Here is a 56,878-nt window from a genome sequence, read left to right as displayed (position 1 = left end):
CATCCAGAACGCATCCCACAGGCGCTTGAAGAAGCCGGCTTCCTCGACGGCGTTGATCGCCACCAGCGGGGCCTGGGCGACGACCTTGCCGTCCAGGGTGACCTTCACGTCACCGATGGCCTGGCCCTGGGTGATCGGCGCGACCAGGGTCTTGGGCACGTTCATGCTCGGCTTCAGATCGCCATAGCGGCCGCGCGGCACGCTGACCAGCATCGGCTGGGCCACGCCCAGCTGCACTTCCTTGACCTGGCCCTTCCACACGCGCTGGCTGGCGATGACCTTGCCCGGCTCGTACAGGCGATGGGTTTCGTAGAAGCGGAAGCCCCAGTTGAGCAGCGCCAGGCTGTCGTCGGCGCGCTGCTTCTCCGAGGTCGAACCCATCACCACCGCGATCAGGCGCTGGTCGCCGCGCTTGGCCGAGCTCATCAGGCAGTAACCGGCGCCGGAGTGGTGGCCGGTCTTGATGCCGTCCACGCTGCCATCGCGCCACAACAGCAGGTTGCGGTTGGGCTGGGTGATGGTGCCGACGGTGAATTCCTTGATCTTGTTGAATGCGTAGGTTTCCGGATAGTCGCGGATCAACGCGCGGCCCAGCAGGGCCAGATCGTAGGCGGTGGAGTAGTGCTCCGGCGCGGACAGGCCGTGCGCGTTGACGAAGTGCGAGCCCTTCATGCCGATCTTGGCCGCATAGTTGTTCATCAGCGACGCGAAGGCTTCCTGGCTGCCGGCGGCGTGCTCGGCCAGCGCGATGGCGGCGTCGTTGCCCGACTGCACGGCCATGCCCTTTTCCATGTCCAGCAGCGGCGCGGTCTTGTTGACCGCGAAACCGCTGTAGCTGCCGTCGGTGCCGGCGCCGCCCTCGCGCCAGGCGCGCTCGCTCATCATCACCTGGTCATCGGGACGGATCTTGCCGTTCTTCTGTTCGGCGGCGAGCACGTAGGACGTCATCACCTTGGTGATGCTGGCCGGCTCGACCCGCTGGTGGTAGTTCTCGCCCGCCAGCACCTGGCCGGTGATGTAGTCCATCAGCACCCACGCGGTGCCCGCCGGCTTGGGCGGCGGCGGAATGGCGACGGACTCGGCCGGCGGGGCGACGGGCGCCGGCTGCGGAGCCGGGGTCTGCGCGATCGCCGCGCCGAAGGCGGCGGTGGCCAGGGCGGCCAGGGCGAAACGGAACTTCATCTGCTGCGAACTCCTGACTGGGCGCGAGGCCCGTTCGACGAAAACGACATTTTAGGCAGGCATCGGCGGCTGGGAATCCCGCCGGGGCCGGAAACAGGCAAAAACCGGCGAAAAAACCGCCGTGCAGCTCAGTCGCGGACCAGTTGCGGGCGTCCGAAGCCCAGTCTGGCGATGCGGCCGGCCAGTTCATCGGCGCCGGCCGGGTCGGTCGCGCCGACCCGCAGCCGCCATAACACCCGTCCATTGCTCTGCACATCACTCAGGCTGGCGCCGGCGATGCCCGCGGCCACCAGCCGGGCCAGCGCGCGGTCCGCGTTCTCGCGGCTGGCGAAACTGCCTACCTGCAACTGCAACGGCGCCGCCAGCGCGCGCGGCGGCACGCCGGGCGCGATCGACGATGCGCCGGACGACGACGCAATGGACGAGGCGACGGGCGCCGGCGTGGTCGCGCGGACGGGCGCGGAGGTCGGCGCCGGGGCGGAGGCGGCGCCGGACGCCGCCGGCTTGCCGGTCGCCACGCGCACGCCGTTGGCCTGCATCCAGGCATCGAAGCGATCCGCGCTGGCGGGATTCTTCGTATCCGGAATCACCTGGTAGCGGTGGCTGCCGCGCCGATCCACCGTGGCCACGACTGCTGCGTTCGCGGCGGCGGGCGCGGCGGTCGGCGCCGGGGTCGAAGCCGGCAGCTTCTCCACCAGCGCGTCCATGCCGCTGCTCGCCGGCGCGGCGGGTTTGGGCGCGGCGGCGTAACCCCGGCCTTCTTCGCCCGGGGTCAGCGCGCGCACTTCCACCCGGCCGGTGCCGCGCTGGGTGATGCCCAGCTTGTAGGCGGCGGCGTAACTCAGATCGATCACGCGCCCGTCATGGAACGGCCCGCGATCGTTCACCCGCACGATCACCGACTGGCCGTTGTCCAGGTTGGTCACCCGCGCGAAGCTCGGCAGCGGCAGGGTCTTGTGGGCGGCGGTGAAGGCATACATGTCGTACACCTCCTGGTTGGAGGTGCGGCGGCCATGGAACTTGTTGCCGTAGTACGAGGCCGTGCCCTGCTCGACGTAGCCGTCGACCTTGTCCAGCACCTGGTACTTCTTGCCCAGCACGGTGTAAGGGGAGCGGTTGCCGATGGGCGAACGCGCCTCGGCAGTCACCGTCGGTTCGGCGATGCAGTCCAGGTCCGGCACATGATCGGGCGTGGTGTCGGAGACGCCGGGCTTGTACAGGCCACCGGCGGTGTAGTCGCCGCGCGTGGACATGTCTTCCTGCGCCGGCGCGTAGAACGAGCAGTCCTTGCCGGTGGCGGGACCGCGGCCATGTTGCGCGGTCGAGGCGCCCGGCTTGCCCTTGCCCGAGAGCGGCGGAGGGACCGGCTTCTTCGGAGCCGTGCTGCAGGCCGCCAGGCTGAGGGTGAGCAGCGCGGGCAGCAGCCATTTCATGCGGGCGGAATCTCCCGGCCGGCGATGGCCTGGGACAACTGGTACACGGCCATCGCATACATCTTGGAGTTGTTGTAGCGGGTGATCGCGTAGTAGTTCTGGAAGCCGAGCCAATACTGCTTGCCGGCGCTGCCTTCCAGCGACACCAGGGTGGCGGTGGCGTCCGGCGCGACCGGCTCCAGCGGCCGATAGCCGCGCTGGGCCAGATCGGCCAGGGTGTAGTCGGGGGTCCAGGTATCCGGATTGAACTCGGGATAGCCGGTCTGCAGTTCGGCGCGCGCCACCACCGGACCGCCGGGCACCCAGCCGCCGCGCTCGCCGCCCTTCTTGCGGAAGTAGTTGGCGACCGAGGCGAACACGTCGTCGACGCTGTTGAACAGATCGCGGCGGCCGTCGCCGTCGCCGTCCACCGCGAACTCGCGGTAGCTGGACGGCATGAACTGGCCCATGCCCATCGCGCCGGCGTAGCTGCCGATCAGGGTGGTGATGTCCAGCTTCTCCTCGCGGCCCAGCGCGAACAGCTGCGCAAGTTCGTCGCGGAAGAACCGCTCGCGGCGCTGCTCGTAGGCGGCGCGTTCGGGATTTCCGCTGCGCGGATAGCGGAACGCCAGGGTGTACAGCGCGTCCAGCACGCGGTGCTTGCCGGTGTAGCCGCCGTAGCTGGTTTCCACGCCGATGATGGCGACGATGATCTCGGCCGGCACGCCGTAGGCCTTTTCCTCGCGCGCGAGCGCGTCGCGGTGCCTGGCCAGGAACGCCTGCCCGCCGCTGATGCGCGCGGCGGTGATGAAGTTGGGCCGGTACTCGCTCCACGGCTTGACCCGCTCGGCCGGACGCGACATCAGCGCGATCACGTCGTCACGGAACACCGCCTGCGACAGCACCGAATCGATGTACATCGGATCGATGCCGTAGCGCGCCGCGGTGTCGCGCACGAAGTTGGCGCGCGCGGTGGCGAAATCCTCCACCACGATCGGCGCATCGGCCACGCGCTCCACCGACGTCTCGGCCGGATTGGCCGAGGTTTTCGAGGAGGGTGACTGGGCTCCGCTCGCCGCGGGCGCGGCGGTCGGCGGGGTCTTCGGCGGCGTGGCGCAGGCAACCAGGCCGAAGGTGATCAGGCAGACAAGGGCGCGTCGAATCATCGGGCGCGAGGTTAGCACGCTGAACGCCGGGAATCGTGAATGTTGCGGGGTCGCGATTCGGGATGGGTGAACAGCGACGCGGCTTCCGCTTTGCGAATCCCCGATCCCGCCTTCCTCAATACCCATGCACCGGCCGGTGCGCGCGCACGGCCATCACCAGACCGAGGCCGGCCAGCAGGGAAACCGCGGACGTGCCGCCGTAGCTCAGCAGCGGCATCGGCACGCCGACCACCGGCAGCAGGCCGGAGATCATTCCGCCGTTGACGATCACGTAGACGAAGAAAGCCAGGCCCAGCGAGCCGGCCAGCAGGCGTGAATAGGTGTCGCGCGCCTCGATCGCGATCCACAGGCAGCGCCCGACCACGAACAGGTACAGTGCCAGCACCACCGCCACCCCGATCCAGCCGAACTCCTCGGACAGCACCGCGAAGATGAAGTCGGTGGTGTGTTCGGGCAAGTAATTCAGGTGCGACTGCGAACCCTGCCCCCAGCCCTTGCCGGCCAGGCCGCCGCCGCCGATCGCGATCTTGGACTGGATGATGTTCCAGCCGGTGCCGAGCGGATCGTTTTCCGGATTCAGGAAGGTCAGGATGCGGTCCTTCTGGTACGGGCGCAGGAACCAGAACCACGCCACCGGCGCGGCCGCGGCCACGCTGCCCACGCCCACGCCCACCCACCACCACGGCAGGCCGGCCAGCAGCAGAGCGAACACGCCGCTGGCCGCCACCAGCATGCCGGTGCCGAAGTCCGGCTGCAGCAGGATCAGGCCGGTGGGAATGGCGATCAGCACGCCGGCGGCGATCACCGTCCTGATCCGCGGCGGCAGCGGTTCGCGGTGCAGGTACCAGGCCATCATCATCGGCAGGGTGATCTTGAGCAGCTCGGAGGGCTGCAGGTAGAACACCTTCAGGTCGATCCAGTGGCGTCCGTGCTTGCCGGTGCCGATGAACAGCACCAGCAGCAGCGGCAGCAGCGAGGCGGCGAACACGCCGGGGGTCCAGCCGCGCAGGCGCACCGGCGACACCCGCGACAGCGCCCACATCGCCACCAGGCCGACCGCGAAGCGCGCGCCCTGCGCCAGCAGCAGGCGCGATCCCAGGGCCTCGCCGCCGGCGCTGTACAGCACCGCCAGGCCGATCGCCATCAGCGCGCCGAGCGCGCCCAGCAGCGGCCAGTCCAGCGTGCGCAGGAAATGACGCAGCAGATCGATGGCCCAGCGCAGCAGTTCGATCATGGCGCGCGTCCCGGCGTCGTGGCGGCGGGCGCCGGCGATGGCGTCGGCGATCGCGCGGGGGACGTGGCCGCGGGCGCGGTCGTCGTCGCCGGCGGGGCGGCCGTGCCCGGCGCGGTCACCGGCAACTGCTCGGGATCGCTGCTGGCCGCGTCCGGATCGTCCGCGCCGTCCGGCATCTTGCCGAGCATGAAGGCATCCAGGATCTTGCGCGCGATCGGCGCGGCGGTGGTGCCGCCGTAGCCACCGCCCTCGACCGCCACCGCGATCGCGATCGCCGGCGCGTCGGCCGGGGCGAAGCCCACGAACAGCGAGCGGTGGCGCAGGTGCATCGGCAGGCTCTTGGGATTGACCGCGGCGGTGCCGCGCCGGCTGATCACCTGCGCGGTGCCGGTCTTGCCGGCCATCAGATAGGGCGCGCCGCGCGCCATCGAGGCGCCGGTGCCGCCGGGCTGCATGGTCGCCATCATGCCCTCGCGCACGACCTGCACGTTGGCCGGGGTCGGGCTGATCGGCGTTGGCGTGGCCACCGGCAACGGCGTCCACGCGGCATCGAAACCGGTGCGCTGATCGCGGACCAGGTGGGGCTGGCGCAGGTTGCCGTCGGCGATCGCGGAGATCGCGCGCACCAGCTGCAGCGGGGTGACCTTCCAGTCGCCCTGGCCGATGCTGATGTTGACGGTGTCGCCGGGATACCAGCGTTCCTTGCGGCTCTTGGCCTTGTACGCGGGCGACGGCAGGATGCCGCTGATCTCGCCGGTCAGATCGATGCCGGTGGGCTGGCCGAAACCGTAACGCGTCATGTACTCGTCGAAGCGTTCGATGCCCAGGTCCAGCGCCAGCCGGTAGTAATAGGTGTTCACCGACTGCGCGATCGACTTGCGCAGATCGGTCCAGCCGTGGCCGCCGCGATGCGCGTCGCCCCAGCCGCGGCTGGTGCCCGGCAGGTAGAACATGCCGGTCGACAGCACCTTGTCCTCCGGCCGGCGCATGCCGCTGTCCAGGCCGGCCAGGGCGATCAGCGGCTTGAGGGTGGAACCCGGCGCGACGCCGCCCAGCACCAGCCGGTTGAACTGCGGGCGCGAGGGATTCTCGTTGAGCGCCTTGAAGTCCTTGCTGGAAATGCCGTTGACGAACAGGTTGGGGTCGTAACTGGGCAGGCTGACCATCGCCAGGATTTCACCGGTGCGCGGATCCATCGCGATGGCCGAGCCTTCGTGTTCGCCGAACGCGGCGACCAGCGCCTGCTGCAGTTTCAGGTCCACGCTCAGGCGCAGATCCGTGCCCGCCACCGCCGGCACCCGGCCGACCACGCGCAGCGCGCGCCCTTCCACGTTGGTCTCGACCTTCTCGTAACCGACCTTGCCGCGCAGCGCCTCGTCGTAATAGCGCTCCAGTCCGGTCTTGCCGATGTGGGTGAGCGCGGCGTTGCCCTCGCCCAGCACTTCCAGGTCCTTTTCATCGATGCGGCCGACGTAGCCGATGATGTGGGCGAACAGATCGCCGTAGGGATAGCGCCGGGTCAGGTACGGCACCAGTTCCACGCCGGGGAAGCGCCAGCGATCCACCGCGAAGCGGGCCATTTCCTCCTCGCTGACGCGCAGCTTGAGGGTGATCGGGCGGAACCCGCGCGCGCCCTTGCGGCTGGCCTCGAAGCGCTCGATGTCCTCCGGCGCGAGGGCGATGATTTCGCCCAGTTCGGCGATCAGGCGCTGGGGATCCCCCGCCTTGTCCGGGGTCACGTCCAGCCGGAACGCCGGCACGTTCTCGGCCAGCAGCACGCCGTTGCGGTCGTAGATGGCGCCGCGTCCCGGCACCACCGGCCGCGGCTTGATCCGGTTGGCCTCGGAGCGGGTGGCGTACTCGTCGTGATCCAGCACCTGCAGCTTGAAGTACCAGCCGGCCAGGCCGATCAGCGCCAGCGCCACCACCGCGAAGCCCAGCAGCGCGCGCCGCCGGAACTGCTCGGCCTCGGCGTGCGGATTCTTGGCGGCGCGGCGGCTGATCATCGCCGGCTCAGTTGCGCCGGCCCTGGCGCAGCATGTCCAGCAGCACGTAGATCAACGGCCACAGCAGCATGCCCAGCAGCGGCGCCCACCAGTAATTCCAGGGCAGCCGGGGTTCGCCCAGCAGCCAGTGGATCGCCGCGTCGACGATGCGATCGTTGAGCAGCAGGCCGCCGATCGCCAGGGCCTGCTGCGACACCGGGAAGAAGCGCAGCTGCAGGCGGAAGCGCTGCAGGATGAACGCCATGATCACCAGCCGCAGCGCCTGTTCGCCGAGCAGGCTGCCGAACATCACGTCGGCGATCACGCCGACCAGCATGGCCACGCCCAGGCCGGCGCGCTCGGGCGTCTCGATCACCCAGTAGGCCAGCACCAGCGCCAGCCAGTAGGGACGCAGCGGCTGCAGCATTTCCGGCAGCGGCAGCAGGCCCAGCAGCAGGGCGGCGACGAAACTGAGCGGCAGGATCCAGCCGCTGCGGATACGGCTCATCGGGTGGGCTCCGTGGCCGGCGTGGCGGGTGGCGGCGTGGCCGGCGCGTTCGTGGCGGCATTCGCCGGCGCGCGGGCCGGGTTGGCGACGGAGGCGGCGTTGGCCGGCGAAGCGCCCTGCGGGATTCCGGTGGCGCGATTGCCCGCGGCGGTGCCGGCGCCGGCGGGCGCTGCGCCCACGGCGGCGGGGGCGGAAGCGGGTCCGGTCGGAGCGGAGCCGGCGGGCGTGGCCGGCACCGTGGCCGGATCCACCGGCGTCGCGCCGGGGCGCGTCGCCGGCAGCGGCAGGCGCAGCGGCGGCGCCGAGCGCAGCAGCAGCACGTCGCGGCCGCGATCCAGCTGCGCGGCCGGGCGCAGGTCGCCGACCAGGAAGGCATGGCTGTCGTCCGGCCGCAGCGCGGTGACGGTGCCGACCGGGAAGCCGGCCGGGAACCGGCCGCCCAGGCCGGAGGTGACCACAACGTCGCCGACCTTGACCCCGCTGTTGAGCGGAATGTCGGCCAGTTCCAGCAGATCGCTGCGGCCGCGCCCGTAGGCGATCAGGCGCACCCCGCTGCTGGCGACCACCACCGGCACGGCGTGATCGGGATCGGTGAGCAGCAGGACGATGGCGTGGGCCGGGGTGACCTGGATGATCTGCCCCATCAGGCCGCCGGCGTCGATGACCGGCTGGCCGACCCGCACTCCGTCGCCGCTGCCGGCGTCGAGCACCAGCCGCTGGCGGGTGGGATCCAGATCGATGTCCAGGATCGGCGCCAGCTGCACGTCCAGCCCGCGGCTTTCGGCCACGCCCAGCAGCGCGCGCAGCTGCATGTTGTCGGCGGCGGCGGTGCTGAGCCGGGTCAGGCGCGCGTTGGCGACCAGCAGTTCGTTGCGCAGTTCGCGGTTCTCTTCCATCAACCGGGTGCGGGTGACCGCGTCATCCTTCACCCGGGTGCCGACGCGGCCGGGCAATCCGGCCAGCCACCACAGCGGCTGGGTCACCACGCCGGCCTGCGCGCGCGCCTGCGACAGCCAGCCGCCGCGGTGGTCGAGCACGATGAGCGCGATCGCCAGCGCCAGGTATCCCAGCAGGCGCAGGGTGCTGGCGACTTCTCCGGGGCGCGAGGCGATGGGTGGACCGGCGTAGGGAGGCATCAGGGCCGGGAATCGGAAGGGAGGGAACGAAAATGCCGGAACGCGTGTGGCCAACGTTCCGGGTCGCGGGTCTCAACGGTCAGGCGGGGCGCCGGGCAGCGGCGCGGGCGGGCGCGGGAACCGGCGACACGGCGGGAACAGACGTCCATGCTCCGCCCCCGGTTCCCCGTCCCCTGGTTCATTCCGGCGCGAAGAACTCGTTGCCGTGCATGTCCACCAGCTCCAGGGCGCGGCCACCGCCGCGCGCCACGCAGGTCAGCGGATCGTCGGCCACCTGCACGTGCAGGCCGGTTTCCTCGGAAATCAGGCGGTCCAGGTCGCGCAGCAGGGCGCCGCCGCCGGTCAGCACGATGCCGCGCTCGGCGACGTCGGCGCACAGTTCCGGCGGGGTCTGCTCCAGCGCCAGCTTGACCGCGCTGACGATGCCCGACAGCGGCTCGTGCAGGGCTTCCAGCACTTCGTTGGAGTTGATCTTGATCATCTTCGGCACGCCCTCGGCAAGGTTGCGGCCGGAGATTTCCATCTCCTGCACTTCCGGCTGCGGGTAGGCGCAGCCGATTTCCAGCTTGATGCGCTCGGCGGTGGCTTCGCCGATCAGCATGCCGTGGTTGCGGCGGACGTAGTTGGTGATGGATTCGTCGAAGCGGTCGCCGCCGATGCGGACCGACTGCGAGTAGACGATGCCGTTCAGCGAGATCACCGCCACTTCGGTGGTGCCGCCGCCGATGTCGATGACCATCGAGCCGCGGGCCTCGGTGACCGGCATGCCGGCGCCGATGGCGGCCGCCATCGGCTCCTCGATCAGGTACACGTCACGGGCGCCCGCCTCCTCGGCCGATTCCTTGATGGCGCGGCGCTCGACCTGGGTGGAACCGGCCGGCACGCACACCAGCACCCGCGGGCTGGGACGCAGCACGCGCGACTTGTGCACCTTCTTGATGAAGTACTTCAGCATCGCCTCGGTGTAGGTGAAGTCGGCGATCACGCCGTCCTTCATCGGGCGGATGGTGGTGATGTGGCCGGGGGTGCGGCCGAGCATCTGCTTGGCCTCCGCGCCGACCGCCGCGACCGAGCGGGAGCCGCCGATCGCCCGGTCCTGGCGGACCGCCACCACCGACGGTTCGTTCAGCACGATGCCCTGTCCGCGTACATAGATGAGGGTGTTGGCCGTGCCCAGATCGATGGACAGGTCGTTGGAGAACATGCCGCGGAGCTTTTTGAACATCGGGGAGTGGGTCCTGCTGGTGGCGGATCGCGCAGCGGCGCTGGCGATTTTTTGGGCACGAAACGAAGTCGGCTAGCCTAGCAACCCGCCTGTGCGCGGGCAAGGAAAAATCTCGTGAAAACGCGGGAAAAACGCGCATGGCGAGGACTCGGCGGAGACGGATGGATACCGTCGGCCACCGCTGCGTACGGTCCGCCGGGGACGGATCAAGACTGGCCCCGCGCCGCCTCAGCCGGTAACCTTCGCACCGGCCCGCCCGAACCGGGGTGGCCGTCCCGTTTTTTTGACCGGCCAGGCATGGCCGGCCACGTCCACCCGCCGAGCCTTGCCGATGTCCGCACTGATTTGTGGTTCCCTCGCCTACGACACCATCATGGTGTTTCCGGACCAGTTCAAGAACCACATCCTGCCGGACAAGGTGCACATCCTGAACGTGTCGTTCCTGGTCCCGCGCATGCGCCGCGAGTTCGGCGGCTGCGCCGGCAACATCGCCTACAACCTGAAGCTGCTGGGCGGCGATCCGATCCCGATGGCCACCGTGGGCCAGGATTTCGGGCCGTACCGGGAGTGGTTCCAGGAGCAGGCCATCAACCTGAGCCAGGTCAAGGTGATCGAGGAGCTGTTCACCCCGCAGGCCTTCATCACCACCGACCACGACAACAACCAGATCACCGCGTTCCACCCGGGCGCGATGATGCGCAGCTACGAGAACCACGTGAAGGACGTGCCCGGGGTGACCTTCGGCATCGTCAGCCCGGACGGCCGCGAGGGCATGCTGCAGAACGCCAGCGAGTTCGCCGAGGCCGGCATCCCCTTCATTTTCGATCCCGGCCAGGCCATGCCGCTGTTCAACGGCGAGGAACTGCGCCAGTTCATCGAGCTGGCCGACTACGTAACCGTCAACGACTACGAGTCCAACCTGCTGCAGGAACGCACCGGCTGGAGCGAGACCGACATCGTCAAGCGGGTCAAGGCCTACATCACCACCCGCGGCCCGCACGGCTCGCAGATCCACACCCCGGACAAGACCTACGACATCCCGCCCGCGCACGAGCGCCGGGTCACCGACCCGACCGGCTGCGGCGACGCCTTCCGCGCCGGCCTGATCTACGGCATCGAGAAGGGCTACGACTGGCTGACCATCGGCCGGATGGGCAACCTGATGGGCGCGCTCAAGGTCGAGCACCCCGGCACCCAGAACCAGCGCTTCGACTTCGAAGAGTTCAACGAACAGTTCAAGCAGCAGTTCGGTTACTCCCTCTGACCCGACCGGGCCGGATCCACGGGACGGGATGAAAACCGTCGCCCATCCGGCGTAAGGTGGCGGCAAGGGCGGGTACGACCACCGCCCATGCAAGGCGGCAATGGCAGGAACGCAAGACGGACAGCCCCGCGAGGGGAACCCCCAGGACAGCGCCCCGGCAGTCCCGCCCTCCCGTTTTTCCCGCGTTTTCCGCTCGCTCGCCGCCGCCGTCGGGATCGGAATACTGGTCCTGGTCGCCTCCTGGCTCGGCATCCTGAGCCGCCCCGAGCATCAACTCGCCGCCTTCTGGCCGACCAACGCGCTGCTGCTGGGGGTGTTCGCGCGCCGGCCGTCGCTGGCGACCCCGCTGGGCTGGCTGGCCGCGGCCGCCGGCTACCTGGGCGCCGACCTGCTCACCGGCGGCGGCCTGTCCGCGACCCTGCGCCTGACCGGCGCCAACCTGGCCGGGGTGGCGGTGGGCTGCCTGCTGTTCCAACGCTTCCGCCGCGAGGATCTGGGCCTGCAGCGCGCGCAGTCGATGCTGCGGGTGCTGATGGTGTGCGCCGGCGCGGCCCTGGCCGCGGCCCTGTCCGGTTGCCTGATCGCCCGCTCGGTGATCGGCGCCGACCTGCTCCAGGCCATCGGCATCTGGTTCTCGGCCGAACTGGTCAGCTACGTGGCGCTGGTCCCGGTGGTCCTGCTGCTGCCCTCCCCGCGCACGCTGGGCCAGGTCTGGCGCGAGCCGCTGGCCCGCTTCCTGCACGAACCGGGGCACCGGCTGCCGGCGCTGGCGCTGCTGGCGACGGTGCTGCTGGGCGTGGCGGTCGGCGGGCCGGGCGCGATCGCCTTCCCGGTGCCGGCGCTGTTGTGGTGCGCGCTGAGCTATCGCCTGTTCACCACCGCCACCGCGACCGCGCTGCTGTGCGTGTGGACCCTGGTCGGCATCGCCAATGGCTGGATCGACCTGCACGTGCAGGACGACATGGCGGCGATCGTGTCCATGCGCATCGGCATGGCGCTGGTCGCGGTGGCGCCGCTGACCGTTGCCGGCGCCAACACCGCCCGCAACCGCCTGCTGAGCGCGCTCAATCACGCCGCCAACCATGACGCGCTGACCCAGGCGCTGAGCCGCGGCGCGTTCGAGCGCCGTGGCCAGGCCGCGCTCGAACGGGTCCGCGCACAGGGCGGCGCGGTCGCCGTGCTGATGGTGGACCTGGATCACTTCAAGGCGATCAACGATCGCCATGGGCACGCCGCCGGCGACGCCGTGCTGGTGGCCTTCGCCGGGCGCGCGCGCCGGCTGCTGCGCGAAGGCGATCTGCTGGGCCGGTTCGGCGGCGAGGAATTCGCCATCCTGATGCCCGGCGTCGGCGAACGCGACGCGCGGCAGCTGGCGGATCAGCTGCTGCGGGTTTGCGCGCAACCCTTCGAACTGGATGACGGCCGCCGCCTGGACATCACCGTCAGCATCGGCCTGGCGATGCAACCGCCGCTGGTCGAAGACGAACCGCTCGAGCAGTTGCTCAAGCACGCCGACCACGCGCTGTACCAGGCCAAGTTCAACGGCCGCAACCGGGTGGAACGGGCGGTGCTGCCGGTCGCCTAGAACCCGGACGGTTCCCGATCCGGGACGGCTTCGGAATCAGATCGCCCGTTAACCGTGCCGATGTGTTGATCCAGAAAAGCCAGCAGACGGGTGTAGAACTCCCTTCGATGCGCCTCGACGAAGAACCCGTGGCCCTCATTCTCGTAGTAGAGGCTCTGCACGGGCACGTTTGCCGATCTGAGTGCCTTCTCCATCATTTCCGAATGGATCAGGGGTGCCCGTTCGTCGCGCCCTCCCGCCGCCAGGAACACGGGTACCTTGATGCGTTCCGCCAAGCGGGTCGGCGACAGGCCCGTCAATGTGGCCCGATCACCAACCCAGTCTGCCAGGAACAATCTCCCCTGCCGGCTTCGACGGACATCGCCTTCGAAATAGAGCGTGGGCAGATCGTAGACACCGACATATCCGATCGCGCAGCGGTACAGATCCGGCTCCTTGGCGACTCCCATCAGTGCAGCATATGCGCCGTAGCTGGCGCCATAGATGCACATGCGATCCGGTGCCGCGATCCCCTCCTTTACCGCCCATCGCGTGGCATCGGTGAGATCATCCTGCATGACGCCGCCCCATTCACCCGCGCCGGCGCGTTGGAAATCAGCGCCATAGTTGCCCGAGCCGCGAAAATTCACCTGGAGTACCGTGTATCCGGCGGCGGCCAGCAACTGGCTCTCCGGCGAATAGGCCCATTCATCGTAGATGCCGTAGGGGCCTCCGTGAGGAACGACGACAAGCGGCCCGGCGCCCTCGTCCGCTCCGAGTGGCCGAGTCAGGAAAGCGCGCAAGGGCGTTCCATCCCTGGTTTTTATCAGGTACGGCACCATGCGTGCCATCCGCGCGACTTCGATATCGCTACGACGGCTAGCCACATGCTCCGCCGTCATTCGCTCTGCGTCGAACAGGTAGAAATCGCCGGGCTGCCTGTCGCTGCTGACCTTCACCAGGGCCAGCCTTCCGTCCCGTGTCGCCGAAGTTATCTCGACTGAATCGCCAGGGAAGGCCGCTTCCAGTTGCCGGAAGAACCTGGCCTCCGGCGTAGCTTCATCGAAGAATACGGTGCGTTGCCGCTCGTCTGTGTAGCGCACGCCAATGGCCGTCCGGGTACCCGGACGGAACAAGATCTCGTGGGGATCGTTGCGAGAGTCCAGAGCCACGACATGCCTCTGGCCCGTGACCGGATCCCAAGATTCGATAGCATCGGGACCGGACGCCCTCGAGATCTGGAAATAGGCCAAGCGATCATCCGCGGAGAAACCAACCGGAACGACAGTTTCGCCGCCGGTGCCGCCTAGTTTGACCGGCTCCCAAGGACCTTGGGCTCGGCGATAGAAGACCTTGGTGAGGTTGTCGCGATCCTGTCCGAATGCGAAACGCACCTCGCCGACGTTGTCGGTGACGAATGCTGCCCCGGCAAGCGGCGCGCGGACGACCAGTTCACGCTTTCCGTCGTGCACGTTCAACCATTCAGCGCGGGGATGAGGCTCACGCAGTTGAGGTAGCACCAATACAAGAACATGGTTTCCATCGCCACGTCCGATCGGATCCGCCATCAGCAGCCAGTCAACGCGAAAATTCGTCCCCCGCAGCCCGGCGCCTTTGCCACGCAAGTTCAGCCCGCTGAGCAGGGTGCGGTCGGTGCCATCCGCATTGAGGGCGAACAGCGCGCCTGTCGGTTGCGGCTCGTCAAGATCTCCATATCGCGACACGACGTCGTAGACAAGCCTTTCCGGCCCGATCCACCAGACGTTGCGCACATGCACGTCGTCGCGGATGGGTTCCCTCGTCACGATCGCATTGTCGGATCGCCGCAACACGATCAGCTGGGTGCTGCGCTCCAGCGGAACCGTGGCCGCATAGTAGTCGCCGTCCGGCGAGATAACGATGTCCTGGAACTTGTCCCGTGCGATGAACCGGTCAATTCCATCGTTCGCGGCGGCGCCGGTCCGCCAGATCCCCAGCAATGCCGCAAACAGCAGCACGCGTATCGCCACCGTATCCCAGCCCATTCTTTCCCCGGTCCCGTTGTCCGCCTGTCCGCTCAGTCCCAGCCCGGCATCTGGCTGCCGTCCAGGCCACCGGTCTCGAACACCGCCTTGCGGGTCCCGCCGGCCTTCACCGGGAATTCGATCTCCATCACCTTGGTCTTGCGCGCGAGTTTCCACAGCGCCTTCTGGTCGGTGATGAACATGGCGATGGCCTCGTCGGTGTCCGGCCGCCACGCATCCATCGCGCGCGCGGCCGCGCCGTCGGCGGTCACCTTGACCTTGCAGCCGCCCGGGCAACGGAAGTCGCTGGCCTGCAGGACCAGGTAGCTGCTGCGCTCCCACTCGGGATGATCACGGAAGATCAACTGCACCGGCTTGGCGCCGCTGCCGTCCACGTCCACCGGATCCTTGCTGTGGATGGCGGCGGTGCGCTGGGTGCCGCCGTCGGTCGCGATCTGCGCGTAGTCCCACAGCGCCTGCAGGCGGCGCTCCTCGCGCGCGCCTTCGGCCTTGGCCTTCACGTCCTCCAGCAGGGGTTTTATCCGCGCGGCGGCCCGGGTGTCCGGATACTGGTCCAGCAGGGCGACGCCGTGGATGCGCGCCATGTCCCAGTCGCGCGACGCCTGCGCGGCGTCGAACTTGCCGGCCAGCTGGTTGGCGGATTCCTCGTTGGCGGCGGCCTGCGCCTGCGCGGCGGCGCGCTGCTCGGCCTCGCGGTCGCCGCAGGCGGACAGGGCCAGGACGCCGGCCAGAACGGGAACGATCAGGATGCGTTTCATCGGGGGACTCCGTTGCGTATCAGATAGTCGACGGCGGCGGCGACCTCGTCGGGACGCTCCACGATGGACATGTGGCCACAGTCGGACAGCCGCACTTTAACCGCCTGCGGGATGCGTTCGCCGTAAAGCTCCAGCGCGCTGGGATCGATCACGCGATCCTCGGCGCACCACAGCAGCAGCGTTGGTTGCTCGATGTGTCCGGCCGCCTGGCCGGGCAGGAAGGCTTCCGGGCCGCGGCCGATGCGATCCAGCACCGCCTGCTCGAATGGCGCCTGCGCGCGGCGCCAGTCGACGAGGGCGCGCGAGGCCGGCCAGGGAATCACCGGCCGGGCTTCCTCGCGATGGAACACGGTATCGAGGTATCGCTTGAGCGAAGCCTCGTCGCGCACGGCGAAGGGATTGTGGCCGGCCAGCACCTGCTCGCCGAACACGTTGTCGCGGAAGCGCACGCCGGCCGCGTCGATCAGGCCGACACGATCGACCAGATCCGGACGATCCGCCGCGGTCAGCGCGACGATGCCGCCGCCCATCGAATGCCCGAGCAGCACCAGCGGACTGCCGGGACGGCGCGCGACGCGGGCGATGAACTCGGCCACGCGCCGGTTCTGCGCGTCGAAGCCGTAATCCTCTCCGGGTTTGCGTTCGCTCGCGCCCCAGCCCGGCAGATCGGGAATCACCACCCGGTACTGGCCCGCCAGGCGTTCGGCCAGCGGATACCAGTTCTCCTTGCTGCCGGTGAAGCCATGGATCATCACCAGCGTCGGCGCCGCCGGATCCCTCGCCGCGCGCTCGACATAGGCCCAGCGATGCCCGGCCACCTCGGCCTCGTGCAGGGACAATCCGGCCGACCAGCGCTGCCGCGCGAACTCCGCACGCACCAACAGCATCGGATCGCGCCACACCCACAGCGCCAGCGCGCAAACGAAAACGGCCGCCAGGACGGCGACCGTTTTCCAGGAGACGCGCCAGCGACGCATCGCTTACTTGCTTTCGCCCGTCTTGGCCTTGGCCAGCAGGGCCTCGACCGACGCGGTGGTGATCGGGTGGTAACCCGGCTTGGCGCGGGCGAAGCTCTCTTCCGCGAATGCCAGCCCGTCCGGGGTTTTCACCAGTTCCTCGTAGATCGGCATGATCAGCTTGCGGCGACCGACGCGCTCGATGAACTTGCCCAGTTCCGGACGCGCGTCCAGGTAGCCGCTGCGCACGGTGAGCGGATACCAGCGCATCGCGATCTCGCCGTTCTGGGTGCCGGTGAAGTGATAGGCCTTGTCCAGCTGCGCCAGCTGCTCGACGCTCAGCTTCTCGCCCATGCCGTCGATGAAGCTCACCCACTGCTGGGTGACCCAGCCGGAGGTGACCTGCTGATTCGGCAGCTGGCCGCTGCCCTGCCAGGCGATCCGCGCGGTGTCGGTGCTGGAGAAGCCGCGCGACTGCGCCTTGGCGGCGAACTTGGGAATGCCCGGCTCGTTGAGCCACGCGTTGAGTTCGGCCTCGGTCACCGCGTTCGGATTCTTCGGCAGCAGGTTCTTCTTCAGGTAGTCGACGAACTGATCGGTGGTCGCGCTCTGGAAAGCGTGATCATCGAACCAGCCGCGCAGGAACGGATCGAAGGTGGCGCGACCGAAGCGCTCTTCCAGGAACTTCAGGAACCACGCGCCCTTGACGTAGGCGACCTGGCTCAGCGAATCGTCCGGATCCCGGTCGGTCAGCGGCGGCAGCGCCAGCGCCTGGTCGGCCGGGGACATGTTCTTCACTTCATCCAGCAGCTCGGTCTGATCGATCTGGCGTTCCATCTCGGCCAGTTCCTTGCCGTACAGCGCCTCGGTGATGCGGTCCTGCACGTAGGTGGTGAAGCCTTCGTTGAGCCAGATGTCCTTCCAGCTGGCGTTGGTCACCAGGTTGCCGGACCAGCTGTGCGCCAGTTCGTGGGCGATCAGCGAGACCAGCGACTTGTCGCCGACGATCACGGTCGGGGTGGCGAAGGTCAGGCGCGGATTCTCCATGCCACCGAACGGGAACGACGGCGGCAGCACCAGCATGTCGTAGCGTTCCCAGCGGTACGGGCCGTACAGCGATTCGGCCACGCCGATCATCTTCTCGGTGTCCTCGAACTCCTTGGTGGCCTTTTCGACCATCGAAGGTTCGGCCCACACGCCGCTGCGGTTGGAGATGGGCTTGAACACCAGATCGCCGGCGGCGATGGCCAGCAGGTACGACGGAATCGGCTGCGGCATCTTGAAGCTGTAGTCGCCGTCGCGCGCGGCGGCCGGATCGTTGTCCGCGCTCATCAGCACCATCACGTCCGGGCGCGAGGTCACGTGCGCGCTGTAGGTGAAGCGCACGCTCGGCGTGTCCTGCAGCGGGACCCAGCTGCGCGCGTGGATGGCTTGCGACTGGCTGAACATGAAGGGCAGCTGCTTGCCTTCGGTCATCGAAGGTTCCAGCCATTGCAGGCCGGACGCCTGCGGCGAGGTCTTGTAGGTGATGCGCACGTGCGCGTTCTGCGCCGGCGCCTCGATGGTCAGCTTGCTGCCGAAAATCTTGTCGGCCTGCGCCAGGTTGAACTGCAGCGGCGCCCAGGCGCCGGCCGCGTCCTGGCCTTCGACCTTCTCGACGCTCAGATCGCGGGTGTCCAGCACCAGTTGCCTGGCGGCCTTGTCCTTCCATTCCAGCGTGTAGCTGGCGGTGCCGGCCAGTTGCTTGTGGTCGAAATCGACCGCCAGATCCAGGGCGAGATCCTTGATGGCGACCTTGCCCGGTTCGGCATAGGAGCTTTCATCGTGACTGCGTTCGGTCTTCACGGCGGTCGGGGCGGACTTGGCGGCGGGGGCCTCGGGAGCGGGGGTGGATTCTTTGGAGCAGCCGGCCGCCAGCACGGCGGCGCAGGACAGGGTCAACAGTACGGCGCGCATCAGGGGTTCCTGCGTCAGGGAAGCGCGCAGTTTACCTGCCCGCCGCCGGGATGCCTTGGTGCGGCGCAGCTTGGGGTGGCTCCAGAGGCGGATTCGCCTTCAATCCCCCTTTTTCGCTTTCAACCACCGAATGGCGGGCCAAGGGGAGGAAAAGCATGACTTTCACTTCCAGATGTACCGCCGCCTGGTCAGCCCCCTTTGCAAAAAGGGGCGGGCACCCGCGCCAGCGGGTGACGGGGGATTGATCAGCCATTCGGCTGTTGAGGAGCGCTTGCTCTTCGCGCGGAACCTGGCTCCCCCTTCCATGAAGAAGGAGGACCGCCTTACACCCGATATCCCGTATGCACGGCCACGATGCCGGCGCTGAGATTCTTGTAGCTGGCGCGGGCGAAGCCGGCCTCGTCCATCATCGCCTTCAGCTGTTCCTGCGGCGGATGCTTGCGGATGCTCTCGGCCAGGTACTGGTAGCTGCCGGCATCCCGGGCGAACAGCTGGCCCAGCTTCGGCAGCACCTTGAACGAATGGAAGTCGTACACCGGCTTGAACCACTCGGCGGTGACTTCCGAGAATTCCAGCACGCGCGCCTGGCCGCCGACCTTCAGCACCCGGTGCATCTCGCGCAGCGCCGCGTCCTTGTCGGTGACGTTGCGCAGGCCGAAAGCGATGGTCACCAGGTCGAAGCTCTGGTCGGGGAACGGCAGCGCCTCGGCGTTGCACTGGACGTAATCCAGCCCGGACACCAGTCCGCGATCGGTCATGCGGTCACGCCCCACCGACAACATGCCGGCGTTGATGTCGCCGAGCACGATCTCGCCGGTCTCGCCGACCCGATCCTTGAGCAGCGCGGCGATGTCGCCGGTGCCGCCGGCCAGATCCAGCACGCGGTCGCCGCGCTTGACCTGGCAGGTGCCGACGAAATAGCGCTTCCAGACCCGATGGATGCCCAGGCTCATCAGGTCGTTCATCAGGTCGTACTTGCCGGCGACCGAGGTGAAGACTTCGCCCACCAGCTTCTGCTTGTCGCGCGCGGCGACGTCGCGGAAACCGAAGTGGGTGGTGCCGGATTGGTAGGGGGATTCGCTCATGGGACGGATTATCGCACCGTCGGGGGGATCTTGCCGGCGCGGCCGTGGGACAATACCGTGGTGAGAACGCCATTCGTCTTCCAGAGGATGCCGACCCGCCCGTGAGCAGCCGCTACGCCCCCCGTGAATGGCTGCCGCACGAGCGCCCCACCTTTCCCGGGTCGCCCTCCACTCCGCTGCACCCGCTCCGCCGCCGCATCCAGTTCGCCATCGTCGGCGTGGTGGTCGCCCTGACCGGCGGCCTGAGCAACGCCCTGGTCACCGCCAACCTGCTGAACCTGCAGGGCACCCTGGGCGCCTACGCCTGGGAAATGGCCTGGCTGCCGGCCGCCTACGTGATGACCAACGTCTCGGCCAACCTGCTGCTGGTCAAGTTCCGCCAGCAGTACGGCCTGCGCCTGTTCACCGAGATTTTCCTGGTCCTGTACGCGCTGATCGCCTTCGCCCACCTGTTCGTGAACGATCTGGGCTCGGCGATCGCGGTGCGCGCGGCGCATGGGCTGGTCGGCGCGGCGCTGAGCACGCTGGGCCTGTACTACATGATCCAGGCGTTCCCGGCGCGGATGCGCCTCAAGGCGGTGGTGATCGGACTGGGCCTGAGCCAGTTGGCGCTGCCGCTGGCGCGCATCTTCTCCACCGACCTGTTGCAGTACGGCGAGTGGCGCGGCCTGTACCTGTTCGAACTGGGACTGGCGATCGTGGCGCTGGCCTGCGTGCTGGTGCTCAAGCTGCCACCGAGCGATCGCAGCAAGGTGTTCGAGAAGCTGGACTTCCTGACCTTCACCCTGTTCGCCGCCGGCGCGGCGTGCCTGGCCTCGGTGCTGTCGCTGGGCCGCTACCTGTGGTGGACCGAAAGCCCGTGGCTGGGCGCGACCCTGGCGATGGCGATCGTGCTGCTGGTGAGTTCGGTGGCGATCGAGCATTACCGGAAGAATCCGCTGATCAACACCCGCTGGCTGGCCAGCGGCACGATGGCGCGGCTGGCGCTGTCGATCCTGCTGATCCGCATCGTGCTTTCCGAACAGAGCGTCGGCGCGGTGGGTTTCATGCAGAACCTGGGGCTCAACAACGACCAGCTGCACACGCTGTACCTGTGGGTGCTGATCGGCTGCGTGGCCGGCATCGCGGTGAGCGCGCTGCTCATCCGCCCGCAGCACACCGCCCAGCACCTGATGTTCGCAGTGCTGCTGATCGCCACCGGCGCGTTCATGGATGCGCATTCGAACAACCTCACCCGCCCCGCGCAGATGTATGTCAGCCAGTTCCTGCTGGCCTTCGGCAGCACCTTCTTCATCGGCCCGGCGATGATCAGCGGCATCGGCGCGATCCTCGCCCAGCCGGGCAACCTGATCAGTTTCGTGGTGCTGTTCGGCATGACCCAGAACATGGGCGGCCTGCTCGGCTCGGCGCTGCTGGGCACCTTCCAGGTGGTGCGCGAGAAGTTCCATGCCAGCCAGCTGGCCGAACACGTCACCCTGCTGGATCCGCAGGTGGCCGCGCGGATCCAGGGCACGGTCGCCGGCTACGCGCACAACATCGGCGATCCGGCGCTGCGCAACGCCCAGGGCATGCGTGCGCTCGGCGCGACCGTCACCCGCGAAGCCAATGTGCTGGCGTACAACGACGTGTTCCTGGTGGTCGCCTGGCTGGCGATCTTCACCCTGCTCTGGATCTACGCGGATCTGTGGTGGCGGCGCTTGAATCCGCCCGCACCCGCCGCGCCGCCCGCCGCCCCCCTTCCTTCCCCACGACCGACGCAAGCATGAACACAGCCGCCTCCGCTCCTCCCGACGCCGAACCGGCGGCCCGCCAGGCCGCGCGCCGCCGTCGCCGCCTGCTGGGCCTGTCCGGGTTCGCGCTGCTCGCCCTGCTGGGGGTGGGCGTGGTGCTCTACGCCTGGCAGCTGCCGCCTTTCACCAGTGCGCTCCAGACCACCGAGAACGCGATGGTGCGCGGGCAGACCACGTTGATCAGCCCGCAGGTCAGCGGTTACGTCACCCAGGTGCCGGTGCAGGATTTCCAGCGCGTGCGCAAGGGCGCGCTGCTGGTGGCGATCGATGACCGCATCTACCGCCAGCAGCTGGATCAGGCGCGCGCGCAGTTGCAGGCCGCCGAGGCCAATCTCGCCAACTGGATCCAGCAGCACCGCAGCGCCGAGGCCAACGTCGCCCAGAGCCGCGCGGTGATCGCCAGCAACGCGGCGCAGGAACAGCGTACCCGCTCGGCGCTGCGTCGCGCCGATCAACTCGCACACGACCGGCTGATCTCCGAGCAGGATCGCGACACCGCGTTCGCCGCCAACGCGCAGGCCGCGGCCAACCTCAACCAGTCCCGCGCCGGCCTGGAAGTCGCACGCCAGGGCGTGCGCAGCGTCGACGTCAACCATGCCGCGCTGGAAGCGGCGGTGGCCGGCGCGCGGGCGGCGGTGCAACTGGCGCAGATCAACTACGACAACACCCGCATCCTCGCGCCGCGCGATGGCCAGCTCGGCCAGGTCAGCGTGCGCCAGGGCGCCTATGTCACCAACGGCACCCAGTTGATGGCGCTGGTCCCGGACACGATGTGGGTGATCGCCAATTTCAAGGAAACCCAGATGGCGCAGGTGCGGCTGGGCCAGCCGGCCAGCTTCACCGTGGATGCGCTTGGCGGGGAACGCCTGCGCGGACGGGTGCTGGAAATCTCGCCGGCGACCGGCTCGGAGTTCAGCGTGCTGCCGCCGGACAACGCCACCGGCAACTACGTGAAGATCGCCCAGCGCATTCCGGTCAAGATCGCGATCGATTCCGGACAGGCCGCCGCGGCCCGGCTGCGGCCGGGCATGTCGGTGGTGGTCAGCGTGGACACCGCCGCCAGGTCCCGCTGAGCGGGGTCGACGGCGTCAACGGGGTCAACGGATCCGGCGGCGATCGCGGAACGGCGCGCGGCGCTGCAGTTGCGGTCGCGGACCGGCCTTGATCGCGCCGGTGGCGACCGGCGTGGCCGCGTTGGCCGGCGGCGTGCCCACCCGCGGCGGCAACGGCCCGCCCGTGACCCGGCCACCCGCGGTCAGCGTGACCAGGAAGCCGCGCGCGGTCATGCCATCCACGCGCAGCTGGTAGGCGCCGTTCGGCGAGGACCAGGTCTCGCCGACCTTGAACATCGAGCCCTCGTTGTTGGCCACGTTCGCCGGTGGCAGATCGGCATCCTCGCTGTAGGCGACACCGCCCTGCACCCGATGCACGATCACCGCGGTGCCAGCCAGCGAACCTTCGTAACTGCCGGTGCGATTGCGCGCCTCCAGCGTGTAGGAGACGGTGCGCGCCGGGTCCGGCTGCTCCGGGGTGTTCAGCACCACCAGCTGGCTGCCCGTGCCGTCGGCCAGCGCCGCGAACTGCAGTTCGAACTGCCAGCTGCCGCTGAGATCGGCGGTCACCACCCACTTGCGCGCCGGCGCCACCCAACCCAGCCGATCGCGCTGGATCATGTTGATGTGCTTGGGCCGGGTGCCGTACACGTTGTCGTAGACCGCGTTGCGCCAACCGTCGCTCATCACGTCCCACGGATTGTCGTAGGTGTCGTCGTCGCCATCGGAGTTGTTCGAGTGCGGCAGTCCGTAGCCGTGGCCCATCTCGTGCGCCAGCGGCGCCAGGTTGGCGAACGCCCACGGCGGATTCCAGGTCGCCCGCGGACAACGGCGCGCGCCGTCCATCACCGCGCATGCGCCGCCGCCCCAGGCGTAACCGTCCAGATCGCCGTTGAACATCATGTTGATGCCCTGCGCGCCGGTGAAATCGACCTGGGCATCCGCCGCGGCGACGCAATCCTGGAACAGGCTGTCCAGATTCGCGTTGTCCTTGCCATCCGTCGTGGTCACGTAGCCGGATCGCGGCTTCGGCAGCGTGAACCAGCCATAGGCCGAACTGCCCGTCAGGTTGATCTGGCCATAGGAGACTTCGCTCCAGTAGTGACCCAACTGGCCGACCGCGGTGCCGTACTGGCTGGTGAAGAAAGCCTGGTCCTTCTGCTCGGTGGCGATGTCGGAAAACTTGCACATCAGGGTCACCCAGCGAGTGTTGCCCATCACCGCCGCCGCCGCGGACACCTGCTTGCCGCCCAGCGCCGGCGCCGCCTCGGCGAGCCGGTCCACGGGCACGATCGCGTCGGCGAAGCGTTCCTGGGCGCCGACGCGCGCCTGCGCCGGCAGCGACACCGCGACCCGGCGGTTGGCCAGCGCGTAGAGATCCACCGCCGCGCGCTTGGCCTGCTCCGGCTCCAGCGGAATGCTGCGCCCGTCGTCGGTCAGCAGCGTCGCGCGCAAGCGCGCCGGACGCGGCTTCTGCTGGCGCGCGACCGGCGCGGGATCGCCCCAGTGCAGGGCCAGCCGTCCCTGGACGATGGTGCTGTCGGACGCCTGCGCGCGCGCCTCCCCCGCTCCCAGCGCGCCGCCGATCACGGCGAGACAGGCGAACCACAGGGTGCGCCACGGCGACAGTCGATTCCGATCCAGCATGCTTCCCCCCTTTGCACCGGGCGTGCCCGGCCACGGCCAGACCGGCAGGCCCCCCCTGCCCGGTCGGAGCCCGGAGCATGGCAGTATCGAGCCTTGTCCGCCACCGGGAATCCCTCATGTCCATCGACTACCGCGCCCTGCTCGAAACCGCCATCGCCGAGGCGCGCCAGGGGCTGGCCGAAGGCGGCATCCCCATCGGCGCGGCGCTTTACCACGACGACGGCCGCCTGCTCGGCTGCGGCCACAACCGCCGCATCCAGGAAAACGACCCTTCCGTGCACGGCGAGACCGATGCCTTCCGCAAGGCCGGGCGGCAGCGCCGCTACCGGGACACGATCATGGTCACCACCCTGGCGCCATGCTGGTACTGCAGCGGGCTGGTGCGCCAGTTCAACATCGGTACGGTGGTGGTCGGCGAATCGGTGAACTTCCGCGGCGGCATCGATTGGTTGCGCGACAGCGGCGTCAACGTCGTCGACCTGCAGAGCGAGGAATGCATCGCCCTGCTCGGCGACTACATCCGCGCCAATCCCGAAGTCTGGAACGAGGACATCGGCGAGGATTGAATTCCCCGCGGCGGCGCGTTGCGGCCGTTTGCGCATTCCGGACATCTGATTCCCGGAGCCTCCTCCAGGAATCCCCATGCCCGCTCTCCGTCCCCGGCCCACGCCGCCGCTGTCCCGCCTGGCGACTCGCATCGGCCTGCTCATGTGTCTGCCGGCGCTGCTGGTGGCCGGTTCCGCCCGGGCCGGCGCGTCGCCCGAAGCCATCCGGCAGTTGCTGGACAGCTACGCGCAGAACCGCCAGTTCAACGGGGTGGTGCTGGTCGCCCGTGACGGCGACGTCCTGCAACGCGTCGCCTACGGCCAGGCCGATCACGACTGGGATACACCCAACACGACGGACACGCGCTTCCGCGTCGGCTCGCTGACCAAACCGTTCACCGCCACCCTGGTCATGCAACTGGTGCAGGAAGGCAGACTGCGACTGGAGGGGCGGCTCGGCGACTACCTGCCGGATCTGTATGGCGACACGCCGGCCGCAGACATCACGCTCGCGCAGTTGCTCAGCCATACCTCCGGCCTGCGCGACACGCCGGGCAACTACGATGATCCATGGTGGCGCACCGAGGCGCGCCGTGCTTATGCACCGGACGCTTTCGCGCGCGCCTGGATCCCCGCCACCCTGGATGGGCCGCCTGGCCGTGCGTTCCGGTACATCAACAACGGATATTTCCTGCTCGGCCTGATCATCGAGCGCGTGACCGGCCAACGCTATGAGGTGAATCTGGCGGAACGGATCCTGACGCCCGCCGGCATGGGTTCCAGTGGCCTGTGCCAGGCCGATGCCCGGGTGCCGCGACTGGCGCGCGGATATGAAACCCGAGCCGATGGCCAGCGCATCCCGGCGAGATACATCGATCCCTCGGTCTCCTACGCGGCCGCGGGCCTGTACGCCACCGTGGATGATCTTTACCGTTTCGATCGCGCGTTGCGGAGTGACCGGTTGCTGGGAGCGCCGGCGCGCAAGGCGATGTGGACCGCCCGCCAGCAAGGCTACGGCTATGGCTGGAACATCGAATCCTGGCCCCTGGCCGAAGGCGGTCGCGCGGAAGTGATGCTGCATACCGGCAGTGTGCCGGGCTATCAGAGCGTGCTGCTGCGCAGCGAACACGGGCAGGCTTTCGTCGTCATCCTCGACAACGACTGGCGAGGCGAACTGGTGATGACCATGGGCAAGGATCTGATGGAGGTCCTGCTCGGCAAGCCGGTGACGCTGGCGAAGAAGAGCCTGGCGGATCGACTGGTGCCCATCGCCCTGGCGCAGGGCAACCCGGCCATGGTCGCGGCCTATGCGAACCTGGGTGACGAACGGCGGGACTACGACACCGGCGAACGGGCGCTCAACGCGCTGGGCTATCGCCTGTTGCGGTTGCAGCGATCCGCTGAAGCAATCAGCGTCTTCGAATGGAACGTCAAGGCCCATCCGGAATCATCGAACGTGCACGACAGCCTGGGCGAGGCCTATCGTGCCGCGGGCCGCACCGCCGATGCCGTTGCCAGCTATCGGCGATCGCTGGCGCGGGATCCGGGCAATGCCAACGCGGCCAAAGCCCTGCGTGAACTGGGCGCGCCTTGAGTCACCCGGCCGGCGCGACCGCCTGGATCATCCAGCGATGCAACTGCTCGTGGTGGCTGCGCCAGCCATCGCCATCGAACAGCATGAACCAGCCCAGTTGCAGGCGGCTGCGGCCGGTGTCGTTGCGCGACACCAGGGCCAGCCGGCGGTGCGGATCCACCAGCAGGAACTGGCCGCCCCAGCCATCGGCCCACGCCGTGCCCGCATCGCTGTCGATCCACCACAGGTAGCCGTAGTGGTCGAACGGCGGTTGATCGGGCGCTTCGGACCAGGCGCGCGTGCTTTCCTCCACCCATGCGGCGGGAATGATCGGCTGGCCGCGCCAGCGCCCGCCGTCGGCGTACAGCATGCCGAAGCGCGCCAGATCCGCGGCCGACATGAAGATCACGAACTGGCGATGCTGCGAATGGCGGGCCTGTTCGTAGATCACGTGTTCCGGCTTGAACGTGGTCATGCCGGTTGGGCGGGCGATCCATTCATACAGCGCCTGGCCGATGCTCAGGCCGGTGCGCCGCTCGAAAATCACCCCCAGCACGTTGAAGTCCCAGTTGTTGTAGTAGAAATGCTCGCCGTGCCGGTGTGAGCCGCGGCGCGGACGTCCGTCCTTCATCGCCTGCACCTCGCCCGCCGCCTCCAGGTAGATGCCGGATCGCGACATCAGCAGATCCCGCACGGTGGCCTGCTTCTCGGCGGCGGTCAGCGGCACCACCGCGTCGTCGATGCCCAGCTCGGCCAGGGTCTGGTCCAGCCGCAGATATCCCTTGGCGATGGCGATCCCGTACAACGCGCTGAGCAGGCTCTTGCGCACCGAATGGGTGTTGATGGGCAGGTCCGCTTCTCCCCACGCCATCAACTGCCGTCCCTCGTGCAGTGCGACGAAGGCATCGAACCGGGTCTCGTGGACCAGGAACGCATGCGCCTGCGCCAGCGCGCCCGGATCGACCACGCGGGCGGGCGGCAGGGAAGTGGCGAAGGCGTTGCGCTCGCCGGTGCGGAACGGCGGAAGGGCGGCCACGGCGACGGCCAGCGACAGGCAGGCGGACAGGCCGATGACAACGGCCTTCCAGGGTCGGATCTTCATCGACGGGACTCCCGAATGGACGCTGGCAGTCTCGCGGTCCCCGCGCCGGCCGGACAGATGAAGGAAGCCACCGACCGCGGTGACGAAAGTCATCGGTTGCGTCATGCGCCTTGTATCGGCGCCGGCGCGACGCGAAGCTAGCGCGCATGGTCCAGACCTCCACCCTCCGCAATCCCGCGCTGGCCGTGGCCGGCCTGCTGGCCTGGGCCGCGGTCGGCCTGGAGTTGTGGATGCGCCCGGTGGTGGCCAGCACCTTCCTGGCCGATCCGGCCGCCGCCACCGCGCTGGTGCGCGCGCTGCACCTGTTGTTCGGCGTCCTGCAACTGGTGTTCCTGTGCCTGCGCCTGTCGCCGCAGGCGCGCCTGGCCGTGGCCGCGCTGCTGGTGCTGGACGCCCTGCTGCTAGTGGCGTCGTATCGCTACAACTCGGCCGCGGCGCTGCTGGTGGTGCCGATGGTGGAATTCGCCTACCTCCTGGGCGTGCCCGCGCTGGCAGCGGTCTTCGTCGCGGTGAACCTGGCCCTGCTGGGCGTGGTGCTGGCCTTCCGCGGCATGGACGCGCCTTACACCCACGTCGGCCTGCACGCGAGCCTGCAACTGTTCGCGATTCTTCTGGTGCGTTCGATGCAGAGCGCCGAACGCGCGCGCGCCGCCCTGGCCCAGACCCACGCCGAACTGCTCGCCACCCGCGGCCTGCTGTCGGAGGCCGCGCGCGGCCAGGAACGCCTGCGCCTGTCACGCGAACTGCACGACGTGGCCGGCCACAAGCTCACCGCGTTGCGCCTGAACCTGGCCGCGCTTGGCCACAACCGGCGACTCGACGTGACCGAGACCGTGGCGCTGTGCAGTCGCCTCACCGAGGAACTGCTGGACGATCTGCGCGGCGTGGTGCATCAACTGCGCCTGCATGATGGTCTGGAACTGGGCCCCACCCTGGCGCGGATGGCGTCGCCGTTCCCGCGCCCGGAAGTGCATCTGGAAGTGGAGGCCGAAACGCGCGTGCGCACGTTCGAACAGGCCGACGCCATCCTGCGCGCCTTCCAGGAAGGCCTGACCAACGCCGCGCGCCATGGCGAAGCCAACCACCTGTGGGCCAGACTGTACCGGTGCGACGGTCATCTGGTGCTGGAACTGCGCGACGACGGCCACGGCATCGACGCCGACACCCCGCCCGGACACGGGCTGGGCGGCATGCGCGAGCGCCTGCACGCGGTGGGCGGCGCGCTGGCGTTCGGGCCCGCCGAGGGCGGCGGTTTCCTGCTGCGCGCGAGCGTGCCGGTATGAACGCCTCCCCGCCCATCCGCATCGCGCTGGCCGACGATCAGGCATTGGTGCTGAGTGGCCTGAAGGCGCTGCTGGGCGGCTTCGAGCAGTTCGCCGTCGTCGCCGAGGCCACCGACGGCGAGGGCCTGCTGGCGGCGCTGGACGGCAAATCGGTGGATGTGGTGCTGTGCGACGTGCGCATGCCGGGCCTGGGCGGCCTGGAGGTCTGCGCGCGGCTGCGCCGGCTGCCGGGCGCGCCGCCGGTGATCCTGCTGACCACCTTCGACGATCCCGGCCAGGCGCTGGCGGCGGCGCGCGCCGGCGCGCGCGGCTACCTGCTCAAGGACGCCTCGCCGCTGGAACTGGTGGAAGCGATCGAGGACGTCGCCACCGGCCGGCAGGCGATCGCGCCGGTGGCCACCGACGCCATCCGCGAGCGCTACACCTACCGCGATCGCATACCGCCATCGGGCCAGTTCAGCCAGCGCGAAATCGACATCCTGCGCCTGCTGGCCGGCGGCTACACCAACCGCGAAATCGGCCAGGTCATCCACGTCACCGAGGGCACGGTGAAGAACTACCTCACCGAGATCTTCGAAAAACTCGGTGCCCGCGATCGCACCCGCGCCGTGCTCAAGGCGATCACGCTGCGGATCATCTGAGCCGATCGCACCCGGTCATCCGGGCGACCCGAAACGCAGACCCGGCCTGAACAATCGGCGTGCCATAGTCCGCTTCCCACCGGCGCCCCCCTCCGGTGCCAACGACGGTACCCACCTCATTCAATCAAGGGAGTCGGCTCATGAGCACACCCACCCTCGTCCTGGTCCACGGCTTCTGGGGCGGCGCGGCGCACTGGCGGAACGTCATCCTCGAACTCGCCCGCAAGGGCCATGACCGCATCCGCGCGGTCGAACTTCCGCTCACCTCGCTCGCCGACGACGCCGAGCGCACCCGCAAGATGGTCGCCCAGCAATCCGGTCCGGTGCTGCTGGTCGGTCATTCCTACGGCGGCGCGGTGATCACCGAGGCCGGCGATCAACCGAACGTGGTCGGCCTGGTCTATATCGCCGCCTTCGCCCCGGACGCCGGCGAAAGCCCCGGCGGCATCAGCCAGGCGCATCCGCCCGCCGCCATTGCCAACCTCGCGCCGGACAGCGACGGCTACCTGTGGATCCAGTACGACAAGTTCCGCGAAAGCTTCTGCCAGGACCTGGACGCCGACGACGCCCTGGTCATGGCCACCACCCAGAAAGCGCCGCTGGCGAGCACCTTCGGCGATACCGTCACCGCGCCGGCGTGGAAGAAGAAGCCCAGCTGGTACCAGTTGTCGACCCAGGACCGCATGATCCATCCGGACAACCAGAAGCGCATGGCCGAGCGGATGAATCCGCGCACGCTGCTGGCGCTGGACGCCAGCCACGCCTCGCTGGCCTCGCAGGCCGCGGCGGTGGTGGGATTGATCGACGAGGCGGCGCGGACGAGCGGCTAGCAACGCGGCGCCATGGGCATCAGGCCGGCTTCATCACCATCAGCCAGAAAATGGCGAGTACGCTGATGAATGCCGGCCAGCCGAGCCAGAACCACCAGCGCATGGTCCGGTGGTAGGCCACCGGCAAAGGCGCGTCCGTCTCCACCGCCTGCCGCGCGAGGTTGCGCGCACGCACCTGCAACCACAGCACCGGCAACCAGCAGGCGCCGACCACGAAGAACAGCACCAGCGCGGTCTTCACCCAGAACACCGTCAACGGCAGCCCCAGGAGATGCACCAGCCACAGGCCGGTGCCGAACTGCACCACCACCGCGGGCGCGGTGAACAGGCCGTCGGCGATCACCACGCAGCGCGCGGTCGCCGCAATCGTCCTCGCGTCGCCGCGCAGGTGCGCCATCCACATGAAGAACGCGATGCCCAGGCCGGTCCCGAACAGCAGGGTCGACGCCAGGATGTGGATCCATTTCACCCAGAGATAGAGCATTTTCTTCAGCGCTTGTCGGTCATGACCCAGAGCATGCCCAGCGCGGGCAGCAACACGAGATTCTTGGCGAGCCCGCCCAGCGGATCCAGCCACGCGCGCGGCAGCCCGATGCCCAGGCTTGCGGTGTAAGCGAACACCAACGCGATCATCGCGGCCACCGCCGCCCGCGGTCGCCAGCCACTGAGCAGCCAGAGGCCCAGCGCCGCGTCCAGCGCGCCGCCCAGGCGCGCCAGCGGCACCGGCTGCCAGGAGGCCAGCGGCGTCCCGGCCGCCATTGCCTCGATCGTGGAAGCGGGCGTGCTCCAGCCCGCCCAGGCGGAGATCAGCCACAGCGTCGCCACCGCCCACTTCAAGGCGGGCGCGAGGAAGTACAACTGCGCCTGCCAGCGGTCCTGGACCTGGCTGGGTTGTCGCGCAAGCGCCTGCTCCAGCGACTGTGGCGCGACGCCGAACGCGGCCCGCAGCCGGTCCCCGGCATCCGCAGCGGTGACGTTGCCGCGCCGGAGCATGCGCCACATCGTCCCCCCCAGCGGTCCGCGCCCGGTCCATTCGCTCACCGCGACCGTCAGCGACGCCAGCCAATGCGGCACGTGCCGGGTGCGTCCGGCGGGCAATCCCAGCCAGCGTCGCCATTGCCGCTGATAGGTTTCCAGCGTGATTGGCGCCGGGCCGCCCACCTCGAACAATCCCGCCGCGCCGGAGTCGAGCGCGCGCGCGACCAGATCGCCCAGATCCTCCACCGCCACCGGCTGGATTGGCCACTGGCCGTGTCCCGGCAACCAGGGCCCGCCCGGCATCGCCGCCAGCGCGCGCAGCAGTGAAGTACCGCCATAGGAACCCGCGGTCGCGTAGACCACCGAGGGGCGCAGCACCACCGCCCTCAGCGGCAACGCCAGCAGGGCTTCGTCGAACCGGTGCTTCGACGCGATGAATCCGCCATCGGCCGGTTCACCCAGGGCGGAGACCTGGATGAAGGCGGATACGTCCGCCGCCACGCACGCCTCCGCCAATGCCAGCGGAGCCGCATGGTGGATGACGTCGAATCGCTGCGTACGCGTTTCGCGCAGGATGCCCGCCAGATTGACCACCGCATCCACGCCATCGAGCAACGGCGTCCAGGCATCGACCGAGGTCATCCGGCCCAGATCGCAATCACGCTCGTCGGCCGCCGGCGGCCGCCCCTGCAGGCGTGCCGCGCGGATCACCCGCCATCCCCGGCGTCGCAGCGCCGCGATCACGTGGCCGGCGAGGAAACCGTTCGCCCCCACCACCAGCGCAGTCCGTTCCCGCGTTGCGCCCCCGTCGATCCTCTCCACCCGCTTACCTCGCCGTCGCCAGCGTCGCAGGCTAGCAGAAGGCCACGTTGGCCGACGGTCCGCGTGTCCTCCCAACAAAAAAGGGCAACGCCGAAGCGCTGCCCTCTGCTTTCCGCGCCGGCTCGACCGAGCCGCGGGTTTTACAGGATGTACCGGCTCAGATCCGGATCCTGCACCAGTTCGCCCAGGTGCGAATCCACGTAGGCGCGGTCGATGGACACGGCCTGGCCGTCGCGATCGGGCGCCTCGTAGCTCAGCGTGTCGAGCAGGCGTTCCAGCACGGTGTGCAGCCGGCGCGCGCCGATGTTTTCCTGGCGCTCGTTGACCTGCGCGGCGATCTCGGCGAGGCGGTCGACCGCGTCGTCGCTGAAATCCAGCGCCACGCCCTCGGTCCGCATCAGTTCCACGTACTGCTTGGTCAGCGCCGCCTTGGGCTCGGTCAGGATGCGGATGAAATCCTGCTTGGACAGCGCCGACAGTTCCACCCGGATCGGGAAGCGGCCCTGCAGTTCCGGAATCAGGTCGCTGGGCTTGGCCAGGTGGAACGCGCCGGAGGCGATGAACAGGATGTGGTCGGTCTTGACCGTGCCGTACTTGGTGCTGACGTTGGAGCCTTCCACCAGCGGCAGCAGATCACGCTGCACGCCCTCGCGGCTGACGTCGCCGCCGCCGATGTTGTCGCCGCGCTTGGCGACCTTGTCGATCTCGTCGATGAAGACGATGCCGTTCTGTTCGCAGGCCTCGATGGCGGCGGTGCGGATGTCGTCCTCGTTGACCAGCTTGGCGGCTTCCTCCTCGATCAGCTGCGGGCGCGCAGCCTTGATGGTGACGGTGCGCTTGTGGGTCTTGGCGCCGCCCAGGTTGGAGAACATCTGGCGCAGCTGCTGGCCCATTTCCTCCATGCCCGGCGGAGTCATGATGTCCACGCCGACGTTGGCGGACAGCTCCAGCTCAATCTCGCGATCGTCCAGCTCGCCGTTGCGCAGCATCTTGCGGAACTTGATGCGGGTGTCGTTGTCCTGCGCCGACGGCTCGTGGCGCGCGGCTTCCGGATCGAAACCCACGCCGACGCTGCGGCGCGGCAGCAGCGCGTCCAGGATGCGGTCCTCGGCGCGTTCCTCGGCCTGGGTGCGCACCCGCACCTTGGCCTGCTCGCGGTACATCTTGACCGCGGTGTCGGTGAGGTCGCGGATGATCTGTTCCACGTCCTTGCCGACGTAGCCCACCTCGGTGAAGCGGGTCGCCTCGACCTTGACGAACGGCGCGTTCGCCAGCGTCGCCAGACGGCGCGCGATCTCGGTCTTGCCGACGCCGGTGGGACCGATCAGCAGGATGTTCTTGGGCATCACCTCGTTGCGCAGCGCCTCGGGCAACTGCATGCGCCGCCAGCGGTTGCGCAGGGCGATGGCGACCGCGCGCTTGGCCGCGTGCTGGCCGACGATGTGCCGATCCAGTTCCTGCACGATTTCGCGCGGGGTCATGGTGGAGTTGTTTTCAGTCATGGTACGGGGGTCGGAAATGGGAAAGGAGGATCGGTCGATGGATACGCGGGTCACGGGTGGGGAAGAATCGCCTTCAACGATTCCCGATTCCCCATTCCCGAGTCACAGCTCTTCGACCACCACGTTGCGGTTGGTATAGATGCAGATATCGCCGGCGATGTTCAGCGCCTCGACCGCGATCGACTTGGCGTCCAGCTGGGTATGCGCCAGCAGCGCGCGCGCGGCGGACAGCGCATAGGAACCGCCCGAACCGATCGCGATGATGCCGTCCTCCGGCTCGATGACGTCGCCGGTGCCGCTGATGATCAACGAAGTTTCCTTGTCGGCCACCGCCAGCAACGCTTCCAGCTTGCCCAGGCGGCGCTCGGTACGCCAATCCTTGGCCAGTTCGACGGCGGCGCGCTGCAACTGGCCATGCTTCTCCAGCTTGGCCTCGAACAGTTCGAACAGGGTGAAGGCATCGGCGGCGGCGCCGGCGAAACCGGCCAGCACCTGGCCGTCGCGGCCAAGCCGGCGCACCTTGCGCGCATTGCCTTTCATGACGGTATGCCCCAGCGTCACCTGCCCGTCGCCGGCCACGGCGACATGCCCGTCGCGGCGGACCGAGATGATGGTGGTGGCGTGGAACACATTGGGATTCTGGCTGGGGTCCATGGAGGCCTCCGGGGGGTTCCCCCAGAGGTGGGGACGCCCAGGGGTGGATCAAGCGTGACTTTTGGGGAGGGGTTCAAGGCTGTTCCGCTCGACCTTGCTCGACCTACTCAACCCTGAATCCCGATCATTCCCAGGTGCCTTGAACCGTCAGGTTCACCATCAACGCGCGTAGCGACAGGAGATATCCACAACTGTCCGACTCGACCCGAACACGAAAACCAGCTGGGGGAAGCCGCCTCCACGTTGGCCGAGCGGTATCGGGCTGGTGAAGAAATAACCCCATCTGTTTTTGGATGCATCAATGACATCCGGCTCGCCCAACGCGCCTCTCACTTTCTCCTGGTTCAATCCAATGAGCGATCTGATGCCAGAGGGACATTCGGCCTTCGTCGCTGTCGCCATGGGCAGCGCGCGCAATTCATGAAGTTGCGCGGCAAGCGACTCGATAAGGGATGCGGCCGTGGCGGCCATCCCGGGAACAATCGCCACCAGCAACAACATTGTTCCAAGAGAACGAATGCCTATACCGTGCATGCAACCACTGACACTCCGATTGCGTTGAGCTCCCAACCATCTGAGCGGGCTATGTCGTTTCATCTTCTGAGCATTTTTGCGTCGACTCCTCCAACGAGGTTCCATCACCAACATCCCGTGGCTCACCCAACCGCCCTATTCGGACGCAATATCGTCACTCATGGCAAACAGGCCAATTCGATGACGGATACCCTTCCTGCCCGCTGGCTGAACTTCAGCCAGCAGCCATCGCCGTAGACGTAGCCGATCTGTCCACCTTCGACTGTTTCAGTGGTCAACGCGGTTCCGTAGATGTCCTGCACTTTCGCGTATGACATGCCGGGGCATGCACCGTTTGATGTACAGAACCGAGCATCCACGCTGCTCAGGCCACCAACTCCCTGCTCGTCAAGACGGACGACAAGGCCGCGATAGGACAGCGTGACGGGCAAATAGTCACCCTCCCTTTCTTCTCGTTTCATGGGCGGTCCCAGGCGTCGTACTACCGAGTGTTCTGATTCACCGAGTGAAATTCCACCCAACGCCAATACGTCATCGATACCCGGGTTCGTCGTGAGCAGCCCAATCAGAAGGAGATGCTTCACGATCAAGATTCCGACTCCATGGTCAAATCTTTGAGCTCTGGGTCGACCTCACCCCATTGGGTCTCCTGGGTGAAGTGGAGCTCGCAGCCCTGCTGCTTCGCAGCAGCCAGTATTTGCTGTAGCCAGCGGCGCTTTGACCATTCCCGTTGTGCAGGAGCGTACAGCGAGCCCCTGGCCGGATCCCATTGAATCTCCATGGCCTCGCGATATATGTAGGGAAACGAGTGAGTTGCCGGCACTACGTGCAGGCAGCCATCCTCGTCGATATCGACCCGATTTATCTTGTCCGTTTTCATTGGACTCCATCCCTCGTCTTGCCACGCATGGGTGGCGGTTTTCCGTGCAGAACAAAGGAGCAGCGCGATCCAGACTCTACCGCTTGCGCTTCGCCCTCGGATGCGCCGCGTCGTAGACCTTGGCCAGATGCTGGAAATCCAGGTGGGTGTAGATCTGGGTGGTGGCGATGTCGGCGTGGCCGAGCAGTTCCTGCACGCCGCGCAGGTCGCCGGAGGATTCCAGGATGTGGCTGGCGAAGCTGTGCCGCAGCATGTGCGGATGCACGTGCTTGAACAAGCCCTGGCGCTGCGCCAGTTGCTTGAGCCGGATCTGCACGGCGCGCTGGGAGATCGGGCCGCCGCCGCGACCGGGAAACACATGCGCCTCGTTGGCGCCGCCCTGCTCGGCACGCCAGGCCCCCAGCGCGTTGCGCGCGTGCGAGCCGACCGGCACCTTGCGTTGCTTGCTGCCCTTGCCGAGCACGGTGACGAAGCCGGACGCGAAATCCAGATCGCGCCAACGCAGCGCGCACAGTTCGCTCAGGCGCAGGCCGGAGGAATAGAACAGTTCCAGCAGCGCGCGGTCGCGCAGGCCCAGTGGCACGTCGGTGGGCACCTCCACCAGTCGCGTGGCCTCGTCGGCATCCAGCACCTGCGGCAGCTTGCGCGGCGCCTTGGGCGCGCGCAGCGCGGCGGCCGGGCTGGCGGCGATGCGGCCATGTTTCAGCAGCCATTGGTAGAAACTGCGGCAGGCCGATAGGCGGCGTTGCAGGCTCTTGGGCGACAGGCCACGGCGGTGTTCGCTGGCGACGAAGCTGCGCAGTTGTTCGGTCTGCAGGACGACCACGGCGGCGCCCTGCTCCGTCGCCCAGGCCGCGAGCGCGGTCAGGTCGCGGCGATAGGCGTCCAGCGTATGCGCGGACATGCGCCGTTCGACCTGCAGATGCGCGAGGAATTCGTCGATGGCGCTCAGGGGCTCATCGCGATCGGCGTCGCCCGGGCGAGCCGCCGGCGCGGGTGCGATATCCGACTTGTGTTGACGGGACCTGCTCATCGATGACCGCGCTTGCGTCCTGCGCAATGGATTCCAGCATACGCTGGAACGACGGGGTGAGATACGCCGCGCGAATCTCGCCCCGCCCCATGAATTCCAACGTCGTCATCCCGGCGGATGCCGGAATCCATCGGGCTTTTACCCTCGTGCCCCATCCACGCGGAACCGGCCGAACATGGATTCCAGCTTGCGCCGGAATGACGCCCGGGGATGCGCAGGACGTGCCGGGACGCCGTGCCGCTCAGGCCTCGAAGCGCTTCAGCGCCGCGGTCAGCGCTTCGCCCATCATGCGCAGGAACAGCGTGCCCATGCCGGGATAGAAACGGTTGCCGTCCAGGCTGCCGACCGCGACCAGGCCGACGCCCGGCAGCGGCAGCAGCGCGGAGGACTGCACTTCCTCGGCGCGGGCGGCGTACAGCACCACGTTCTTTTCCGGCTGCAGGCGACCGCAGATCGGCTCGCCGTCCCTCAGGCAGTCACGGAACGGATTCAGGATGGCGTTGCCTTCGGCGATGACCTGCAGCCACTCGGCTTCCTCCAGGCCCTCGACCGGCTTGAGCAGCACGATGCTGACGCGATCACCGTTGAAATCCTCGGCCAGCGAGGCGGCCATCGCGCGCAGGGTGTCGGCGGCGCTGTTCTGCTTGAGCAGCGACAGGGTCAGCTGGTGGGTGCGCACCGCCAGCCGTTCGTTTTCCTGCGCGTTGGCGAACAGATCGTTCAGGCGCTTGGACAGTTCGCGGTTCTTGTCGCGCAGCACTTCCAGCTGGTAGCTGGCCAGCGAGGCGGTGCGGCCGTCGTCGCGCGGCACCACCATGCTCAGGGCCAGATCCGGGAACTGCTTCAGGAAGGTGGGATGACGGCGCAGCCAGGCGGCGATTTCGTGGGCACCCAGCTTCTCGTTCTCGTTCATGCGTTCCATTCCCCTTCGAATACGAATGCGGTCGGGCCGGACATCACCACTTCGGCGTCGTCCGCCGGCCATTGGATGTGCAGGTCGCCGCCCGGCAGCGAAACCGTCGCCGCGCGATCGATGCGGCCGCGCTTCATCAGCACCACCGCCGCGGCGCAGGCGCCGCTGCCGCAGGCCAGGGTTTCGCCGACGCCGCGCTCGAACACGCGCAGGCGGATGTGATCGCGCGCGACCACTTCGGCGAAACCGGCATTGACCGACTCCGGAAACCAGTGCGACTGCTGCAGCGCCGGTCCGGCCCGCAGCACCGGCGCGTTGGCCACCGAGGCCACCTCGATGACCGCGTGCGGGTTGCCCATCGACACCGCCCCGAAGCTCAGGCGCAGGTGTTCGTCGATGCGGGCGTCGTATTCGTCCTGGGCCTGATCGAAACCGGCCAGCGGAATCCGCGCGGGCACGAACTCCGGCACGCCCATGGCGATGGCATAGCGATCGCCGCCCAGATGCTCGACGTCGTGCGTGGTCAGCGGGCTGTCGACCCGGAAGCGTTCGCCGCTCGCGGTCCCGTCGCGCATCAGCCAGGCGGCCACGCAGCGCGCGCCGTTGCCGCACTGCTGCGAGGTGGAGCCGTCCGAATTCCAGATCCGGTAGGACGCCACCGCGCCGGTGCTGCGCGGCGGTTCGATGGTGAGGATCTGGTCGCAACCGACGCCGAAATGGCGATCGGCCAGGCGCGCGGCAAGCTCGGGTCCCGGCGGCGGGACATCGCCACGCAGATCCAGCACGACGAAGTCGTTGCCCGCTCCGTGCATCTTGGTGAAACCCATCGCCGAGGCCGGAGGCCGTCCGCTCATGGCGTGCTGGGCGGGTTGGCCGGCTTGGCGGGTTCGGCGGGCGGCGTCGCCGTATCGGTCGAATCCGCCGGCGGGGTTTCCGTGCCTTCGGCGGCCGGCTCGACCGGCGCCTCGGCCGGGACTTCGGTCTCCGGCGCCGGCTTCTCCGGCAGGAACAGCGGGCCCTTGGCGCCGCAGGCGGCGAGGAACGCCATGAGGATGGCGGCGGACAACAGACGGAGCGTTCGGTTCATGGCCGGCAGTATAGCCAGCCGTTCGTGAATCGGGATGGCGTCAGCGCGGCGGTTCCGGCCGCCGCCACAACCAGGTCGCGACCGCCGCCATGCAGCCGATCGGCAGCAGCACCATCCACAGCCGGTGGGAACCGGCGATCAGCATCACCGCCAGCAGGATCAGCGCGCAGGCCAGCATCGTCCAGGTCGCGGCCCATTTGGCCCGGCGCGACACCGCGCCATGGGCCTGCCAATCGCGGATCATCGGCCCGAAACGCGGATGCGCGAGCAGGTAGCGGTGCAGGCGGTCCGACCCACGCGAGGCCGCGTAGGCCGCGATCAGGATGAATACCGTGGTCGGCAGCCCCGGCACGAAGATGCCCAGGATGCCGGTGCCCAGGCTGGCGTAGGCCAGCAGCCACCACGCCCAGCGGAAGCGGCGCGAGGCAGGCGGTGGGGAGGGTGGCGGAGCATCGTCGGTCACCGGCACCTTTTACCGCATGTGTGCGGATCGCGTCAGCCATCGGATGACGCAGGCCAGGCGGACGTCGCGTCCGCTCGGGCGATCTCGAGGCGTAGCGGATTCGTCGGATGCGGCACGATCCGCCGTCGGGCGGGCGTCGTAGGGTGTTTTCCTGGCTGACGCATCTTGCGGGTGGACGCGGGTGTTCCGGCATTCGCACTCGGGCTCCGCGCGCGGGTGATGCCGGCTCCGGTCTGCCCCACCCCAGCCCTCCCCCGCTCGCGGGTGAGACGGCGGTTCTGCTGTTTCCCGATCACAGGATCATTGGACGAAGGGAAAGCCCATTGCCCCGTTCACGGGGGAAGGCGGGATGGGGGTAGGTGCCGGTCATTCGACCAACCAGACGCAGACGCAAAAAAAGAGCCGGGCATGGCCCGGCTCCTTCCGCAAGCGTCGCGACGAAGCGCGGTGGATTATTTCACCGCGCCGTTCGCGCCCAGCTGATCCAGCACGAACGCGTAGTACTCCGACATTTCCTGGTAGCGGCGGAAGCGGCCGGACTTGCCGCCGTGGCCGGCTTCCATGTTGGTGCGGAACAGCACCGGCAGCTTGCCGGTATTGACGTCGCGCACCCGGGCCACGTACTTGGCCGGCTCCCAGTACTGCACCTGCGAGTCCCATAGGCCGGTGCCGACGAACATCGCCGGATAGGCGTGCGACTTGAGGTTGTCGTACGGCGAATAGGTGACGATGTAGTCGTAGAACTCCTTCTTCTCCGGATTGCCCCACTCGTCGTATTCGTTGGTGGTCAGCGGGATGGTCGGATCCAGCATGGTGGTGACCACGTCCACGAACGGTACCTGCGAGACGATCGCGCGGTACTTGTCCGGCGCCAGGTTGGTGATCGCGCCCATCAGCAGGCCGCCGGCGCTGCCGCCCATCGCGGCGACGCGGTCCTTGGCCGCATAACCTTGCTTGACCAGCGCGTCGGTGACGTCGACGAAGTCGGTGAAGGTGTTCTTCTTGTGCAGCAGCTTGCCGTTGTCGTACCAGGCCCGACCCATCTCCTGGCCACCACGGATGTGGGCGATGGCGTAGACCATGCCGCGATCCAGCAGGCTGACCACCGGACCGCTGAAGCCCGGATCCATCGACGCGCCGTAGCTGCCGTAGCCGTACTGCAACAGGGCGGCGGTGCCGTCTTTCTTGAACCCATTCTTGTAGACCAGCGACACCGGCACCTTGGTACCGTCGCGAGCTTCGACCCACACGCGCTCGGTGGTGTACTTCGTCGCGTCATAGCCGATGACCGGCTGCTGCTTGAGCTGGCGGCGCTCCCCGGTCTTCGTGTTCAGTTCATAGGTCGTGGCCGGCGTGGTCATCGAGGTGTAGCTGTAACGCAGCCAGTCGGTGTCGTGCTCGGAATTGACGTCCAGGCCCATCGAGTAGGCCGGCTCGTCGGCCTTCACGTATTCCTCCTTGCCGTCGGCGCGCAGCAGGCGGATCCGCTCCAGGCCCTCGGAGCGCTCGCTGATGGCGGTGAAGCCGTCGAACAGTTCGAAGCCTTCGATGTAGACCTTGTCGCTGTGCGGCACCCACTCCTTCCAATGGTCGCGGGAAGTGGCACCGTCGGGCGCGGTCATGATCTTGAAGTTCTGCGCGTTCCAGTTGGTGCGGATGACCCAGCGGCCGTCCAGGTGATCGGCGCTATATTCGACGTCGCGCTCGCGTGGCGCGAGCACGGTGAACTCGGCCGGATTGGCGGCCGGCGCGCAGCGCGACTCGGACGAGACCGTGCTTTCCACGCCGATGCAGATGAACTTGTCGTCACGGGTGCGGCCGATGCCCATGTAGAAGCTGTCGTCCTTCTCCTCGTACACCAGCGCGTCCTGCGCGACCGGCGTGCCGAGCACGTGCTTCTTCACCCGCACGGTGAGCAGGGTCTCGGGATCGTTCTCGACGTAGAACAGGGTCTTGTTGTCGTCGGCCCAGACCAGGTTGGGCGAGACGCCGGTGATCTGGTCCGGATAGATCTCGCCGGTGGCGAGGTTCTTGAACTTGATGACGTACTGGCGGCGGCCGACGGCATCCTCGGCGTAGGCCAGGATGTTGTTGTCCTGGGTGACCTCATAATCGCCGACGCTGTAGTAGCCCTTGCCCTCGGCCAGCGCGTTGACGTCCAGCAGCACTTCCTCGGCCGCATCCATGCTGCCCTTGCGGCGCGCGTGGACCGGATAGTCCTTGCCGGTTTCGAAACGGGTGTAGTACCAGTAGCCGCGTTCGCGGTAGGGCACGCTGCTGTCGTCCTGCTTGATACGGCCGACGATCTCCTTGTAGAGCGCTTCCTGCAGCGGCTTGAGCGGCGCCATCAGCGCGTCGGCGTACTCGTTCTCGGCCTTGAGATAGGCCAGCATCTCGGGGTTCTTGCGATCGTCGTCGCGCAGCCAGTAGTACTCGTCGTTGCGCTCGGCGCCGAACGGCGCCTTGACGACGTGCGGCTTCTTGGCGACGTCGGGCGGGGTCAGGTCGGCGGCGGCCGAAGCGAAAGGTGCGGTCATCAGGACGGTCGCGAACAGGAAGGAAGTCGTTTTCATGGATGGGGTCCGTTCCGGCGGGATGCAATGGGGCGGAGAGCGGGGCGGGCGGCCGTTGCGTCACGGCCGCTGGTCTGCCCCATCCGCCCCGTATCAACTACGGGGCGGACTCCCCGGGCACCTTCCCCCGCGAGCGGGAGAAGGAAGTCGCTTCTCCTTCCCCGCCAGCGGGGAAGGCATTCATGCGCTTGCGTTTACTTGGTCAGCTGCTGCCACAGGAACGTGTAGGCCAGCGCGCTCATGTGCGCGGCCTGGGCGTTGTTGGCGGCGCCACCGTGGCCACCTTCGATGTTCTCGTAGTAGCGCACGTCCTTACCGGCCTCCAGCATCTTCGCCATCATCTTGCGGGCGTGGCCCGGATGCACGCGGTCATCGCGCGTGGAGGTGGTGAACAGGGTCGCCGGGTAGGTCTTGGCCGGATCGAACAGGTGGTACGGCGAGAAGGTCTTGATGTAGTCCCAGTCGGCCGTGTCCGGATTGCCGTACTCGGCCATCCACGATGCGCCGGCCAGCAGGTGGCTGTAACGCTTCATGTCCAGCAGCGGCACCTGCACGACGACGGCGCCGAACAGTTCCGGATACTGGGTCAGCATGTTGCCCATCAGCAGGCCGCCGTTGCTGCCGCCCTGGGTACCCAGGCGCTTGGCGGTGGTGATCTTGCGCGCGACCAGATCCTGCGCGACCGCGGCGAAGTCCTCGTAGGCCTTGTGGCGGTTGGCCTTCAGCGCGGCCTGGTGCCAGCGCGGGCCGTACTCGCCGCCGCCACGAATGTTGGCGACCACGTACACGCCGCCCTTCTCCAGCCAGCCCTTGCCGACCGCGCCGGAATAGGCCGGCGTCAGCGAGACTTCGAAGCCGCCATAGCCGTACAGCAGGGTCGGGGTGTTGCCATCGAGCTTCAGGTCCTTCGGGCGCACCACGAAGTAAGGCACCTTGGTGCCGTCCTTGGAGGTGGCGAAGTGCTGTTCGATGACGTCCTTGGAGCCGTCGAAGAACGCCGGCATCGTCTTCAGCTGTTCCGGCTGCTTGCCGATCTCGGCCAGCGACAGGGTGGTCGGGGTCAGGTAGTCGGTGGCGGTCAGCCACACCGCGTCGCTTTCGTCCGCATCGACCGCGCTGACGCCGAGGGTGCCGAACGCGGGCGCGCCGACGAACGCGCTCTTCTTCCAGCCGCCTTCGCCGGGGGTGAGCACGCTGAGCTTGTTCTTGACGTCTTCCAGGACGTTGAGCACCAGGTGATGGCGGGTGAAGGTGAAGCTGGCCAGCGAGGTGCGGTCGGTAGGCTCGAACAGCACGTCGAATTCGCGCTTGCCGGCCATGAAGTCATCGATCCTGGAGACCAGCAGCGAGCCGGCCTTGTAGGTCTTGCCGCCGACCGTCCACGGCTCGCGCAGTTCCAGGGTCAGCCATTCGCGGAACGCGCCCTTGTTGACCGAGTTCGGCACGTCGATCTTGACCAGCTTGCCGTCGGCGCCACGCAGGAACAGCTCGTCGTTGTAGAACGCCAGCGTGCGGCTGACGAAATCGCGCTGGAAGCCCGGCGTGTCGTCGTGGAAAGCGGCGATGTACATGTCATCCGGCTTGCCTTCGTAGACCACGCTGGCCGCCGACAGCGGGGTGCCGCGCTTCCACTCCTTGACGATGCGCGGATAACCGGAGGTGGTCATGCTGCCTTCGCCGAAATCGGTGAAGACGTAGACGGTGTCGGCGTCCTTCCAGCCCAGGCCGCCCTTGGCTTCCGGACGGTAGAAGCCGTCCTTGAGGAAAGTCTTGGTGGTCAGGTCGAATTCGCGGGTTTCATCGGCGTCGGCGCCGCCGCGCGAGAGCGCGATCAGGCAGCGGGTGTAGTCCGGCTTGCGGCAGTCCGCGCCGTGCCAGACCCAGTTCTTGCCCTCGGCCTTGTTCAGCGCGTCCAGGTCCAGCACGGTTTCCCACTGCGGCTGCGGCTTGCGGTATTCCTCCAGCGTGGTGCGGCGCCACAGGCCGCGCTCATGCTGCTTGTCCTTCCAGAAGTTGTAGTAGTACGGGCCGATCTTCTGCACGCCCGGAATCTTGGCGTCCGAGTCCAGGATGGCCAGGATGCTGGCCTCCAGTTCCTTGAACGCCGGCGTGGAAGCGATTTCCGCCTCGGCCTTGGCGTTCTGCGCACGCACCCAGTCCAGCTGCTTCTGGCCTTCGACGTCCTCCAGCCATGCGTAGGGATCATTGGCCACAGTTTTCTGCTCCTGGGCGTGGCCGCTGACGGAAGCGGCGGCAAGACCTGCCGCCAGGCAGGCATGGACGAGCTTGGACATGAAGGAAAACTCCGGATTGCGAAGACAATTCCTTCACGCTAGCACAAGTCCGTGGCCGGCCTCCCCTGTCGAACGTCAGTGCGGCGGCGGGCGCGGGGCCAGGCTCAGGCGGCCCGCAACCAGGTGGCGCGCGGGGCCCGCACCCGGCGGCGCGCCTGCGGGCGGCCACGCCGGCGGCTGGCGTCCCGATGCCACAGCGGCAGGCGGAAGCGGTGCAGCGCCCACCAGGCCGCCAGCGGCATGCCGACCAGCCACAGCGGCGCCCACCCCAGCCAGGGGATCTGCCCGCGGGCCAGCGGGAACAGCAGCACCAGCGCCAGGCCAATCGCAACGATGCGGCGCAACAACCTTTCGAGCTGCGGGTCCGGCGCGCGGGACGGGCGGGCGTCGGCGGAAATCGAGTGGGCAAAGTCGCGCATGGCAAGGCTCCGATGGACAGGGCACCAGCCTGCCCGGCCGCGTTCTCACCGATTGCGACGTCGTGAATCCGTCCGGAGATTCTCGCCTTCATGCCGATGTGCGATATTCGCGTGGTCCGCGGTTGCGACCGTGGTCGGCAACGATCCACCACCCAGGAGTCCTGCATGTCCCCATCGCTGTGCCGTCTTCGCGCCGTCCTGACGTGCGCCCTGATTGCCGCGATGACTGCCTGTGCCAGCCAGGGCGAGCCCCGGCCGATGGGTCCGGAAGGCCCGGAAACGGCGCAGGCGGCGGACATCGACCTGTCGCGCTTCATGGGGACGTGGTACGTGACCGCGCACATTCCCTACTTCGCCGAACGCGGCCACGTCACCGGTCGCTACGAGTACACGGCCCGCGAGGGCGACCGCATCGGGGTGCGCTACCTGCATCGCGAAGGGTTCGGCGAGCCTGAACAGGTCCGCGAGGCGCGCGCCTCGGTCAAGGGCGGCAGCGGCAATCGCGACTGGACGTTGTGGTTCGTCGGCGTGGTGCCGGCCAAGTTCCATATCCTGGAAGTGGCGCCGGACTATTCCTGGGCGCTGATCAGCTATCCCGAGCGCGATCTCGGCTGGATCTTCTCGCGCTCGCCGGACATGGACGATGCGGTCTACCAGCAGCTGATCCGCAAGATGCGCGACCACGGGGTCAACGCGCGCCAACTGGTCCGCGAACCGCAGCTCCCTTCCCAGGTCGGACGCCCCGGTTTCGCGGATCCCAAGAAGCCCTGATCCGGGATCCGGGCGTCAAATTCCGCTTTGCCTCCCCCTTTGAAAGAGGAGCGAGGGGATTTTGCTTTCAGCGCCAGGAGCAAGCGCTCCCCTACCGCCGAATGGCTGCGCCCTTTTCAAACGGGGCTACGAGGATTCGGCATCTTTCCCGGCAAAGGGATACCGCACCGGGCATCCGCTCTGCCCGAAGGACCGGCCGCTCAGCGCTTCTCGTAGTTCGACAGCGCCAGTTCCAGCAGCGACTTGGCCTGTTCGCGCAGCACCGAGGGCTCGATGATTTCGGCGTCGGCGCCGTAGTGCAGGATGTCCATCAGCAGTTCGCGTGAAACGCTGTAGGGCACCTTCAGTTCGTAGCGGCCATCGGGCAGGTGTCGGCCCTGCTGTTTGGAATGCCACTGCTCGTCGGCCACCCAGCGCGCGGCCTTGGCGCTGAACAGGATCGTCGCCCAGCCCTTGGGTTCACCGGAAAAGATGCCGTAGCTGGAGGCCAAGTGCTGGTTGAGATCGTCGTTGGACAGATCCTGCGCCGCATCCTCCATCAGGCGCGCGCCACCGATGCGATCCACGGCGAAACTGCGCAGCGCCTTGCGCTCGTGATCCCAGGCGTCCAGGTACCAGTTGTCGCGATAGTGGGTGATGCGCTGCGGCGACACCGTGCGGCGGGTGCGCTCGTCGGTGGAACGGGCGCGGTATTCGAACGCCAGTTGCCTGCGCTCCAGTACCGCGGACGCGACGGTGCGGAAGCTGGCTTCGTCCAGCCGGCGCCCGCGATGCGGGATGACCCGCACCCGGTCGACCGGCCACTGCGATACGCCGGCGTGATCGGCCAGCAGGCCCTCGATGCGCTTCTGCAGCGGCGCCAGCGCGCCGGACAGCACGCCGCCGCCGGTGCGCACCAGCAGCTGTTGCGCCGCCAGCAGGGCGTACAGTTCTTCCGAACTCAGCCACAGGCCCGGTAGTTCGAACCGCTCGCCCTCGGCCGCCTCGTAGCGGAAACCGGCTTCGCCGTCGCCTTCGATGGGAGCCATCAGCGCGTCGCGCAGGTACGCCAGGTCGCGATAGACGGTGGCGCGCGAGCAGCCCAGCTCCTCCTGCAGGCGCTTGACCGTGACCGGGTAGCGCGACGCCTTCAGGATGCGATGCAGGGCGGTGATGCGTTCGATCTTGTCCATGCCATGATTATGGCCGAGCCGTGGCCGTTTTCATCGCCCGGTTCGCGTTGGCATCAGTACGGACCCGGCCGCTTGGGCCCGTGCGGTGCCAGGGGCCCGGCGTGTACCCGCCGCTTGGACTCCCCCAACGCACGGACCCAAGCGGCCACTGTTTCCGTACCCTGGAGCCCGCCATGTTGCCCCGCCGCGTGTCGCCCCCCCGCCTGCCCGGACTCCTGTCCGTCCCGCTGTTGACGATGACCCTGCTGACCGTGGCCTGCTCCCGCCAGCCGGAACCGGCCGCGACCGCCACGCCGGCGCCCGCCGCGGCCGAGGCGTCTGCACCGCCCGCGCCGGCCCCGACGGTGGACGCGCTGGCCGAGGTCACCGCCTCGATGGAGCGCTTCCTGGCCGCGCGCAGTTTCCATGCGGTGATGACGGTGGAAGGCGGTCAGCCGATGCAGAACGAAATGGACTTCGTCGCCCCGGATCGCTATCGCATGATCATGCCGGTCGGCACCCAGGTGATCATCGGCGACACCATGTACATGGAGATGCATGGACAGCAGACGAAGGTGCCGATTCCGGAAGGCACCATCAGCCAGTGGCGGGATCCGATGAAGATCCGCGAGAACCGCAGCGGCATGTCCGCCGAATTCCTCGGCGAGGAAAACGTGGCTGGGCAGCGCGCGCGCAAGTATCGGGTACGCCACACCCAACCCGAGCCGGGCGAGTTCCTGTACTGGATCGATCGCGAGAAGCGGCCGCTGCAACTGCAGCACAGCGGCGAGACCGCCAGCGGCCCCTACACCATGACCCTGGTGTATTCGCGCTTCGACGATCCCGGCATCACCATCGACGCGCCCTAGCCGATCGCGGCGGGCGACTCCACGGCGTGGTCGCGCTGCGCCAGATATTTGCCGAAGGCATAGCCGGAACCGGCGATGGCGCAGGCCAGCGCCACCATCAACAGACCGATGAGGATCTTCCTGGGCATGGCGTGCACCCGTGTCCGGCCGGCGGAAACCGGCGTTGCCCGGATGCTGCCGGCGCGGCGCGATGGCGGGAACGTCCGGAAGTCATGCCCGTGCGGATGGTCATGCGTAACTCCTGTTTAACCCGCGCGCGGCCACACTTCGGGACCGGAAAGGGGAGCGACAGGGTTGTCCGAACGCATCACGCACAACGGCATCGCCGTGCTCGTCGTCGTTTCACTGCATGCCTTGATGGTGAGCCTGCTCTGGCGCCTGCCGACGACTTCCGACGCGAACGTCGCGCGCGAATCCGGTCCGCGCATCCGTTTCCTGCCGCGCCAGGCGCCGGTCCGGACACCGGAACCGATCCTCGCCGCGCGCGCGGCCTCCACCCGCCCCGCGCGTCCCGCCGTATCAATGCCCCGGGCCGTGTCCGCGCCGACGGCGGTCCAGGTCGCCGGGCCCGATCCGCTTTCCGCCTCCACGGCCGACCTCCTCGCCCAGGGCGCGGCCTGGGCGAACGCCTCCGCGCCGAACCCGGACTTCGGCAGCGATCCGTTGCGCCAGCGCCACGCGCGCCTGCCCGGCGGCGATCGGCCGGGTCGTTTCGTGATGCGCCGTTCGGTCAGCCCTGAACAGGTGGTCAGGTTCATCGGCCTGCTGTTCGCCGGGCCGGGTTACGACACCGATCCCTGCCGGCGCATCCGCCAGAACGTGGACGGCCTGATGACCGACCTCAGCGACCTCGGCCGCGAGCAGTTGGGCCGGGAACTGGATGAATACGCGTTCCGCTGCATGCGCTGAGGGCCCCGGGGCCGGACCAGGACGTGAAAACGTGAAACGCACCTGATCCGGGGCGTCGATGGCGCGACAAATGTGAATAAAAGCGTGGCAAAATCGACCACGAATCCGAATCCAAACAATCACTTGCCTTGAGGCGGATAGTTTGGATCGCTACCATGTAATCGTTTTCAACGTTCACACGGCGAGGACGCCGGAAGCGCGTCCCACGCCCGCCGAGGCCCCTCATGCCCCGTCTCAACCCGCTCGCCCTGTCCCTCTCCCTGCTGTGCCTGGCCGGCGCGCCGCTTGCGCATGCGCAGGACAACAACCTGAAGGTCGGCGCCGCCACGAGCGCGGCCAAGGCCAAGGCGGACGGCGCGGCGACCCAGAAGGAATCCCTCGCGGTCAGTCACAAGGGACCGCCGCTGCCGGTACCGCCGCCGCGCCCGGAAACCCTCGCGCCGGCCGAACCGCTGCAACCCAGCTCACCCTGGAGCGGCGGCGGTGAACTCGGCTTCGCCTCGGCCCATGGCAACAGCACCACCGAAAGCCTCAACGCGCGGCTGGATCTCAACTACGCCGACGGCGGCGCCTGGAAGTACAGCGGCAGCCTGTCCGGATTGCGCGCCAGTTCCGAATACAAGTCGACCCAGCCCGATGGTTCGATCAAGCGCGACCGCCGCACCACCGCCAACCGCTATACCCTCACCGGCAATGGCGCGTACCGCACCGACTCGCGCGGCACGGTCAACACCTCGCTGCGCCACGAGGAAGACGACTTCGGCACCTTCAGCCGGCAGACCTCGGTCAGCGTCAGCTACGGCAACCGCGTGATCGAGGGCGAGCGCGCCCACCTGGATCTGCAGGTGGGCCCGGGTTTCCGCCGCGCCTACGACACCCTGGAAGAGCGCAACGAATCCAGCGTGATCGGACGTGGCCTGGTGGATCTGCGGGTGTCGCTCAGCGAGAACACCGAACTGGTCAACAAGCTGCTGGTGGAATCGGGCGAGTACAACACTTTCGCCCAGAACGATCTCGGCCTGTCGGTGACGATGAATTCGCACCTGGCCCTGAAGGCCGGCTGGCAGGCGCGCCACAACAGCGATGCCGCCGAGAATCTGAAGCGCACCGATACCCTGACCACGATGAACGTGGTCTACAAGTTCAAGTAGCACGGGGCTCGCTTCGCCGACCCGATGACGGGGCTTGCTTCGCCGATCGCGGTGTCGACGGCGTCTGCTTCTTTTCCGCATCCGATCATTCGGCGTGACCGGTGGGCGCCTTTGGCTCTTTTCTTGGCCCAGCCTTCGGCTGTCGAGATGCGGAAAGGCGAGCGGGCGGACCTGCTTTCCCCACGCCGACACGTAAATCCCCCGTCACCCGCTGGCGCGGGCGCCCGCCCCCTTTTTCCAAGGGGGCTGATTTTCCAAGGGGCTGACTGCTTCCCCTTTGAATAGAGGGCCAGCTGCTTTGCCTCCCCCTTTTTCAAAAGGGGGACCGAGGGGGATTTGCTTTTCAGGCGCCGCGTCGGCCGCACCTGCTTTTCCCTCGCCGGCACGCAAATCCCCCGTCACCCGCTGGCGCGGGTGCCCGCTCCCTTTTTCCAAGGGGGCTGACTGCTTCTCTGTTCCCCTCCTGATAGGGGCAAGCCGCTTTTTGCCTCCCCCTTTTTCAAAAGGGGGACCGAGGGGGATTTGCTTTTCAGGCCAGCGCGGCGTCGAGCAGTTCGCCCGCGCCATTCGCCAGCAGTTCGGCGGCGACGGTCTTGCCCAGATCATCCGGCGCCCGCGCCGTGCCGATCGCGTCCGCGCGCACCGCCCGGCCATCCTGCGCCGACCCCACCAGGCCGTGCAGATGCAGCTCGGCGCCATCGGCCGAGAGCGTGGCGAACGCGGCCACCGGCACGTGGCAGCTGCCGTGCAGGGCGCGGTTCATCGCCCGCTCGGCCTCCACACAGCGGCGGGTATCGGCATCGTCGAGCGCGGCGAACAACGCCAGCGTCGCCGCGTCGCCGGCACGGCATTCCACCGCCACCGCGCCCTGCGCCGGGGCGGGCAGCCATTCCGGCGGCAGCAGGCGCGTGCGGATGCGCGCGTCGAAGCCCAGCCGCTGCAGGCCGGCGCAGGCCAGCACGATGGCGTCGTATTCGCCGGCGTCGAGTTTCGCCAGCCGCGTGTTGACGTTGCCGCGCAGGTCGCGCAATTGCAGATCCGGGCGGCGTGCGCGCAGTTGCGCCTGCCGGCGCAGCGACGAGGTGCCGACGATCGCGCCCTGCGGCAATGCGTCCAGGTCCTGGTAACGATTGGAGACGAAGGCGTCGGCGGCGTCGGCGCGCGCCAGGATCGCGGCCAGCGCGAACGGCGGTTCCAGATCCATCGGCACGTCCTTGAGCGAATGCACCGCGCAATCGGCTTCGTCGCGCAGCATCGCCACTTCCAGTTCCTTGAGGAACAGGCCCTTGCCGCCGATGGCGGCCAGCGAGCGATCCAGCACTTCGTCGCCACGGGTGCTCATCGGCACCAGTTCCACGTCCAGATCCGGATGGGCGGCGCGCAGGCGTTCGGCGACGTGTTCGCTCTGCCAGAGGGCGAGCGGGCTCTTGCGGGTGGCGATGCGGAGTTTCATCCGCGCATTATCCCGCACCTCGCGCCGACGGGCACGGGCCGGGCAGTGGCCTTGGAGCCGGCCTCAGAGATGCCGGACGGTTTCGCGCAGGCCGGCCACGCAGCGACGGCTGACCTCCAGCGGCGCCTTGCCGTGGCGCAGGATCGCCTGCACATGGCCGTCGCCGGCGCGCTTGAGTTCCACCAGTTCGTGCCGGGCCACCAGGCAGTTGCGGTGGATGCGCACGAAGCGGTCGCCGAATTCCTCTTCCAGTGATTTCAGCGATTCCTCGATCAGATCCTCGCCCCGGGCGTGATGGACCACGACGTATTTTTCCTCGGCCTGGAGGTAGTGGACCTCCTCGATGGGAATCAGCCGCAGGCTGCCGCGCATGCGCGCGCACAGGTGGGTGCGGATCTGGCGGGGGGCTCCCGGTTCCTGGCCGTTGCCATTGCCGTTGGCGCGGCCGGCGATGAACATGCGCGCGCGCTCCAGCGCGGCGGCCAAGCGCTCGGCGCGGATCGGTTTCATCAGGTAGTCGATCGCGGCGGCCTCGAAGGCCGACAGCGCGTGGGCGTCGTAGGCGGTGCAGAACACCACCGCCGGACGCGGATCGAATGCCGCCAGATGGCGCGCGGTCTCCAGGCCATCGACGCCGGGCATGGCGATGTCCAGCAGCACCACGTCGGGCTTGTGCTCGGCGCAGGCCTGCAGGGCGCCCACGCCGTTCTCGGCTTCGGCCACCACTTCCACGCCGGGCTGTTCAGCCAGCAGGGCGCGTAGGCGCTCGCGGGCCAGCGGTTCGTCGTCGGCAATGACTACCTTCACGGCACGAGGTTCCTCTCGTTCGAACGCCAGGGACGTGTCCACCGATGGTAGCCCCCGTCGTCGCGGACGTCATCCATGGCGAAGAATCGCGGTTTCTCCCGCTACAACGCGAAAACGCGCGACATCCAGTCACCGAGATCGCGGATTTCCTCCGCGCAGACCTGGTGGGCCATCGGATAGCGGTGCCAGTCCACGGCGAACCCCATGTCCCGCAGGGCCTGCGCGCTGCGCTCGGCATGGACGAACGGGATGACCGGATCGCCGATGCCGTGCGCCATGAATACCGGCTGGCGTGTCGCGGCCGCGTCGAGATGGCGTCGCGCGGCGTCGAAGCCGGGCAGATAGGTCGACAGCGCGATCACCCCCGCCAGCGGCTGGCGCCTGCGCAGCGCGGCGGACAGCGCGATCGCGCCCCCCTGCGAGAAGCCGGCCAGCAACAGGCGTTCCGGGGCGATGCCGCGGGCAAGCTCGCGCGCGATCAGCGCGTCGACCTGGAGCAGCGACACCTCGATGCCGTCGGCGTCGGCGCGGGTGGCGAAATCCATGCCGACGATGTCGTACCAGGCGCGCATGCGCACGCCGTTGTTGATGGTCACCGCGCGCACCGGCGCATGCGGAAACACGAAGCGCAGCGCGGGCCAGTCCGGGCGCACGAGTTCGGGCACGATCGGTGCGAAATCATGGCCATCGGCGCCCAGGCCATGCAGCCACAACACGGACCAGGCCGGCGCGGCGCCGGTTTCCTGTTCCACGGTTTCCAGCAGTTCGGTGACGGTGTCGTTCATGCGGCCATTGTCGCCGCAGCGACCGACCGGTGCCAGCGACCGCTATTGCGGCGGCAACCGGAACCGCACGGTGCGCTGCCAGGGACGCGCGCGTCCGGTGGCCTCGAAACGCCAGCGCGCGGCTACCGCCAGCGCGGCCGCGTCGAACACGCCCTGCGGCTGCGCCGAGGTCAGGCGCACGTCGCCGACGCTGCCGTCGGGGCGAATCACGAACGCCAGATCCACGTCGCCCTCCACCCGGTTGCGCAACGCCGGCAATGGATAGCGCGGCTGCGCGTCCTGGAGCAGGCGCGGCGCCGTGGTGGCGACGGTCGGACGCGGCGGCGAAGCCGGCGGCGGCGAGGCGGTCGCGGTGGAAGCCGGCGCCGGCACCGCGTCCTCAATCCTTGGCTGTTCCGGCGAAGGGGGCGGCGACGCCGGCGCGGCCACGTCGGCCAGGACCGGGCGCGGCGCTGGCATGGATGCGGTGGGTGGCGCGGCGGACACGTTGCCCGACGTGTTCGGTTCGGGTGCGGATGCGGAGGCACCGCCCGTTTCCGGTTCCCGCACGGAGGCCGGCGCCACCGGCAGTCCCGCCAGGCCGGCCTGCAGGCGTGGCAGGGCGGGCGCCCACGGATCCAGTCGGCGCAGGAGTTCGAACAGGCGCGCGGCCTCGCCGGCATCGCGGCGCTCCAGCGCCTGTTCGGTCGCGATCAGCAGATAGGGTTGAAGCTCGGTCAGCGCCGCCTGGATGGCGGCATCGTCGGGACGCCGCGCCCGCGCGGCCAGGTAGAACTCCACCGCGTTGTCGCCGGTCGGCGCATACAGGCGATGGGCCTGCATGGCCTGCGCGGCCAGGCGCAGCAGTTCGCTGTTGTCGATGACGCCATCCGGCCTTGCCGGCGTGGATGCCGGTCCGGCGATCGCCGCCGCCGGCGTCGCCGCGGGCGGCGCGGGCTGGCAGGCGCCGAGCGCCAGCAAGATGGGAAGGATCCGGTAACCGCGTGTTTTCATCGCAAGACTGCCCCCTGAGCGGGCGGCAGAGTACGCGGCGCGGATGACGGAACCGCGTCAGCCGGGCGAACCGGATGGATTCGCCCGGCGCCGGGCCGGCATCACAGATCGAAGGCGAGCAGATCCCGTCCGGTGGCGGCGCGGACGACGCGTTGGTAGACCCCGGTGCCACCACCGCCGTTGGTCATCACCACCAGCCCGCGGCGACGCCCGGGATCGCCCACGATGAAGGTCTTGTAACGCCCCGCATTGGCGCCGCCATGGAAGAACCAGCGCGTGTTCGCATCGATGCGCTCCAGGTTCCAGCCCAGGCCCTTGTCGAGCCAGCCCTCGCGCAGCGGCATCTGCGGCGTCAGCATCGCCTGGCGCGTGGCCTCGCCGATTTCCCAGCATTGCCGCGTCGGGCGCGCCATCACATGGGCGATGAAACGCGCGTAATCCTGCACCGGACCACGCAGGCTGGCGGCGGAATTGGCCAGCAGATCGCCCGGCCACACGAACATGCCGGCCGGCGCGGCCGCCTGCGCCTGGGGCAGCGCGCGCACGCCATCGTTCCAGGTCCATTCGCGCAGGGGCTTGCCCCGTGCTTCGGCGATGGGTTGCAGCAGCGACCACTGGCGATGGAAGGTCTGCACGGTCGGCGTGGTGCCGGGCGCGGGCTCGCCGATCACCGAATGCCGCGCCGCGTGCGCGCTCCAGGTGTAGGTGCTGGCGCGCATGCCGGCCGGTTCGAACAGGTGGCGGCGGGCCAGTTGATCCAGGCTTTCGCCGGTGGCCTGCTCGGCGACCAATTGCAACCAGTAGAAGGCTTCGCCCGAATAATTCACGCCCTTGCCCGGTTCGGCGAGGGTGCGCAACGGTTCGCGATCGGGATGCTCGCGCCAGTTCGGCAACCCGCTGCTGTGGCGCAGGACGTCGCGCACGGTGATGCGGTCCAGGCGCGGATCGTCCTTGGCCAGGTAGTCGGGCCGGTGGTAATGCGCCAGGGTCCGGTCGAGCTGCAGCACGCCGGTGTCGACCAGTTTCAGGGCCACGTAGGCGAACACCGGCTTGCTCAGCGAGGCGCACTCGAACACGCTGTCCGCGTCCACCGCCGCGCCGCTCGCGGTGTCGGCGACGCCGAACGCGCGATGCCAGGCCACCTCGCCGTCCTCGACCACCGCGATGCCGAGCCCCGGCACGCCGAAGGCGCGCATCCATTCCGGCAGTCCGGCGAGGAACGCCTCGGAGGGAATCCACGGATGATCGTATTGCGCGGGATCCGCCGCGCGCAGTGGCGATGGTCGCAGCGCCGCGAGCGCCGCGCAGGCCGAGGCCGCGCCCAGGAAAGTACGCCGGCCGATCATCCCGGCAGGACGGTCATGCATGTGTGCCGCTCCCCGTGGTCAACGGACCGATTGGATATCAGTCCGCGCCGCCGGGCAAGTCGGTTCAGTGCCGGGCCGGCGTTCCGGATGCGACCGGCGCGCCCAGCGCGCGCAGCTGGTCGACCGCGTTGCGGTTGCCGGGATCGCGCTCCAGCGAAAGGCGGTAGTTGCGGATCGCCGCTTCGCGATCGCCGGTCATCGCCTGCGCTTCGGCCAGCGTGTCGAAGGTGTTGCCGCTGGCGGGGAACAGTTCGGTGTTGAGTTTCAACACCGCCAGGCCCTCCTTCGTCTGGCCGTCCTGCACGAGCCGGTAGCCCCACACATTGAGCTCATCCTCGCGCAGTTCGAAGGCCGGATCCTGGCGCTTGAGGTCGGCCACGACCGCCAGGCCCTGGTCCCAGCCGCGCGCGATCAATCCACGCCGCAACGCCTTCACCGCGCGCGGCAGCGCGCCGCCATTGGCGACGCTGAAATCAGGCAGGTAGAAACCGGCGATCTCGTCGATGAATTCCTCCGGATTGGCGCCGGCCAGGTTGGTCAGCACCACCACCGCCAGCCGATCCCGCGGATACACGAAGAACGCGGAACGACGGCCGCCGATGCCGGCCACCGCCGGATGATCCTCGCGATCAATCCGCGGCCAGCCCGACGCCCAGGACGTGGCGCGGCCATCGTTGAAACGGCCCGGCGCCCACAGCTCGCGCAGGCTTTCGCGCTTGAGCAGGCGGCCGTCCTGCAGGGCGATGATCCAGTTCGCCACGTCGTCCGCGCTGGCATTGATGCCCGCGCCGGTGCGCAGCATGAGCGGGAACTCGTCGAAGGCGTGTTGCAGTTCGCCGGTGGCGAGCGTCGTCGCGCCGCCCGGATAACGGTAGGGCTGCGCGCGGTGCGGGGTGACGTCGCGCGAGTCGCCGAATCCGGCGTGGCGCATGCCCGCCGGGGCGAACTGGCGCTCGCGGATGAAACGGGTGAACGGCATCCCGCCGAGCGAATCGATGATCCGTCCCAGCAGCACGTAGTTGGTCTGGTTGTAGCGGTACGCCGTGCCGGTGGGGAAGTCCATCGGCAAGGTCTGCACTTTTTCCCACGCCGCGTCCTCGCCGCCATCGCCGACCAGCGTGCCGGTGCCCTGCGCGCGCGGCGGCACCAGGATGTCGGGCAGGCCGGAGGTGTGGTTGAGCAGTTGCCGGATCGTGATCGGCTGCCAGGTTTGCGGCAGGCCGGCCAGGTAGCGCGAGACGGGCGCATCCAGCGCCAGCTTGCCGGCTTCGACCAGTTGCAGGATCGCCACGCCGGTGAAGGTCTTGGTCGCGGAGTTGATCGAGAACACCGTGTCCGGCGTCACCGCGATGTCGTCCTGCAGGTTGGCCTTGCCATAGCTGCCGGAAAACACGATGCGGCCATCGCGGATCACCGCGACCTGCATGCCGGGAATGCGCCTGCGCGCCATTTTCTCGCGCAGATAGTCCTCCAGTCCGGCCGGCGGCCGGGTCGCGGCCTGCGGGGTCGTGGGGGTGGAGCCGGCGCCGCCCGCGGGTGGAGGCAAACCGGGGGCCGACATCTGCCACAAGGTCATCAATGCGCTGAACAGCAATGGCAGGGTTCTCATGCGTGTCCCAATCCTGTGGCGCCCCTTTCCATCGGGCAGCATCCGGTTTCGATGCCGGCCCGAATGAAAAGGTTGAAACGGCGCGGAGAGAAACGGGACGGCCCCCTTCGGGCCGCCCCACTTCCCTCCTGGATGCGGAAAACGCCGGAAGCGTCGCAGCGGATCAATTCGCCAGCACGCGCCGTCCCGCTTCGGTCACCCAGCGTCGCACCTGATCGGTGGACGAACCGCCCAGCCGGAACACCGACACGGCGTCGTTCAGTCCCTGCGCCTGCCGGCGCAGATCGCCGGCGGTGGCCGCGACTTCTTCCACCACCGCCGCATTCTGCTGGGTGGTCTCGTCCATCTGGGTGATGGTCTGGTTGACCTGCTCGATGCCGGCGGACTGTTCCTGCGAGGCGGCGGCAATCTCGGCCATGATGTCGGTCACTCGCTGCACCGAGGCCACGATTTCGCCCATGGTCGCGCCGGCCTGGTTGACCAGCGCCGAACCGGTGGACACCTGGTCCACGGAGGCTTCGATGAGGCCTTTGATTTCCTTGGCCGCGTTGGCGCTGCGCTGGGCCAGCGTGCGCACTTCCGAGGCCACCACCGCGAAGCCGCGGCCCTGTTCACCGGCACGGGCCGCTTCCACCGCCGCGTTGAGGGCCAGGATGTTGGTCTGGAAGGCGATGCCGTCGATGACGGCGATGATTTCGGCAATCTTGCGCGAGGCCGCTTCGATGTCACGCATGGTGGTGACGACCTGGCCGACGACGTTGCCGCCCTGGGAGGCGACCGAGGCGGCGCCGATGGCCAGCTGGTTGGCCTGGCGGGCGGAGTCGGCGTTCTGGCGCACGGTGGAGGTGAGTTCCTCCATGGAGGCGGCGGTTTCCTCCAGGTTGGCGGCCTGCTGCTCGGTGCGGCGGGACAAATCCGCATTACCCGAAGCAATCTCGCCGGC

At 68.2% G+C, this 56,878-nt stretch carries 51 protein-coding genes and 1 pseudogene (1 of these 52 cut by a window edge); 13 read left to right on the top strand and 39 right to left on the bottom strand.

Annotation, left to right across the window (positions count from 1 at the left end; translation table 11 throughout):
- The 8 genes from ACTHN1_RS15305 to ACTHN1_RS15270 form a co-directional block, all read right to left on the bottom strand.
- Positions 1-1,182: the 5' portion of a D-alanyl-D-alanine carboxypeptidase family protein gene (locus ACTHN1_RS15305; RefSeq protein ID WP_440471797.1), read on the bottom strand. 18 nt of this gene lie to the left of the window's left edge; only the first 1,182 of its 1,200 coding nucleotides appear in the window; the start codon lies at positions 1,180-1,182; the stop codon falls past the left edge of the window.
- Positions 1,183-1,310: 128 nt separating this feature from the next.
- Positions 1,311-2,615 (bottom strand): septal ring lytic transglycosylase RlpA family protein, encoded by a 1,305-nt coding sequence (locus tag ACTHN1_RS15300; RefSeq protein ID WP_440471796.1) that lies wholly within the window; start codon positions 2,613-2,615, stop codon positions 1,311-1,313.
- A complete protein-coding gene (gene mltB / locus ACTHN1_RS15295; protein ID WP_440471811.1) occupies positions 2,612-3,760 on the bottom strand; it encodes a lytic murein transglycosylase B in 1,149 nt (382 codons plus the stop codon). Before mltB ends, ACTHN1_RS15300 begins: the two co-directional genes overlap by 4 nt.
- 115 nt (positions 3,761-3,875) lie before the next feature.
- On the bottom strand, positions 3,876-4,994 hold the full coding sequence (gene rodA, locus ACTHN1_RS15290) for a rod shape-determining protein RodA (protein WP_440471795.1): 1,119 nt from the start codon (positions 4,992-4,994) through the stop codon (positions 3,876-3,878).
- Entirely contained in the window at positions 4,991-7,000 is a 2,010-nt protein-coding gene (gene mrdA / locus ACTHN1_RS15285; RefSeq protein ID WP_440471794.1) for a penicillin-binding protein 2, read from the bottom strand. The genes rodA and mrdA overlap by 4 nt, the downstream gene beginning before the upstream one ends.
- A gap of 7 nt (positions 7,001-7,007) precedes the next feature.
- Positions 7,008-7,487, bottom strand: a complete 480-nt coding sequence (gene mreD, locus ACTHN1_RS15280; protein WP_440471793.1) for a rod shape-determining protein MreD — start codon at positions 7,485-7,487, stop codon at positions 7,008-7,010.
- Entirely contained in the window at positions 7,484-8,623 is a 1,140-nt protein-coding gene (gene mreC / locus ACTHN1_RS15275) for a rod shape-determining protein MreC (protein WP_440471792.1), read from the bottom strand. The genes mreD and mreC overlap by 4 nt, the downstream gene beginning before the upstream one ends.
- Positions 8,624-8,801: 178 nt before the next feature.
- Positions 8,802-9,848 (bottom strand): rod shape-determining protein, encoded by a 1,047-nt coding sequence (locus ACTHN1_RS15270; protein WP_440471791.1) that lies wholly within the window; start codon positions 9,846-9,848, stop codon positions 8,802-8,804.
- A gap of 331 nt (positions 9,849-10,179) precedes the next feature.
- Here ACTHN1_RS15270 and ACTHN1_RS15265 point away from each other — a divergent pair, with 331 nt between their 5' ends.
- Both ACTHN1_RS15265 and ACTHN1_RS15260 read left to right on the top strand, forming a co-directional pair.
- A complete protein-coding gene (locus ACTHN1_RS15265) occupies positions 10,180-11,112 on the top strand; it encodes a carbohydrate kinase family protein (RefSeq protein WP_440471790.1) in 933 nt (310 codons plus the stop codon).
- A gap of 100 nt (positions 11,113-11,212) precedes the next feature.
- The gene (locus ACTHN1_RS15260) at positions 11,213-12,697 is read left to right on the top strand and encodes a diguanylate cyclase (protein ID WP_440471789.1); all 1,485 of its coding nucleotides are present in this window, start codon (positions 11,213-11,215) and stop codon (positions 12,695-12,697) included.
- Here ACTHN1_RS15260 and ACTHN1_RS15255 read toward each other — a convergent pair.
- The 5 genes from ACTHN1_RS15255 to ubiE all read right to left on the bottom strand — a co-directional run bounded on the left by ACTHN1_RS15255 (position 12,694) and on the right by ubiE (position 19,455).
- A complete protein-coding gene (locus ACTHN1_RS15255; protein ID WP_440471788.1) occupies positions 12,694-14,700 on the bottom strand; it encodes an alpha/beta hydrolase family protein in 2,007 nt (668 codons plus the stop codon). The genes ACTHN1_RS15260 and ACTHN1_RS15255 overlap by 4 nt on opposite strands.
- Positions 14,701-14,732: 32 nt before the next feature.
- On the bottom strand, positions 14,733-15,458 hold the full coding sequence (locus tag ACTHN1_RS15250) for a hypothetical protein (RefSeq protein ID WP_440471787.1): 726 nt from the start codon (positions 15,456-15,458) through the stop codon (positions 14,733-14,735).
- Positions 15,455-16,435, bottom strand: a complete 981-nt coding sequence (locus ACTHN1_RS15245; protein WP_440471786.1) for an alpha/beta fold hydrolase — start codon at positions 16,433-16,435, stop codon at positions 15,455-15,457. Before ACTHN1_RS15245 ends, ACTHN1_RS15250 begins: the two co-directional genes overlap by 4 nt.
- A 3-nt stretch (positions 16,436-16,438) precedes the next feature.
- The gene (locus tag ACTHN1_RS15240; protein WP_440471785.1) at positions 16,439-18,370 is read right to left on the bottom strand and encodes a M1 family metallopeptidase; all 1,932 of its coding nucleotides are present in this window, start codon (positions 18,368-18,370) and stop codon (positions 16,439-16,441) included.
- Positions 18,371-18,693: 323 nt separating this feature from the next.
- A complete protein-coding gene (gene ubiE / locus ACTHN1_RS15235; RefSeq protein ID WP_295382321.1) occupies positions 18,694-19,455 on the bottom strand; it encodes a bifunctional demethylmenaquinone methyltransferase/2-methoxy-6-polyprenyl-1,4-benzoquinol methylase UbiE in 762 nt (253 codons plus the stop codon).
- 101 nt (positions 19,456-19,556) lie between these two features.
- Here ubiE and ACTHN1_RS15230 point away from each other — a divergent pair, with 101 nt between their 5' ends.
- Both ACTHN1_RS15230 and ACTHN1_RS15225 read left to right on the top strand, forming a co-directional pair.
- Entirely contained in the window at positions 19,557-21,221 is a 1,665-nt protein-coding gene (locus ACTHN1_RS15230) for an MFS transporter (protein WP_440471784.1), read from the top strand.
- On the top strand, positions 21,218-22,318 hold the full coding sequence (locus ACTHN1_RS15225; protein ID WP_440471783.1) for an HlyD family secretion protein: 1,101 nt from the start codon (positions 21,218-21,220) through the stop codon (positions 22,316-22,318). Before ACTHN1_RS15230 ends, ACTHN1_RS15225 begins: the two co-directional genes overlap by 4 nt.
- Positions 22,319-22,342: 24 nt before the next feature.
- Here ACTHN1_RS15225 and ACTHN1_RS15220 read toward each other — a convergent pair whose 3' ends face one another.
- Positions 22,343-23,944 carry a hypothetical protein gene (locus tag ACTHN1_RS15220; protein ID WP_440471782.1) on the bottom strand — a complete coding sequence of 534 codons (1,602 nt, stop codon included), beginning with the start codon at positions 23,942-23,944 and terminating at the stop codon, positions 22,343-22,345.
- 116 nt (positions 23,945-24,060) lie between these two features.
- Between ACTHN1_RS15220 and ACTHN1_RS15215 the strand changes: the two genes are divergently transcribed.
- Positions 24,061-24,510, top strand: a complete 450-nt coding sequence (locus tag ACTHN1_RS15215; RefSeq protein WP_440471781.1) for a nucleoside deaminase — start codon at positions 24,061-24,063, stop codon at positions 24,508-24,510.
- Positions 24,511-24,586: 76 nt separating this feature from the next.
- The gene (locus ACTHN1_RS15210) at positions 24,587-26,083 is read left to right on the top strand and encodes a serine hydrolase (protein ID WP_440471780.1); all 1,497 of its coding nucleotides are present in this window, start codon (positions 24,587-24,589) and stop codon (positions 26,081-26,083) included.
- Between the two features lies 1 nt (position 26,084).
- On the opposite strand, the gene ACTHN1_RS15205 is transcribed toward ACTHN1_RS15210, so the two are convergent.
- Positions 26,085-27,164 carry a serine hydrolase domain-containing protein gene (locus ACTHN1_RS15205; protein ID WP_440471779.1) on the bottom strand — a complete coding sequence of 360 codons (1,080 nt, stop codon included), beginning with the start codon at positions 27,162-27,164 and terminating at the stop codon, positions 26,085-26,087.
- Between the two features lie 146 nt (positions 27,165-27,310).
- Between ACTHN1_RS15205 and ACTHN1_RS15200 the strand changes: the two genes are divergently transcribed.
- From ACTHN1_RS15200 to ACTHN1_RS15190, 3 genes are all read left to right on the top strand, one after another.
- Positions 27,311-28,447 carry a sensor histidine kinase gene (locus ACTHN1_RS15200; RefSeq protein ID WP_440471778.1) on the top strand — a complete coding sequence of 379 codons (1,137 nt, stop codon included), beginning with the start codon at positions 27,311-27,313 and terminating at the stop codon, positions 28,445-28,447.
- A complete protein-coding gene (locus ACTHN1_RS15195) occupies positions 28,444-29,088 on the top strand; it encodes a response regulator (protein WP_440471777.1) in 645 nt (214 codons plus the stop codon). Before ACTHN1_RS15200 ends, ACTHN1_RS15195 begins: the two co-directional genes overlap by 4 nt.
- Before the next feature lie 140 nt (positions 29,089-29,228).
- The gene (locus ACTHN1_RS15190; protein ID WP_440471776.1) at positions 29,229-29,918 is read left to right on the top strand and encodes an alpha/beta hydrolase; all 690 of its coding nucleotides are present in this window, start codon (positions 29,229-29,231) and stop codon (positions 29,916-29,918) included.
- A 19-nt stretch (positions 29,919-29,937) separates the two neighbouring features.
- On the opposite strand, the gene ACTHN1_RS15185 is transcribed toward ACTHN1_RS15190, so the two are convergent.
- From ACTHN1_RS15185 to ACTHN1_RS15115, 15 genes are all read right to left on the bottom strand, one after another.
- Entirely contained in the window at positions 29,938-30,402 is a 465-nt protein-coding gene (locus ACTHN1_RS15185) for a DUF2269 family protein (protein ID WP_440471775.1), read from the bottom strand.
- Positions 30,403-30,407: 5 nt separating this feature from the next.
- The gene (locus ACTHN1_RS15180; RefSeq protein ID WP_440471774.1) at positions 30,408-31,673 is read right to left on the bottom strand and encodes an SDR family oxidoreductase; all 1,266 of its coding nucleotides are present in this window, start codon (positions 31,671-31,673) and stop codon (positions 30,408-30,410) included.
- Positions 31,674-31,858: 185 nt separating this feature from the next.
- The gene (hslU, locus tag ACTHN1_RS15175) at positions 31,859-33,220 is read right to left on the bottom strand and encodes an ATP-dependent protease ATPase subunit HslU (RefSeq protein ID WP_440471773.1); all 1,362 of its coding nucleotides are present in this window, start codon (positions 33,218-33,220) and stop codon (positions 31,859-31,861) included.
- A gap of 102 nt (positions 33,221-33,322) precedes the next feature.
- Positions 33,323-33,874, bottom strand: a complete 552-nt coding sequence (gene hslV / locus ACTHN1_RS15170) for an ATP-dependent protease subunit HslV (protein ID WP_141455391.1) — start codon at positions 33,872-33,874, stop codon at positions 33,323-33,325.
- A gap of 159 nt (positions 33,875-34,033) precedes the next feature.
- Positions 34,034-34,375, bottom strand: a complete 342-nt coding sequence (locus ACTHN1_RS15165) for a hypothetical protein (RefSeq protein ID WP_440471772.1) — start codon at positions 34,373-34,375, stop codon at positions 34,034-34,036.
- A 191-nt stretch (positions 34,376-34,566) separates the two neighbouring features.
- Positions 34,567-34,992 (bottom strand): hypothetical protein, encoded by a 426-nt coding sequence (locus tag ACTHN1_RS15160; RefSeq protein ID WP_440471771.1) that lies wholly within the window; start codon positions 34,990-34,992, stop codon positions 34,567-34,569.
- A 2-nt stretch (positions 34,993-34,994) separates the two neighbouring features.
- A complete protein-coding gene (locus ACTHN1_RS15155) occupies positions 34,995-35,288 on the bottom strand; it encodes a hypothetical protein (protein WP_440471770.1) in 294 nt (97 codons plus the stop codon).
- A gap of 76 nt (positions 35,289-35,364) precedes the next feature.
- On the bottom strand, positions 35,365-36,321 hold the full coding sequence (xerC, locus tag ACTHN1_RS15150) for a tyrosine recombinase XerC (protein WP_440471769.1): 957 nt from the start codon (positions 36,319-36,321) through the stop codon (positions 35,365-35,367).
- Between the two features lie 241 nt (positions 36,322-36,562).
- Entirely contained in the window at positions 36,563-37,243 is a 681-nt protein-coding gene (locus tag ACTHN1_RS15145) for a DUF484 family protein (RefSeq protein WP_440471768.1), read from the bottom strand.
- Positions 37,231-38,088, bottom strand: a complete 858-nt coding sequence (gene dapF / locus ACTHN1_RS15140) for a diaminopimelate epimerase (RefSeq protein ID WP_440471767.1) — start codon at positions 38,086-38,088, stop codon at positions 37,231-37,233. The genes ACTHN1_RS15145 and dapF overlap by 13 nt, the downstream gene beginning before the upstream one ends.
- On the bottom strand, positions 38,085-38,321 hold the full coding sequence (gene lptM / locus ACTHN1_RS15135) for an LPS translocon maturation chaperone LptM (protein WP_440471766.1): 237 nt from the start codon (positions 38,319-38,321) through the stop codon (positions 38,085-38,087). Before lptM ends, dapF begins: the two co-directional genes overlap by 4 nt.
- Before the next feature lie 40 nt (positions 38,322-38,361).
- Positions 38,362-38,784 carry a YbaN family protein gene (locus tag ACTHN1_RS15130; RefSeq protein ID WP_440471765.1) on the bottom strand — a complete coding sequence of 141 codons (423 nt, stop codon included), beginning with the start codon at positions 38,782-38,784 and terminating at the stop codon, positions 38,362-38,364.
- A 452-nt stretch (positions 38,785-39,236) separates the two neighbouring features.
- The gene (locus ACTHN1_RS15125; protein WP_440471764.1) at positions 39,237-41,357 is read right to left on the bottom strand and encodes a S9 family peptidase; all 2,121 of its coding nucleotides are present in this window, start codon (positions 41,355-41,357) and stop codon (positions 39,237-39,239) included.
- Between the two features lie 194 nt (positions 41,358-41,551).
- Positions 41,552-43,651 (bottom strand): prolyl oligopeptidase family serine peptidase, encoded by a 2,100-nt coding sequence (locus ACTHN1_RS15120; RefSeq protein WP_440471763.1) that lies wholly within the window; start codon positions 43,649-43,651, stop codon positions 41,552-41,554.
- Positions 43,652-43,755: 104 nt separating this feature from the next.
- Positions 43,756-44,070 carry a hypothetical protein gene (locus tag ACTHN1_RS15115; RefSeq protein ID WP_440471762.1) on the bottom strand — a complete coding sequence of 105 codons (315 nt, stop codon included), beginning with the start codon at positions 44,068-44,070 and terminating at the stop codon, positions 43,756-43,758.
- A gap of 222 nt (positions 44,071-44,292) precedes the next feature.
- On the opposite strand from ACTHN1_RS15115, the gene ACTHN1_RS15110 reads away from it, so the two are divergent.
- Positions 44,293-44,841 carry a lipocalin family protein gene (locus ACTHN1_RS15110; protein WP_440471810.1) on the top strand — a complete coding sequence of 183 codons (549 nt, stop codon included), beginning with the start codon at positions 44,293-44,295 and terminating at the stop codon, positions 44,839-44,841.
- 200 nt (positions 44,842-45,041) lie between these two features.
- Here the strand turns inward: ACTHN1_RS15110 and ACTHN1_RS15105 are convergent, their stop codons facing one another.
- Positions 45,042-46,013, bottom strand: coding sequence for a helix-turn-helix transcriptional regulator (locus ACTHN1_RS15105; RefSeq protein WP_440471761.1), 972 nt, complete (start codon positions 46,011-46,013; stop codon positions 45,042-45,044).
- A gap of 173 nt (positions 46,014-46,186) precedes the next feature.
- Between ACTHN1_RS15105 and ACTHN1_RS15100 the strand changes: the two genes are divergently transcribed.
- Positions 46,187-46,861 carry a hypothetical protein gene (locus tag ACTHN1_RS15100; RefSeq protein WP_440471760.1) on the top strand — a complete coding sequence of 225 codons (675 nt, stop codon included), beginning with the start codon at positions 46,187-46,189 and terminating at the stop codon, positions 46,859-46,861.
- On the opposite strand, the gene ACTHN1_RS15095 is transcribed toward ACTHN1_RS15100, so the two are convergent.
- The gene (locus ACTHN1_RS15095) at positions 46,858-46,989 is read right to left on the bottom strand and encodes a hypothetical protein (protein ID WP_440471759.1); all 132 of its coding nucleotides are present in this window, start codon (positions 46,987-46,989) and stop codon (positions 46,858-46,860) included. The genes ACTHN1_RS15100 and ACTHN1_RS15095 overlap by 4 nt on opposite strands.
- A 166-nt stretch (positions 46,990-47,155) precedes the next feature.
- On the opposite strand from ACTHN1_RS15095, the gene ACTHN1_RS15090 reads away from it, so the two are divergent.
- Together ACTHN1_RS15090 and ACTHN1_RS15085 are read left to right on the top strand one after the other, a co-directional pair.
- Positions 47,156-47,770 carry a hypothetical protein gene (locus ACTHN1_RS15090; RefSeq protein WP_440471758.1) on the top strand — a complete coding sequence of 205 codons (615 nt, stop codon included), beginning with the start codon at positions 47,156-47,158 and terminating at the stop codon, positions 47,768-47,770.
- 224 nt (positions 47,771-47,994) lie between these two features.
- Positions 47,995-48,921 (top strand): DUF481 domain-containing protein, encoded by a 927-nt coding sequence (locus ACTHN1_RS15085; protein ID WP_440471757.1) that lies wholly within the window; start codon positions 47,995-47,997, stop codon positions 48,919-48,921.
- 529 nt (positions 48,922-49,450) lie between these two features.
- On the opposite strand, the gene hemC is transcribed toward ACTHN1_RS15085, so the two are convergent.
- The 7 genes and pseudogenes from hemC to ACTHN1_RS15050 form a co-directional block, all read right to left on the bottom strand.
- Positions 49,451-50,374, bottom strand: a complete 924-nt coding sequence (gene hemC / locus ACTHN1_RS15080) for a hydroxymethylbilane synthase (RefSeq protein ID WP_440471756.1) — start codon at positions 50,372-50,374, stop codon at positions 49,451-49,453.
- A gap of 63 nt (positions 50,375-50,437) precedes the next feature.
- Complete coding sequence (locus tag ACTHN1_RS15075; RefSeq protein WP_440471755.1) at positions 50,438-51,181, bottom strand: LytR/AlgR family response regulator transcription factor; 744 nt, start codon at positions 51,179-51,181, stop codon at positions 50,438-50,440.
- 101 nt (positions 51,182-51,282) lie between these two features.
- Entirely contained in the window at positions 51,283-51,966 is a 684-nt protein-coding gene (locus ACTHN1_RS15070) for an alpha/beta hydrolase (protein ID WP_440471754.1), read from the bottom strand.
- Between the two features lie 42 nt (positions 51,967-52,008).
- Positions 52,009-52,959: a TonB family protein gene (locus ACTHN1_RS15065; protein ID WP_440471753.1), complete on the bottom strand. Its 951-nt coding sequence runs from the start codon at positions 52,957-52,959 to the stop codon at positions 52,009-52,011.
- A 101-nt stretch (positions 52,960-53,060) separates the two neighbouring features.
- A complete protein-coding gene (locus ACTHN1_RS15060; RefSeq protein ID WP_440471752.1) occupies positions 53,061-54,326 on the bottom strand; it encodes a serine hydrolase domain-containing protein in 1,266 nt (421 codons plus the stop codon).
- A gap of 64 nt (positions 54,327-54,390) precedes the next feature.
- Positions 54,391-55,935, bottom strand: coding sequence for a serine hydrolase (locus tag ACTHN1_RS15055; RefSeq protein ID WP_440471751.1), 1,545 nt, complete (start codon positions 55,933-55,935; stop codon positions 54,391-54,393).
- Between the two features lie 205 nt (positions 55,936-56,140).
- Positions 56,141-56,878, bottom strand: a pseudogene (locus tag ACTHN1_RS15050) (methyl-accepting chemotaxis protein); the annotation flags it as partial.

The organism is Pseudoxanthomonas sp. (assembly GCF_051953815.1).
Taxonomy (GTDB): domain Bacteria; phylum Pseudomonadota; class Gammaproteobacteria; order Xanthomonadales; family Xanthomonadaceae; genus Pseudoxanthomonas_A.
This window is presented reverse-complemented; position numbering and strand designations above follow the sequence as displayed.

Coding starts and splice junctions, on each gene's coding strand:
- ACTHN1_RS15300 (WP_440471796.1), bottom strand. CDS start 2,615: ATGAAATGGCTGCTGCCCGCGCTGCTCACCCTCAGCCTGGCGGCCTGC.
- mltB (WP_440471811.1), bottom strand. CDS start 3,760: ATGATTCGACGCGCCCTTGTCTGCCTGATCACCTTCGGCCTGGTTGCC.
- rodA (WP_440471795.1), bottom strand. CDS start 4,994: ATGATCGAACTGCTGCGCTGGGCCATCGATCTGCTGCGTCATTTCCTG.
- mrdA (WP_440471794.1), bottom strand. CDS start 7,000: ATGATCAGCCGCCGCGCCGCCAAGAATCCGCACGCCGAGGCCGAGCAG.
- mreD (WP_440471793.1), bottom strand. CDS start 7,487: ATGAGCCGTATCCGCAGCGGCTGGATCCTGCCGCTCAGTTTCGTCGCC.
- mreC (WP_440471792.1), bottom strand. CDS start 8,623: ATGCCTCCCTACGCCGGTCCACCCATCGCCTCGCGCCCCGGAGAAGTC.
- ACTHN1_RS15270 (WP_440471791.1), bottom strand. CDS start 9,848: ATGTTCAAAAAGCTCCGCGGCATGTTCTCCAACGACCTGTCCATCGAT.
- ACTHN1_RS15265 (WP_440471790.1), top strand. CDS start 10,180: ATGTCCGCACTGATTTGTGGTTCCCTCGCCTACGACACCATCATGGTG.
- ACTHN1_RS15260 (WP_440471789.1), top strand. CDS start 11,213: ATGGCAGGAACGCAAGACGGACAGCCCCGCGAGGGGAACCCCCAGGAC.
- ACTHN1_RS15255 (WP_440471788.1), bottom strand. CDS start 14,700: ATGGGCTGGGATACGGTGGCGATACGCGTGCTGCTGTTTGCGGCATTG.
- ACTHN1_RS15250 (WP_440471787.1), bottom strand. CDS start 15,458: ATGAAACGCATCCTGATCGTTCCCGTTCTGGCCGGCGTCCTGGCCCTG.
- ACTHN1_RS15245 (WP_440471786.1), bottom strand. CDS start 16,435: ATGCGTCGCTGGCGCGTCTCCTGGAAAACGGTCGCCGTCCTGGCGGCC.
- ACTHN1_RS15240 (WP_440471785.1), bottom strand. CDS start 18,370: ATGCGCGCCGTACTGTTGACCCTGTCCTGCGCCGCCGTGCTGGCGGCC.
- ubiE (WP_295382321.1), bottom strand. CDS start 19,455: ATGAGCGAATCCCCCTACCAATCCGGCACCACCCACTTCGGTTTCCGC.
- ACTHN1_RS15225 (WP_440471783.1), top strand. CDS start 21,218: ATGAACACAGCCGCCTCCGCTCCTCCCGACGCCGAACCGGCGGCCCGC.
- ACTHN1_RS15220 (WP_440471782.1), bottom strand. CDS start 23,944: ATGCTGGATCGGAATCGACTGTCGCCGTGGCGCACCCTGTGGTTCGCC.
- ACTHN1_RS15215 (WP_440471781.1), top strand. CDS start 24,061: ATGTCCATCGACTACCGCGCCCTGCTCGAAACCGCCATCGCCGAGGCG.
- ACTHN1_RS15210 (WP_440471780.1), top strand. CDS start 24,587: ATGCCCGCTCTCCGTCCCCGGCCCACGCCGCCGCTGTCCCGCCTGGCG.
- ACTHN1_RS15205 (WP_440471779.1), bottom strand. CDS start 27,164: ATGAAGATCCGACCCTGGAAGGCCGTTGTCATCGGCCTGTCCGCCTGC.
- ACTHN1_RS15200 (WP_440471778.1), top strand. CDS start 27,311: ATGGTCCAGACCTCCACCCTCCGCAATCCCGCGCTGGCCGTGGCCGGC.
- ACTHN1_RS15195 (WP_440471777.1), top strand. CDS start 28,444: ATGAACGCCTCCCCGCCCATCCGCATCGCGCTGGCCGACGATCAGGCA.
- ACTHN1_RS15190 (WP_440471776.1), top strand. CDS start 29,229: ATGAGCACACCCACCCTCGTCCTGGTCCACGGCTTCTGGGGCGGCGCG.
- ACTHN1_RS15185 (WP_440471775.1), bottom strand. CDS start 30,402: ATGCTCTATCTCTGGGTGAAATGGATCCACATCCTGGCGTCGACCCTG.
- hslU (WP_440471773.1), bottom strand. CDS start 33,220: ATGACTGAAAACAACTCCACCATGACCCCGCGCGAAATCGTGCAGGAA.
- hslV (WP_141455391.1), bottom strand. CDS start 33,874: ATGGACCCCAGCCAGAATCCCAATGTGTTCCACGCCACCACCATCATC.
- ACTHN1_RS15165 (WP_440471772.1), bottom strand. CDS start 34,375: ATGTTGTTGCTGGTGGCGATTGTTCCCGGGATGGCCGCCACGGCCGCA.
- ACTHN1_RS15155 (WP_440471770.1), bottom strand. CDS start 35,288: ATGAAAACGGACAAGATAAATCGGGTCGATATCGACGAGGATGGCTGC.
- xerC (WP_440471769.1), bottom strand. CDS start 36,321: ATGAGCAGGTCCCGTCAACACAAGTCGGATATCGCACCCGCGCCGGCG.
- ACTHN1_RS15145 (WP_440471768.1), bottom strand. CDS start 37,243: ATGGAACGCATGAACGAGAACGAGAAGCTGGGTGCCCACGAAATCGCC.
- dapF (WP_440471767.1), bottom strand. CDS start 38,088: ATGAGCGGACGGCCTCCGGCCTCGGCGATGGGTTTCACCAAGATGCAC.
- lptM (WP_440471766.1), bottom strand. CDS start 38,321: ATGAACCGAACGCTCCGTCTGTTGTCCGCCGCCATCCTCATGGCGTTC.
- ACTHN1_RS15125 (WP_440471764.1), bottom strand. CDS start 41,357: ATGAAAACGACTTCCTTCCTGTTCGCGACCGTCCTGATGACCGCACCT.
- ACTHN1_RS15120 (WP_440471763.1), bottom strand. CDS start 43,651: ATGTCCAAGCTCGTCCATGCCTGCCTGGCGGCAGGTCTTGCCGCCGCT.
- ACTHN1_RS15115 (WP_440471762.1), bottom strand. CDS start 44,070: ATGCGCGACTTTGCCCACTCGATTTCCGCCGACGCCCGCCCGTCCCGC.
- ACTHN1_RS15110 (WP_440471810.1), top strand. CDS start 44,293: ATGACTGCCTGTGCCAGCCAGGGCGAGCCCCGGCCGATGGGTCCGGAA.
- ACTHN1_RS15105 (WP_440471761.1), bottom strand. CDS start 46,013: ATGGACAAGATCGAACGCATCACCGCCCTGCATCGCATCCTGAAGGCG.
- ACTHN1_RS15100 (WP_440471760.1), top strand. CDS start 46,187: ATGTTGCCCCGCCGCGTGTCGCCCCCCCGCCTGCCCGGACTCCTGTCC.
- ACTHN1_RS15095 (WP_440471759.1), bottom strand. CDS start 46,989: ATGCCCAGGAAGATCCTCATCGGTCTGTTGATGGTGGCGCTGGCCTGC.
- ACTHN1_RS15085 (WP_440471757.1), top strand. CDS start 47,995: ATGCCCCGTCTCAACCCGCTCGCCCTGTCCCTCTCCCTGCTGTGCCTG.
- hemC (WP_440471756.1), bottom strand. CDS start 50,374: ATGAAACTCCGCATCGCCACCCGCAAGAGCCCGCTCGCCCTCTGGCAG.
- ACTHN1_RS15070 (WP_440471754.1), bottom strand. CDS start 51,966: ATGAACGACACCGTCACCGAACTGCTGGAAACCGTGGAACAGGAAACC.
- ACTHN1_RS15065 (WP_440471753.1), bottom strand. CDS start 52,959: ATGAAAACACGCGGTTACCGGATCCTTCCCATCTTGCTGGCGCTCGGC.
- ACTHN1_RS15060 (WP_440471752.1), bottom strand. CDS start 54,326: ATGCATGACCGTCCTGCCGGGATGATCGGCCGGCGTACTTTCCTGGGC.
- ACTHN1_RS15055 (WP_440471751.1), bottom strand. CDS start 55,935: ATGAGAACCCTGCCATTGCTGTTCAGCGCATTGATGACCTTGTGGCAG.